We start from the raw sequence: 55,507 nt of genomic DNA, 5'->3' as shown, positions 1-55,507 counted from the left end.
CTCGGATCAGCCGAACGAATCAGTACCGCTCGCTACCTTTGCCGCACTGTGGAAACGAAGCGGTAACTGGGGCATTGTCCTTCTCCCTCCGGGAGAGCTTCCTGCTTCGGTTTCATCCAAAACATTTCTGCGTGCCGCGTATGACTTTGAGAAAACAGGGGAGAGTGAAGGCGCTGTAAGTGCCTATAAAAGTGCATTGATACGCTGGCCTGAGGATACGGATATTCTTTTTGCCCTGGCAAATGCTTACGTTAATATCTCGAATCTGTCTGAAGCCGAAGTGACATACCGCAAACTCTTAGCCCTTAAGCCGTCGCATGCCCTTGCACTGAACAATCTGGCGCTGCTTTTGTGCCGTACCGGAAGAGGTGATGAAGCAGTAAAACTGCTGGCCAAAGCGATAAGCGATGACACGAAAATACGGGCTATCCTCAAATCGACGCAGGATGAAATCAATACAGGATGTATTCAAACCTCTAAATAAAAAAAGCAATATTCAGGATATTGATGACAATACGTTGTATTCAACTCGGTTACGCCCATTTTTCTTTGCTTTATAGAGGGCGTCGTCTACACGTGAAAAAGCGCTGTCCGAATTGTTGTCATTGCACGATAACGAAGTCAGACCGATACTCACCGTAAAATGGATCTGTTTCCAATCGGCAGTTATCGTATGTGCAGCGACATCTTCTCTTATTCTGTCGGCTAAAATAACGGCACTTTCCAAATCGGTGTCGGGTAGAATCATAGCAAACTCTTCTCCTCCGATTCTACCGATAATATCCGACTTGCGCAGATTGTTTTTTAAAATATTGGCGAACTCTCTTAAAACGGTGTCGCCTGTTAAATGCCCGAACGTGTCATTGATGAGTTTGAATTTATCCAAATCGAACATCAATAAAGAACTGACGGTTTTTTGACTGCGCTTGATTCTGGATAATTCTTCTTCTAAGCGGTTGGTAAAGTAGCGTCTGTTGTAGAGGCCTGTCAAATAGTCCGTTATCGCTTGTTTTTCAAGCTCATGCTGTAGCTCTTTTTGCGCAGTGATATCGATGATGCTCCAGACGACCCCAAAGCTGTTTTTGGATAGTTCTATCGGAGAACCGAAAAATTCACATAAAATATTCTTGGAATTTTTTGGTTTTAATTCATACTCCAACTTGCGAATGGAACCTTTTTGCGCATCGATAAAATGGTGCTGAAAGATTTCAGAAGATTTTTTACTCGTATGAAAAATAGTGACATCTCCCTCTAAAAGCTCATTTTTGCTATAGCCTATCATTTCGCAAAAGCGCTTATTCGCCATGATAATCGAGCGATTCTCATCGACGACTAATATTCCGGATGCATTGTTTTCAAAAATAAGTTCAAACCGTTTTTTGGTCAATGAGAGCTCATCGAGCGCGAACTGTCTTTCCAAAAATGCTCCGGCCCAACGTGCCAGCAGGCGCATAAATTCAATATCGATGTCATCATATTCCAAATGGCGCGCCGTAGGCGAAGAAAAATTGATCGTGCCGTATACGATACCGTTCACCCGAACCGGAGCGCCGATATAGGAGACAAGCTCAAACTCTTTATGGCATGGATGGCCGACATATTTTGATTTGGTGACATCGGTAATCGCCAAAACATCATCGATTTCGAGTGTCGTTTTGCAATACGTAGAACCGAGGGCAAACAGTTGTCCGTCATACAGTGTTTCGGTAGGGGAGGATTGTACTTCGATCGTATAGTCTTCTCCTACGATATGACTTACGATGGCAAATTCCAAACCGTAATATTCTTTGCCGACAATTAGAGCTTGCCGCAGCGTCTCTTTGGGATTGATATTCGATATTGAGGCGATTTCATTCAGTTTCTGGAGTGCATTGTTCTGTCGTTCAACGATTTCTAACTTATCTAACAAATCCAGCCCCTTTTTCTCATATTAGAGATATTGTTCATTCTTCATTGTAAAACGAACAACCTGAATTTAGTGAATGATTTTTTAAAGCTTGTCTTTGTCGATAGAAATATTACTGATTTCCAATGCATATAACAGCATGGAGATATCGATCTTGTCAAAGTTATTGAACATCAGGTGTTTTAAATATTCACGTTCAGTGCATTCGGCTTTTCTGAAACTGGTGATGAATTTCCCCCGTTTATCGATGATAAGGTCTGTGATGTCTTGGTGAATATTGATATCTTTGACAACGTCTTTGATATCGGATTCAAAAAGAGCTCCGAGCATAGAGAACATACCCGAAAGGTAGGCTTTGTCTTTTTCACTCTGCGGAGCATCCTCTTCCATCCTTTCAGCTCTTTTCATGGCGATGTTCATGATACTCTCCGAAATAGGGTTTTCAGAGACTTCGGCATAGAGGTATAAAAGGAGCCAGCGTAAAAGTTTGTCTCTTCCAAGCAGGGTAATAACCTGGGTAATGGATTCGATTTTATTATCAAATTTCCACTGATTATTGATGAATTTCACCAATTTGTAAGACAAATCCGCCCGTTGCTTGATATATGACTCTATTTGGGCTATTTCCGAGTCATCTTTGATCAATTTGATCAAGCTTAAAATAATGATTTGCGTTGCATCTTTATAGCGGTCCATCTCTACGATTTCAGGTTTGTGCAGGTAATATCCCTGAAACAGGTCAAACCCCATATCCCGGTACATTTTATATTCTTCTTCCGTTTCAACTTTTTCAGCCAGCACTTTGATACCCAGCTGTTTGATTTTGCTCATGACATTTTTTAGATTCTGTTTTTCCGCGACCTGTACATCCATTTTGATGATATGGATATATTTTAGTATCGGGGTGAATTTTTTAATCATCTCTGCACTGCAATCAAAATCATCAATCGCTATTTTAAATCCTCTTTTGTGGTACTGCTGGATACGGGAAAGAACTTTCTCATTCAGATCCGTCGTTTCTAAAATCTCTAAAACAAATCTTTCCTTATCCAGCATATCGACAATTCCGGACGTCAAGACATGCTCATCCAGATTGATGAAAGCGATTCCTTTATTACCTAATAATGCATTGATATTGATGTTGGTCAGGGTATTTAACAGAACCTGGGAAGTGGCGCGTATATTCGTGGGAAATAGCTTGATTCCATGGGCATGGTCTCTAAAAAGAAGTTCGTATGCGAAAAGTTTGCCGTTCACATTGAAAATTTTTTGTTTTGCTAAATAAACTTTGTTCAATTGTATCCCATCTTCTTTATTCTTTGATAGTGTAATTATAACTGTATTTATTAATAAAATTTATCTTGAAAATGTATTTTTTATTCCTTAATGTTTTTTTTATTGTTGAATAACGTTATCAGATTTTTATTCATATCAATATATAATATGGACTATATAAAAAATGAGGTTTTATTGATTAAGCTTGTACTGTTTTTATTTCTTTTCTTCACAAATTTTCTGAGTGCGGACAATTCAGTATTTGTCGTTCATTCCTACCATGAAAACTATCCATGGACAAAAAATGAAGATAACGGTTTCAGAGAAGTATTAAATAGTGCGGAAAACCTTTATCCGCTTTATTCTGCAGAATATCTCGATACAAAACGCCGTCATTTTGATAAAGATTATGAAGAGTCTTTTATCCATTATTTTAGCCATAAATATCAGGGGTACCAACCGAAACTCATCTATGTAACGGATGACAGTGCGCTCTCTTTTATGATACGTAACAAAGAGAAGCTTTTTTCCTCAACTCCTGTCGTTTTTTCAGGCATCAATGATCTCTCCAAAAAAGAAATACTGGAAACCGCCCAGTATACCGGTGTCTTTGAAAAAAAAGAGATCCTTCCTAATCTAGATCTAATAACGAAAGTATTTCCCGATCAGAAAGAAGTATTGGTTATCGGTGACGGGTCTAGAACGGCCAAAGCAACCCAAAGAGAGATTGAAAACGACACACTGCATTATGAGAAGATAAAAATACAATTTGCAAACACTCAAAATTTTGAGAGTGTTTTAAATAGACTTAAGTCCTATAAAGGCAAAGCAGTCATCTTGGCATCTGTGGGCGGTTTTCGTTCACCTGAGGGCGAGTTGATCAATCTTAATCATATATTGAAGCAGATCAAAGATGCGGGCAGCTATACCGTTTTTACGCTTGAGGATACTTATATCCAACAGGGAGTAGTTGGAGGATATATTGTCGATGGTAACGCACAGGGAATCGAAGCCGGAAAATTGGCATTGGAAATATTGTCCCATCCTGAATCGCCCCTTCCAAAGGCTCGTCAAGGCAGTAACCGATGGGTTTTTGATGTGTTAGCACTCAAACAGCATGCGATTACCTTACCGCCGGAGATTGCATCCCAAAGTACCTTTATCAATCTCCCTCAAACATTTTTCCAAAAAAATCAGGAACTGCTGATCAATCTTTTATACGGATTAAGCATTACAACGGTTTTGGGAGGCTTTTGGTTCGCTATGTATATGCATCGGAGCCAAAAGATTCTCCTGGAGCGTAAAAAAAGCCTTTTAAAATTAACGGAAAGTTTAAATCAGGCACAAAAGATTGCTCACCTCGGGAACTGGGAATGGGACATCCATTCAAACATTTTATGGTGGTCAGACGAAATTTACCGTATTTTCGGACTGGATCCGCAACAATTTACAGCGACGTATGAATCATTTATGGAAAAAGTCCATCCGGATGATCAAGAAAAAGTCCAAGAAGCTGTCGCTAAAAGTCTTCGGAGTAACATAAATTACTGTGTCGAGCATCGGATAATCAAGTCAGACGGATCGATACGATATGTCCTGGAAGAGGGAAATACCGAGTGGGATGAGCTTGGCAACCCTCTCAAAATGAGAGGGATCGTTCAAGACATCACCGAAGAAAAAAGTGCTCAACTATTAATAGAAAAATCGGAAAAAAAATATAGAAACCTCGTCGAAAATGCAATGATCGGCATATACAGCGCCGATTTATCCGGAAAGATCATCTATGTCAATCAGGCTTTGTGTGAGATGCTCGGTTATGAATCGTCTAAAGATTTAATTGGTCAGGACAGTGGTATCCGATATTCCAAACCTGAACAGCGTAAAAAATTTATCCAGATTTTGCGTAAAACGGGGTATGTTACCAATATGGAAATAGAGCTGCTCGATCGGAATTCACTCAGCGTACCGGCTATGATCAGCGCCACGGTCGAGGGAGACGTGTTCTCGGGAATTTTAATGGACATGCGTGAGCTTAAGCAATCACGTTTGGAAATCGAAAAGCTTTCAAAGGTCGTTGAACAAATCGATGATGCCGTTGCGATCACCGATAAATACGGAAAAATAACCTATGTCAATCAAGCCTTTTTACACCAGACAGGGTATGAAAAAGATGAAGTTCTTGCTAAAACGCTCACGTTGCTGAAGTCCGGAAAACATAGCAAGGAATTTTATCAGGAACTTTGGAGAACCATTTTGAAAGGGAATGTATTCCGAGGAACGATTATCAATAAAAAGAAAAACGGTGATCTGTATTATGAGAACAAAACCATTACTCCGATGAAAGATGATCAAAATAATATTATCAGTTATGTATCCAGCGGAAAAGATGTCACCCAAGAAAATCTCTTAAATCAGGAAATAAAACGGATCGCCAGCATCGACAATCTGACCGGCATTTACAATCGGCATAAATTTGAAGCACTGTTTGATCTTGAAGCAGAGCGTGCAAAAAGATATTCGCTTCCTCTTTCCATGATCATGATCGACATAGACCATTTCAAATCCATAAACGATTCCTATGGACATGATATTGGTGATGAAATTCTTCAACATCTCGTCAAAACCATAGAGTCAAATATACGGAAGATCGATATATTTGCACGTTGGGGCGGTGAAGAATTCTTGATTTTATGCCCGGGGATTGATTTGAATAATGTCCACGCACTGGCAGAAAAACTGCGCATAGCTGTTGAAAAAGATCGCTTTCCGCTCATAGAAACAGTGACAATCAGTCTTGGAATCTCTACGTTTAAAGAAAACGACACCATCTCTTCACTCTTTAAGCGTGCTGACCAGGGGCTGTATCATGCAAAAGGATCCGGCCGAAATCGGGTAGGGGACGCTGCAGTCTAATCGTTTAGCTGGACTCTTGCAGATCTTTATAACTGTTAATATCGGTATTTTCAGTATGTAAGTGTCTATGTCCACAATACAAATGGTATTTTTTGAGCAAAGGGGTATTATTGATTTGTACTACATCTATTTCTCGGTGTGCTTTGCTCAGCAAAACAAAATCATCGCCGAAAATTCTGAAAATTTGGTAGTCTGAAAATTCAGACCGAAGATAATCGCTGAATTGTTTTAAAAAAATATCTCCTTCGCTCCATCCGTACTCGCGATTATAGGATGTGAAATTACGGATATAGAGTATATTTAAACATAAATTTTTTTCTTCATCCTTATTCTTCTGCAGCAAAGCATCGAAATAATCATGGTTATACAGATGTGTCAGAGGATCTTTATAAAAATAGGCAAAGCGTTCATCGTCTATATGCGAATCAGGCTCCTGAGCCCCATACGAAGTGACATCTGCCGATTCCAAAATAGTTACTGCGTTCTCAACAACGCTTGGATCATACCAAATACCGCTTAATTTCTTCAGCTCATCGATCGCTTCGGAAACACTCTTTTTCTTTTTGTATATTCGGCTGGTCGTCATTGCGTCAAATGCATCGGCAACAGCCATAATACGTGCCGGAAGCGGAATTTCATCTCCTTTTAAAAAACGGGGATAACCGCTCCCGTCATAATGTTCATGATGCGCATATACAATATCCGAAAGTTTATGGTACATCGGGACTTCTGAGAGGATTTCATACCCTGCCGTTGCATGATTTTTGATAAGAGCATATTCTTGTTCGCTCAATTTTCCCGGTTTGAGCAATATAGCATCCGGGGTAACAATTTTTCCGATATCATGCAATATTCCGGCTTGATAGATCAGATCACACTCCTCATTGACACATCCCATCGTTTTGGCGATATCCCTCGAATACGATGCAACATGCTCACTGTGACCGCCGGTATAGGTGTCCCGTGCCTCAATCATCTTCACGAGAGAATGTATCGCATGATCATAGTTTGACAGACGCTCTTCCTGTAGCTGAGTAACTTCCGCGGTCCTTTTTTCGACCATCGTTTCAAGTTTGGTTTTATACATTTCATTTTCCCGAAATGCACTCAGCTTCTCGACTGAACTCTCCAGCACGGTCAAAACGAGGTTGAAATCGAGCGGTTTGATGATATAACCGGTTACATCCAACTGAATACACTGTGTCAAATACTCTGAGTCGGTATAAGCCGAAATAACGATAATTTCCTGTTTCGTATTAATTTTACGGATATTATCGATCAATTCCAGACCATTGGCTTTTGGCATCAAAATATCGGTGATGACGATGTCGTAAGGTTTTAGCAGGTATTTCTCAAACCCTTCAACTCCATCGGGAGCTGTTTCGACATGATTAAAAATTTTGGAGAGAAATAGAGCCATTTTTTCACGCAGATCCTCTTCATCTTCAACATAAAGTATTGAAAAGGATTCCGCTTTTAATTTGAGTGATTCTACTTTATTTTTAAGCTGATCTTTCATTCCGAATTTTCCTGATAACTGTTGTATATTATTGTTAGTTTATAATACTGCTTAATAAATAAGGAAATAATAATAAAAAAATAAGATAAATTATTTTAATTTTACGATGATGTTTTTTTCAACAATCTGACCCTGAAACATGCTCCATAAACACTGTTTGAGGCTTCAATGACTCCGTGTAAATGATCTTCAATAATCATTTTACTCATATAGAGTCCCAGTCCTGTTCCTGTTTTTTCATCTTTGGTCGTGAAATACGGATCAAACAGTTTTGAAAAAATAGCCGGATCGATACCTCCGCCGTTATCACATATGACGGTATTGACATACAAATCATCCTCATAGACTTTTATGGAGATCCAGGGTTCTTTCACTTTCGAAGAGATCAAGGCATCTTTTGCATTGTTGATAATGTTAACAAAAACTTGCATCAATTCTCGAGAATAAGCATCGATTTTTGTTTCAGAATGATAGACGGTCTTGATTTCTATCTTATGATTGATAAGGCTCTCTTTGACAATGGTAAAAGTCTCTTCGATAACTTCCTGAATATTCACGCGGGAAACGGCCTTATCCGATTTGAAAAAATTTCTAAAATCATCAATGGTTTTGGAAAGGTGTTTGGTCTGATCCAATATGTCCTGCGCATACCCTTCAGCTGCGTCGTTATCAAATGTTTCCAGTGCAATGTCCAATAGCATATTGTTGGCATCCATAGCGATGCCGGCGATAGGCTGACGCCATTGATGGGCAATCATTCCGATCATCTCTCCCATAGCCGCGTGGCGGGACTGCGCCATCATCAGATCATCTTTTTTCTTTAATTCAGTAATGTCCATTGCCGATGTTACAACCGTCCGTTTTCCGTCTATAATCCCTAACGGTGCGGAACTGAACTGCCAAATGATGGTGTTGCCGTCTTTGGTTTTAATCGATGATTCACCCATATCTGTTTTCTCTTCGATAGAATACAGATTAGCCAGATTATCAATCATCGGCGAATTATGTTTATCGCATGCTTTTTCAATCCATTTATCGATGGTGTCAATCTCTTCATACGTGTATCCGCTCAGTATTTGCCACACATGATTGATCATCAAAACTTGGCCATCTTCGTTATGCAGCATAATGGGATTCGGCGCCTCTTGCAATATCGTTTCCAACTCTTTTTTCTTTTGGACCAATTGCTGGAAATTATCTACTTTATCGGTAATGTCTTCGTGGGTAATAACGATATTTTTGATATTGCCGGAGTTGTCTTTGAGCGGGTAAATACGGGTATTCAACCACCGTTTTCTCCCCATTCCACGCCCTTCTGTCAGGCCTGAAGAATCATATTCATAAGAAGGGACCGACACTGACTCTCCTGCATAGGCTCGCCGTACATAGTCAATCAGACCGGTTTTGACTAACTCATCGCTTTGAAATAGATTGAATGTTCGGAGTGTACGTTCGGCCGGGAATCCCCAGAGTTCTTCATACGCACGGTTGACGTCAATCTGCAAGCCATTTAAATCATACAGTTCTATAACTGATGGTGATTGCTGCATGAGTGCTTTGAACCGTTCTTCGCTTTCATAGAGAGCATCCTGGGCTTTTTTTTGTTCCGTCAGATCGGCAGAGTTGCCGATCAATCCCAGAAAATTTCCTGCCGAATCCATCAGCGGAGATTTTACGGTAAAAAGATAGACTTTTCTCCCGTCCGGATAGGTCACCCATTCAAAATTCGATTTGCCTTTTTTCTCTGCAAACATCACCTGATCATGTTCTCTAAAGAAATCTGCGACCTCTTTCGAAAAAATATCATAATCGCTTTTTCCGATGATTTCTTGATTCGATTTTCCCACAAATTTTTCAAATGCCTGATTACAGACGATATAGGTGAAATCAATTCCTTTAACGAAAATCATATTCTCGACACTGTCTATCATATTTTCATAGAGATCTTTATAATACCGGAGTGTACGCTCTTGGTCTTGCAGGTTTTTTTCGGTCTCAAAATTAAAAAGGGCATACGCAATATCGCCGGCAACTTCATGCAAGAGTGCAATTTCTTCAGGATCATAAATATAAGTTTCATTGACAGAGAGTGTCAAGTTGCCATATGTTTTTCCATTGTATTCGAGTTGAATACTAAAGGCTCCTTTGCTCGTGTATCGATCTGTCAAAGGGCATTCCAAACAACTCATTTTTGTATTTTCAATCAATACATGATCACTCTTTTTCTCGGCTGTTTTTTCGATGCAGTAGGGTACCCAGCCCGATTTAACTTTATTTTTGAATGCTTCGAACGTTTCCGAGTTATCTGAACCGGCGATATGCTCACAGCATTTTGAATCATCATACAGGAGGATCCATGCATTTCCGTACGCTTGATTGGAAACCAAAATATTACAGCTCTCCTGAATCAATACTTGGCGGTCTTTCTCACGTAAAATGAGCTTATTGACATCTCTGATGACAGAAAGGACATGGCTTAGATGCTGATTCCGGGCAACATAGAGCGAAATTCGTCGAACGGTATAATACGCCACGATAAGAAATAGAATCAACAACATTATTCCGACTGCAGCAAGTATGATTTTCATTTGCCGATATCTGGAATCGGAGTGATTTTTAAACTCAATGGCCCTCATATGGGCATAATCATTGAGTTTTGAACTCGAGACTTCCAGTTTTAACACATGCTCGGCACCCTTGCCCTGAGTGATCGCTATCGCTTTAGTTCTTTCATGGTTTTTGATCGCTTGAATCACTTCATCCCGTATCGGTTTCCAATCCTGAAAGAGCTTTTTTGTCTGCTCTTCTAGCTTTAAGCCTTCATCGTCCAGCTTATTTTGTCGAATAAGATTGAGATAAATATAGACATGTTTTTCATGCGCATTGACTTCCTTAATCCCTTTTTCCAACTGCTCTTTCGATTCGGACAAAGCAATGTCTTTCATATCACGATGTATTTTATACACTTCAGCTTTGATTGCCAGTGCCGCATTGGACACTTTTAAAGGGTGTTCATATAGATCATCCGTGATCGTGTTCATCACCGATAGCTCATATAAATCTAATATTTTTGATCCTGCCGCCAATACAATTAAAAGCAAAAAACTAAAAAGTATAAAACGGATCTCTTTTTGAGGCTGAAAATTACCTATCATTAGGTGTCCTGTCGTTGAACTTTAATTATTTATGAGAAAATATTCATATCAGTATAGCAGGGGTTGCAAAAAATATTTTCCAATCACTGTTTTTAAGCTATAGTTATAGGAGATCATTATTTCTAGAGGAGGTTTTCCCATGGATACCGTTACCCTGACCGATAACCGCACCGGGCAAAGCTATGTATTTTCGATTCTGCATCCCAGTATAGGTCCGAATGTGATCGATGTACGCAATCTTTATAAAGAGACAGGGATGTTTACCTATGATCCGGGATTTACCTCTACTGCAAGCTGTACCTCTTCCATTACTTACATAGACGGTGAAAAAGGGGAATTGCTCTATCGGGGCTATGATATCAGCGATTTGGCAACCAAAAAGAGCTATTTGGATGTGGCTTATCTGCTCCTAACCGGAAAACTTCCGAATGAAAAAGAGCGTGCGGAATTCGATATCGAGCTTCGAAAACGTTCCTTTGTGCATGAAGGTCTCAAGAGGCTTTTTGATGCATTTCCGGACAAAGCCCATCCTATGGCAATGATGGCTTCGGCAGTTTCGGCACTTTCAACCTTCTATTTTGAACATCTTAATGTCACCTCGGATGAAGAAGCCCAAATAATGGCACGGCGTATTATTGCTAAAATCCCGACGCTGGCCGCTTTTACCCACCGGCGGATGTTTGGAATACCTTATATCTATCCCGATATCGAACGCCCTTTTACGGAAAATTTTCTCTATATGATGCGTGCCTATCCGGGGGAGAATCTTGAGATTCGTGATGTCGAGGTCAAAGCGCTGGATACGATTTTTACCCTTCATGCCGACCATGAGCAAAATGCCTCTACTTCAACGGTACGCGCGGTAGCTTCTACAGGAGCGCATCCGTATGCCGCCCTCTCTGCCGGGATTAATGCACTCTGGGGCAGGGCCCACGGCGGAGCTAATGAATCCGTGATCGGCCAGCTCGAATACATCGGAGATGTTGCAAATGTGGATGCGTTTATCGCCCGTGCGAAAGATCCGAATGATGAGTTTAAATTGATGGGATTCGGGCACCGCGTTTATAAAAACTTCGATCCCCGTGCAAAAATTCTTAAAAATCTTCTCGATCAGCTCAAAGATGAATTGGGTGTCAATAACGATCTCTTGAAAATTGCCGAAAAAATTGAGCAAATCGCCTTGAATGACGACTATTTCATCCAGCGCAAACTGTATCCCAATATCGATTTTTATTCGGGATTAATCCTTACGGCGCTCAAAATTCCAAAACCGATGTTTACGATCATTTTTGTCATCGGCCGTTCTGTCGGGTGGATTACCCAATGGATAGAGCTGAGAAATGACCCGGAAATGAAAATCTTTCGTCCAAGACAGCGCTACGTCGGTGAGCAAAAAAAGCGGTTGTAACGGATTTTGGTATAATAAGAAATATTTACCGTATTTAGGAGCTTTTATGGAGTGCGAATTCCCTACTGTCAATGCCAATAATGAAGAGATTAAAACAATTTTAGCAGAAGTCAAAACCATAGCTGTTTTGGGACTTTCGCCTGATTCGACAAAAGACAGCTACCGTGTAGCCGAATATCTTCAAAGTGCCGGATATACGATTATCCCTGTTTATCCAAAAGAAGAGATGATCTTGGGTGCGAAAGTGTATCGATCTCTCCAAGAAATCCCTTTTCCGGTCGATATGGTCAATATCTTCCGAAAAGCTGATGCACTGGATGCCATTGTGGATGCATGTATGGATCGTGGAGACATTAAAGTTTTTTGGGCGCAAAAAGGGATTGTCAACAATACCGCCGCAGAACGTGCTCGAAATGCTGGTATGCGTGTCGTACAAAATCACTGTTCAATGGTTGAACATCGAAATATTAGTGCCTAAAGGGAATCCTTGGTTGATTTAAAAACAATATATCAAGCACACGAACGTATCAAAGGTGTCGTTGTTGAAACGCCCTTTGCCTTCGCTCCAAGATTAAGCGAAGAGACCGGAGCTGAAATTTACCTCAAAAAAGAGAACCTTCAAGTGACCGGTGCCTTTAAAATCCGTGGTGCCTACAATAAAATTGCTTCCCTGAATGCCCAGGAACGAGCCCTTGGCGTTATTGCGGCAAGCGCGGGAAACCATGCTCAGGGTGTGGCAATGGCGGCTCAAATGTTCAATACCAAAGCATTGATCGTTATGCCTGATTCTACTCCGTTGACCAAGATCAACGGAGTCCGCTATTATGGGGCAGAGGTTATTTTGGCCGGAAGCAATTATGACGAAGCGTATGCTTACGCATCGACGTACGGGGCTGAACACGGGATGGTTTTTGTCCATCCGTTTACCGATGAAGCGGTCATGGCGGGGCAGGGGACAATTGCGATTGAAATGCTCGATCAGATCCATGATCTCGATGCTATCGTCATCCCTGTCGGCGGCGGAGGACTTATATCGGGAATGGCATCTGCGATTAAAGCACTTGCCCCGAACATCCGTGTGATCGGTGTAAGTGCCGTAGGCGCTCCGGCGATGCGTGAATCGTTTGATGCAAAAAAAGCGATCGACAGCACCGCGGTGCGTACCATTGCAGACGGTATCGCTGTCCGAGACACCTCTGAAATAACACTGAACCATATTCTAGAGACAGTGGATCAGATCGTCAGCGTGGATGACGAAGAGATCGCAAATGCGATTTTATTTTTGCTGGAACGCCAAAAACTGGTTGTTGAAGGAGCCGGTGCCGTCGGCGTAGCCGCCATGCTGCACAACAAACTGAGTGATCTCAAAGGAAAAAAAGTCGGGATTGTCCTCAGCGGCGGAAATATGGATGTTACCCTTCTCTCCATCATCATTGAAAAAGGGCTTATCAAATCGGGACGTAAGATGAAACTTACCGTGACCCTGATCGATAAACCCGGCGCATTGATGCAGTTGACGGAAATGCTCCAGGGGCTGAATGCCAATATCGTTCATATCGCTTATGACCGTACCTCCACGACATTGGCGTACGGCGATGCCAACGTCATGATTCATCTGGAAACCAAAGGGGAAGAGCACCAGTCTCAAATCCGTGCTTTACTCAAAGAACATCGCTATTTAAGCAGCGAAGAGCATTAAGGATTATTTCACGTATGGACATTTTAAAATTATTTAATATTAAATCACCCATACTGATGCTCAAAGCTCTTGATAACGGCCGGCTCGGCATTATTGACGCTCAAAATACCTTGCGTATTATTGATTTGGCGTCGTATGGTGTTGTCGGCGGTTTTAAAAGCAATATTACACACCAATATTTTGTCGGATCACATGTTGACATGACACCGGATGGCGAGTACTCGATTTCGTTGATACCGGGATCCAATAAGGCAGCCTTGTTCAGTGTTGCGAAAAAAGAGATGCTTTATAAAGTAGGCCGACATCAGGGAGAACTTGAAAGTGTCGGGCTAGATCCTAACGGCCGCTATTGTGTTACCTGCGGACAAGACGGAAAAGCATTCGCCTGGGTACTCAAAACCGCTAGGTTGGCATTTTCGATGCCCTCGCATACGGATTTTATCTCTACCGTAGCTTTTAACGATAACGGTCAGTGGATTGCCACGGGAAGCTATGATCGCACCATAAACCTGCTCAATATGGCAACCATGAAACATCCGACACGCTTGTACGGTCATACGAGCGCCGTTATTAAAATTCTTTTTTTACCGGAGGCAAAACTTCTTTCGGTGGATAAAGAGGGGTCGTTGATCGTATGGGATATGCGAAACGGCAAAGTTATCAAACGTTTAACAAAAATGAGTGATGATGTTACTACGATGACGGTGAGTTATGACAAACGATTCGCTTTTGTCGGAACCAAGCTCGGATATGTCGGACTTTACGATCTTGAGACATTAGAGCAAGTCAAACAGCGCTATATCAAAGAGAGCGAGTCGATAACATCGCTCGCTTTTCTCCAAGATCCCTTTCGGTTAGCGATCGGAACGGCTGAAGGAAATGTCCGTATCTATTCCCTTTTCGGGGATGAAGAGAAATACATGAGCATGCTGCGCGAACGCAACTACAAAGCATTTTATAATGCATTGGAAGAAAACCCTATGCTCCTTTATTCGAAACCTTATAATGTGGCCGAGCGCATATGGTCGGATATCCTTGAAAAAGCGCGTGTCCATCTTGAAAAAAATGAACGGAGCAACGCCAAAGAGCTTTTGGATATGTTTTCCGGAGTTCCTAAAAAGAATACGCTGATTACCCATCTGCTGAGCGATTATGAAAAATATACACAGTTTCAAAGCTATGTCAAAGAGGAACGTTTTCCTCTGGCATATTCATTAGCCAAAAAATTTCCGGCATTTCAAGATTCGGATCCCTACCGTAAGATGGAAGCACGATGGAAAAAACTCTTTTTTAAAGCGCAGGAACTCATTTTAACCCAAAACGGTGACGATCAGGCACGGGAACTTTTAGCTCCCTATCGGGGTATTTCGGATAAAACGATTTTGATCCAGCAGCTTTTTGAGCAGCGTCGAATGTATGAATATATGAAAAAGATCATTTCGCATAATGATTTTGCCAAATTTTTTGATCTTATTAAACTGCATCCGTTTCTCAAAGAGTTCTCTGAGTACAACGCCATTATGGAGTACGCCGATAAACTCTATATACAGGCACAAAAAGCTTATATGGAGAGGGATTATTCGACAGCGCGAAAATCATGTGAAATTCTGATGGCATTTCCTGATTATGTCGCGGAAGCACAAGAAATGTCCGATACGATTCGGGTCAAACATCTCTTCTATGATGCGATTGCTTCCAATAATCTTTCCAACGCTTTCTCTTATCTAAGCTCTTATCCGCTGCTTTATGAGACACCGGAAGCCCAGGTCTTGGAGCGTCAATGGAATCTTCTGGTCGATCAGGCTCAGCGATTTGCGGCGAAAGGGCTTGCCAATGAAACATTGGCTGTATTTGAGCCCTATTTCGGCATTATCGATAAATATAGGGCAATGGGCGGGGTGATGACGCAAGCATATTGTGTTCAGCTTGAGCAAAAACTCCGGACCAAAGCACCCCAAGAGGTGATCGAGCGAGGTATTCAACAATATGTTACCTTGTTCGGGATTGATGAGGGAGTGAGTACTGTATTTGATTATTTTAAAGAGCATTATCCGACAAAACTGGATATCAAACTGCTCAAACAAGGCTCTGTTGAATCGTGGACACCTGCCATTCGTATTGAGGACATAACGGCATAATGATCGCAATAGATTTAGGTTCCAATACAATCCGCTTTATTGAATATGACGGAGTCCATTGGGGCAAGAGTTTTGAAAAAATTGTCAAAACGGCCGAATCGCTCAATGTGACCAATCAAATTGGCCCCCATGCGCTCAAACGTATCATCGATGCGATCCGTGAAGCGAAAAGCAAGCTTGAATTTTCAGGACAGGATACTGTCGGATATACGACTGCGGCTATGCGATTAGCCTCGAATTCCAAAGAAGTTCTTGAAACGATCGCAACTGAAACCGGAATCCATTTCACCATTATTGACGGAGAAAAAGAGGCTTCTCTTACCCTGCGTGCCGTGCAGGAGCGCCTCATGGATCTTGGAATCAGCCCGGAATCGTTTCTTCTGGCGGATATTGGCGGAGGTTCGACCGAATTGATTCGCTATGCAAAGGGCACGGTTCACTCGGTGAGCTTGAATACGGGTATTGTCACCCTCTCTGAAAGTGCCGATTCCTCTTCCGGGTTAAAAGAAAAAATCGAACTCTTTGCAGAAAAGGTTCGAGAGATATTGAACGGATCTACATCATTGCAATTAGTCCTGACAGCGGGGACGCCCACGACGATTGCCGCTTATCTGCTGGGGATGGATTATGAGAGCTACGATCCTGAAAAAATCAACGGTTACAGACTGCTTTTAGAGGAATGCACCCGTGTTTACGACGAACTTTTGACAATGGATGAAGCTTCACGTGCGCGCTATGTCGGAGTAGGGCGGGAAAATCTCATTATTGCGGGGATTTTGATGGTCACTGCGATTTACACCGCATTGGATGCCAAAGAAGCGATTATCATCGATGATGGTTTGCGTGAAGGAATCGCACTGGAATATTTCGATACAAAATGCCCACAAATTTGACCGCTTTTTTATTTTAGCTATAATAGAGTCAAAAAAAGAGGGGGAATATTTTGAAATTAACAACTATGAAACGTGTCGGAATGATCCTTCGCCCCTCAACTCCCGAACTCAAAGAGATGTTTTTCGAAGCCAAACGGATTTTTGAAGCACGCAACATCGAAGTCATCATCGATAATATCAGCGGCGGAATGATTGATGTGATGGGCCAGCCTTTTGAGATGATGTGTCAAAATTGCGACTTTCTGGTCACAATCGGCGGAGATGGGACACTTATCTCTGCGGTACGGCGCTCATATCGCTTTCAGCTTCCGGTTTTGGGTATTCATGCAGGAAAATTGGGGTTTTTGGCGGATCTTGATTTTTCCGAACTCGAATCGTTTGTTGACAAGATGCTCCAAGGCGAATACCGAATCGACCAGCGTGCCATCTTGCAAGCCACCATTGTAACACCCGTCGGAGAGAGTGAAATTTACGCATTTAACGATATTGTCCTCACACGTCCCTCTATTGCAAAAATGATCCATCTGGAAACGTTCGTTGACGGGAGAAGCTTTAATACCTATTACGGCGATGGAGTCGTCGTCTCCACACCAACGGGTTCCACCGCATATAATCTTTCTGCCGGGGGGCCGGTCTTGTTTCCTCTGACGCAGGTCTTTGCACTGACTCCGATATGCCCGCACTCTCTGACGCAACGCCCGGTAGTCTTTCCCGGACATTTTGAGATCGAAATGAAAACACCGGACGCGAGTGCTTTGGTCATTATTGACGGCCAGGATTTGGTTGAGATCAGCGACAGCGATACGGTTCACATCAAGCTGGCAAGCGGATCGGCACATCTGATTCATCGAAAAGAATTTAATTATTTCGAAGTGCTCAAAGAAAAATTGGGTTGGGGGAATTAATCGGTGATAGAACGATTTTATCTTAAAGAATTTTTGACGTTTAAAGAAGCCGATCTAGAGTTTCATCCCGGATTGGTTGTCTTTACAGGTCCCAGCGGAAGCGGTAAATCAATCTTAATGCGGTCTATTTTAGCCTCGGTAGGCTTGGATAGTGTCGAAGCACAGATTTGTGAATCAAGCGTCACATGGATGATTGACGAGGAGCGCTACGGTCTTCAAAACGAATCTCTTAATACATTTCGTCATGTCAAAAAAGAGAAAACACGTTATTTTATTAATAATCAAAGCACCTCGAAATCATCCATGGAATCAATCAGTTCGACGTATTTGCGGCATTTAAGTCTCAAAGACTACAGTGATTTTGACCCTTCGGCTATTTTAAAAATCATTGATGAGCGTATCAGTGCCCGATCACCTCAATATGCTGGTATTTTAGAGAATCACCGTGTAAAGTTTGCAGAATTTAAAATACTTTCAGATCAACTTCGAAGCATTGAAGAAAAAGAGAAACATCTTTCTGAACTCAAAGAGTTCGCTCTTTATGAAATCGGTAAAATCGATGCGATCAAACCTACTGTCGGTGAAGATGAAGAGTTGAACCTTATCAAAAAGCAGCTCTCAAAAAAAGAGAAGATAGAAACCGTTATCGCCCAGGCACAGGGGATCTTTTCATTTGAATCGCATGTCAGTTCCGCATTAGGGATGCTTGAAGTGGACAGCGCCTTTTTTGATGATGCCATGAATGAACTCCACAGCATTATCGAGAGTTCATTGGAACGTATGGAAGAACTCGAAGAGGTATCGGTTGAATCGGTTCTGGATAGAATCGAACAGATATCAGAACTCAAACGGCGCTATGGAAGTGTCGAAGAAGCTCTGGAATATCGTAAACAAAAAGCTTTGGAACTGGAATCCTACGAGACGATGGAACATTCCAAAAGTGATTTGATAAAACAAATTTCTGCCATAAAAGCGATATTGGAAACGAGTGCAAAAGAGCTTTCCCTTAAACGTCATGCCATTCTTGGCGAAACATTGGAAAAACTCAATGGCTATTTGGGAATGCTTTACCTTCGCGAAGCAACATTGAACCTGGAGCCATGCGAGCTGAATGCTTCGGGAGAGGATAAAGCGGTATTGGGATTAGCGGGGACAAAGCTCGATAAACTCAGTTCCGGAGAGTTTAACCGTCTTAGACTTGCTCTTTTAGCGTTGGGGGTAGAGAGCATGAACGGCGGAGGCGGAGTCTTGATGCTCGATGAGATTGATGCGAATCTGAGCGGAGAAGAGTCGATGAGCGTTGCCAAGGTACTTCGCCACCTCTCATCGCGCTATCAAATTTTTGTAATCTCTCATCAGCCGCAGCTTACTTCAATGGGGCAGCAGCATTTTTTAATCTACAAAGATGACGAGAGTCGCGTCCGTGAATTGGACGACGCCGAGCGGATAGATGAAATCGCACGTATCATCAGCGGTGACAGCGTCAGCGAAGAAGCCAGGGGATTTGCCCGGGACTTATTTGAACGGGCAAGGGGATTGTGATGATTGTTGATACTCATGTCCATTTAGATGATGAACGCTACCGCGATGATTTTGACGAAATGATGAAACGGGCAGAGGAAGCAGGGGTTACTGCATTTGTGATCCCGGGAGCCCATCCTTCTACCCTAGAACGTGCGGTCGAGTTATCCGAAGGGCATGATTCTATCTATTTCGCCGTTGGTGTTCACCCCTATGACATGGAAATGATAGATACCGTCGATTTTGCCCGCTATGCAGAACATCCAAAATGTGTGGCAATCGGAGAGTGCGGGCTGGACTATTTTCGTCTTGAGGGAAGTGATGAAGAAAAACATCATGAAAAGAAACGTCAGGATGAAGTATTCCGCCGCCAAATACGGCTTGCAAAACAGTTTAAAAAACCGCTTATCGTCCATATCCGGGATGCCAGCCATGATGCTAAAATGATATTGATCGAAGAGGGCGCCGGTGAAGTCGGAGGAGTGCTGCACTGCTACAATGCCGATGATGAGCTATTGTCTCTTGCCAACGAAGGTTTTTATTTCGGTATCGGCGGAGTCTTGACATTTCAAAATGCCAAAAAACTGGTCAATATCCTCCCGAAAATACCGCTTGATAAACTCGTCATTGAAACAGATGGCCCATACCTTACGCCTCATCCTCATCGCGGATCCCGCAATGAAAGTGCGTATACCCGTTATGTTGCGGATAAAATGGGAGAACTGTTAGAGAAAAGCAGTGAAGAAATTGAATCTCTGACAACGACTAATGCAAAAAATCTATTTGGTTTAGGTTAGAAAATCATGGAGGTGAAATGAAATATTTATTAACATTGCTATTGCTCATTCCCATAGGATTGACCGGGACTGGATTTGATCCCCATGATCAAAAAAAAATCGATGTCCTAACGCATTTTGATATCCCCGCCTCCTTCTTGAATGATCCTTATCTGCATGATATTTATGACCAAAAAAAGCGAGAATGCAGGTTGGAAGGGTTTGCTGATTCAACTGAAAATGCAGATATGTTTATCCCCATCCTCTCCTCTTTAATCGCCCAATCCGATTTGCCGAGCGAATTCTTATTTGTTGCAATGGTCGAGTCACAGTTACAGGTAAAAGCAACTTCTTCTCACGGAGCAGCAGGATTGTGGCAGTTTATGGAACGTACCGGAAAACTTCATGGACTGCATGTCGATCAATTTGTGGATGAGAGGCGTGACCATATTAAATCGACTCGTGCCGCGATTGCGTATCTGAGTACCTTGAAAAAAGAGTTCGGAAAATGGTATTTGGCTCTTATCGCCTACAATTGCGGCGACGGAAGGCTGAAACGTGCGATACGGAAAGCGGGGACAACGGATATCCGTGTCCTTACAGACCCTAAACGCGCTTATATCCCTTTTGAGAGTCGAAACTATATCCGAAAAGTCATATCCTTGGCATTGCTGGCAACCGATGAAGTCTTTTTATCCCAGATACAGTATGACACCTTGCTGAACACTAGTTATGAAAATCCTATCGCCACGGTGTATCTTCCCGAAGGTGAAGATATTGACCGCATAGCAGCTGTTCTGGAAATGCCGAAGAATAAACTTCTGAAACTCAATACCCATCTCAAAAAAGGGGTGACTCCGCCGAATGAACAAGCCTACCCGGTATATATCCCGCAGGCAAAACTGGACGATTTTCGTCAAAAATACCGGACGAAAGAGTTAAAAGGGTACTTGTTGATGCACCGGGTAAAATCAGGTGAAACACTCGAACAAATATCCAAACGTTACAATGTCTCAAAAAGTTCTATCATGGCTGAGAATTTGATCACTGACGATAATGACAAAAATCTTAGCCGACGGGTCAGAATCCCTATCAATAAGCCTTTTTTGAAAAATCCGCGTCTGCAACATACCCAGACTGGAGAAGCCATCACTTCAGTCACCTCATTGTATAATATGACTCTTGAACAGGTTAAATCAAAAAATCCATTCGTTTCGAATGCACTTAACGAAAGCGAGGTAGTAAAAATTGGTAATTAAAACCCTTCTGGCTTTTTTAGTGATTTTAATCAGCGGATGTACCACAAAAAACGGTTCGTATTCCTATCAACCCAAACCTTCTCAAAAATACCCTTCACAACAGTTGGCAATGAGTTCTTCTAATGTGTATAAAAGCAACGGGGAACTTCATGCAACAATGCGCCCTTACACTGTATTTGGAAAAGAGTACTGTCCGACCGTAGTCAGAGTAGGAGATACACTCAGCGGAAGAGCAAGTTGGTATGGCAACGATTTTCATGGAAAATCGACCTCCAACGGCGAGGCATATGATATGTATGCCATGACCGCGGCACACAAGACCCTGCCTATGAATACGGTTGTACGGGTAACCAATAGTGATAATAATGCCCAAACAATTGTCCGGATCAATGATCGCGGACCATTTGTAGAGACTCGGATTATTGATCTTTCTTATGCGGCTGCAAACCAAATCGGCATGACAAAAAACGGTACTGCGAACGTTACGTTAGAAGTACTGGGTTTTGAGCCATCAACGTCCCGAAGTATTAATTTACAAACAATTGCAAAAGGGCCAAAAGAAAGTGTCATGAACAATTTTTATGTTCAAATCGGGTCATTCGAACGGTTTGCAGGGGCATCTTCTACGAAACAAAAATATTCAAATTTTCAGGGCTATTCTGCAATCATTAAAGATACAGAGTATAATAACAAACGTTTATTTCGCGTGTGGCTCAGCGGATTCAAATGTGAAGCCGAGGCACGCGATTTCATTTCAAAGGGCTATTTTAAAGGCTCATTTATCATAGGGGAATAGGATGATCCATAAAAAACGTCAGACCAAAGAGACCGATATCGACTTGTCTCTCACTATCGGAGGAGAAGGTAAAAGTACGATTTCGACCAAAGTGGGTTTCTTGGATCATATGCTGGAGAGCTTTGCCAAACATGCGCAGATGGATTTGACTATTCAGTGCGACGGAGATGTTCATATCGATGATCATCACAGTGTTGAGGACATCGGCATCGTTCTTGGACAAGCATTGCGTGAAGCAATCTATCCCATTGAAAAGGTCGAGCGGTTCGGCAGTGCCGTGATTGTGATGGACGAAGCCGCAGTAAGCTGTGACTTGGATTTGAGTAATCGGCCGTTTTTGGTTTACGATGTCCCCGTATCCGGTAAAATCGGTGCTTTTGATACCGAACTTGCCGAAGAATTTTTTCGGGCTGTCGTCTTTAATGCAGGAATCACCGCCCATATTATTATGTTACGCGGTAAAAACAAACATCATATCATTGAAGCGGCATTTAAATCGCTCGCAGTTGCCCTTCGACGGGCATTGGCACAAAATGAGCGTGCCGGAGTCCCCAGTACTAAAGGGGTACTGTGATCCGTTTAGTAATTTTGGATGTTGACGGCTGTATGACGGATGGCAAGATTATTTATACTGCGGATGGGTTGGAGTTGAAAAATTTCAATGTCAAAGACGGATTTATTATCAAAGCCTGGATAAAAATGGGGCATCATGCCGCAATCATTACGGGACGTGATTCGACTATCGTCATGAACCGTGCACGTGAACTGGATATTCCTTATGTACATCAAGGGGTCAAAGACAAACGGGCTGTTGCGATTCAAATGTGTGATGAACTGGGAATACAACCGTATGAAGTTGCAGTTATCGGAGATGATTTAAACGATTACAATCTCCTTCAATGGGCAGGACAAGCCTATACACCGCGAGACGGTTCCGAATATCTTAAAACTTTTGCAGAAGTTTTGGACCGAAGCGGCGGTGATGCATGCGTACGTGAAATGATCGAAAAAGTAATCCGTCGCAACGGAGAAGAAGAAAAATTTTTAGCGCTCTGGATATAAATGTCGATTAACATCTTTTTTGTTTTAATACTGGGGTTATTGTTGGGGATGTATGGGTATTTTGCCCCAAATTATGTTCCGCAGCAGGAAAAACGTGAAATTCCTAAAATTCAACTCATGGATTTTACTCTGTATGAAATTTCCAACAAAGGGATTGATCATATCTTAGAAGGAAAAGAGGGAAAAAAATTTGATGAACGTTATACGGTAACGTCAGGGAAATTTAGCGATAATACGAAATCTTTATTCCAATCGATACGATCCGATAATGTTGTGTACCAGTATGATATTCTCAATCTCACCGGAAATGTTTATTACAGCCGGGCAGATGGATTGGAATTTCACTCGGATGAAGGGACATATGATACCAATAACTCTGTTATCCAAACACAAGGGTCATTTGTCATTACCCAGAACGCTAATCGCATCGATGGAGAGAAATTGAATTACCATACCGGACAAAAAACGGTAACCGCAAATCAAGTGCGCGGCAGCTACCAATTAAAATAGGAAAAATAATAATGATGATACGGATACTGATACTATTGCTCCCATTTTTCTTTATGCTTTCTTCAGCGGAAGAGCTAAAAGTAATCTCGGACACCTTTAAAGGGGATCAACAAAAGGGGATTTCAATCTTCACCGGCCATGTAAAAGTGACCAAAGGCTCTGATGAGCTTAATGCCTCCAAAGTCACTATATACACGGACAAAGATAACAAACCTGTCAAATATTTTGCCGAAGGGGATGTATCTTTTTATATTTTGACGGAGAAACAAGAAAAATACAAAGGGAAATCCCAAACGGCCATTTACCTTCCGGAAGAGGGCGAATACCAATTTTTTACGAAAGTGGATCTACTCCGTTTAGATGATTTTCGCCGTGTCAAAGGGGATAAAGTTATTGTCAACACCGTCAAAGGCAGTGCATCGGCTGAAAGTGCGAACAACGAACCTGTCGTGATGACCTTTACTCTGGAAGATAAAAAATCAAAACCGAAAAGCGCCGCAAAATGATAGAAATCATTGATTCTTTATTTGTCACCTCGGCTCCCAATATCCGATTGACACCGGAAAATGACTACCAAAACGAAGTAGCGTTTATGGCTCGATCCAATACCGGCAAAAGTTCACTTCTTAACACCTTGACGAAACGAAAGTCGTTGGCGAAAGTTTCCGCAACACCGGGAAAAACACGTTTGATCAATTATTTCGACGTGATATTTTTAGATCGTGAAACCAATGAGCGGCTCCATGCAAAATTTGTCGATTTGCCGGGATTCGGATATGCTAAAGTCGCCAAATCGTTAAAAACGGATTGGGAAAGCAACCTGACCAATTTTATTTCCGAACGAAAGCAAATCCGTATTTACGTTCACCTTATAGACTGTCGTCATCCTGATTTGGATATCGATCGCTCCGTCAATGAATATTTGAACGAAATCTGTACGCCGGATCAGTTTATCGTTACGATTTTTACGAAAATCGATAAACTCAACCAAAAAGAGCTCAATGAACTCAAAAAGCGCTTTCCGGATGCCATTATGGTCTCTAACTCAAAACGCAAAGGGGTAGATGCGATCGTTGAACATTTATACCGTTTGCTGAAAAGTAACGACGAATGAGTATTACCTATAAGAAACCTACATTGCTGGATATCCCTGCGATGCAGCGCCTTGTAGCCCCTGAAATTGAAACGGGTGTTATCTTACCGCGAAGCAATGATGAGATTGCAACCAATATCCGTTCGTATTTTTTGGCATTAGATGGCGAAAAACTGGTCGGTTTTGTAGCGCTTCATATTCATTCCCCCGTATTGGCCGAGCTTCGCTCCATGATTATTGATACTGAGTACCGCGGGCGTAATATCGGTACTGCTTTAGTTGAGAATGCCTGCGAAGAAGGACGCCGATTAGGATTAAAAGAAGTTTTGGCTCTGACCTATCAACAGCGCTTTTTTGAGCGATTGGGATTTGTAGAGATCCCTAAAGAATCGATTCCTGAACATAAAATTTGGGCTGATTGTATTAAATGTAAACACTTTCCGATATGCAACGAAGTTTCCCTTATCAAAACGTTATAAGCCGACTTTTTCTAGTCGCCTTATTCATTATCTATATCAGCTTAAGCAGCCTTTATCTTTTGCTGCCTCCGTTGTTGGCTATTCTCTTTTATGCCTATTATGACGCGTTGACGAAACATGACCTTTTCGGATTGCTCATTGTTGTCATTATGCTGTTGGTTTTCGAAGCGGAAAAAGGATTTTGGTTTGGAAGTACAATTCTTTTTTTTACGGTACTTTCTTATTATCTGATCCCAAAATTTGAACAGCTTATTCAATGCCGTATCTGCATGGGAGCAATCTTTGTCGCCTTGGCGTATCCAGGATATTGGCTCTTTGTCTGGATTGCTAACGGTGTTTTATTGCTGCCTTCTCCTGCGGTTGATTGGCATATCGGTTTGTATATGATCATAGAATTTTTAATTATTGCGGCGCTTGTATGAAAATAAAACTATTATTATCGATTTTTATTGTTATATGGATCGGATTGCTGGTACGTGTATTTCATCTTTCCGTTCAGTCCAATGACTACTATGAGAATCTCTCTGAAAACAACAGTATCAAAACGGAGTTTTCGGCACCGGTACGGGGTGAAATCCTTGACAGGTCATTGGAACCGATAGCCATCAATGAATTGGGATTTAAGATTGCTTTGGCCCCCCATTTGACCAAAGGAAAAGATATCAGCCGTTTGGATGGTGAGATCGCTTATTTGACATCCATGATACCGACCCTGGATGGTGATAAAATACGTAAAGTCTATAAAATGCAGGACTCTTATTATAATCATGCGTTTATCGATGTCGTTGATTTTATCCCCCATGAAACGATCATCCCTCTGTATTCGCTTATGAATTTACGCGAAACGATAAAAATATCCCCATCACCAAAGCGGTTATACCCCTATGGGGCAATAGCCTCTCATCTTATCGGGTACGTCTCCAAGGCCAATCAAAAAGAGATTGATGAAGATCCTTCCCTGCAGCTTTTAGGCAGTGTCGGTAAAAATGGAATCGAGAAATATTATAATAACTATTTACAAGGGGTCGCAGGCGAACGCCGTATCAAGGTCAATGCCCACAATATCGAAATTGAAGAGATCGGGAGAAGTGCCACACAAGAAAATCATAATCTGGTACTCAATATTGATATGAAACTTCAAAATTTCATTACGCAGGCTTTTGAAAAGCGCTCCGGGGCCATTATCGTTATGGACATTCACGGTGCTATTTATGCAGCAGGAAGTTATCCGGAATATGATCTCAATACCTTCGTCTCTGGGATAAGTTCTACTGAGTGGAACCGATTAATGAGCAGTGTCGATGCCCCTTTTACGAATAAAATCATTAACGGACTCTATCCTCCGGGGTCAACCATTAAAACGGGTATGGGGCTTATTTATGTCACTTCCGATATTTTAAACGAATACAATACCATTCAGTGCAGCGGGAGTATGAAGCTGGGAAATCGATCGTTTCGCTGTTGGAAAAGTACAGGACATGGAACGGTAAATCTTTCAACAGCGGTTGTCCATAGTTGTGATGATTATTTTTACAAAGGGTCGCTTCAAGTCGGCATAGATCGAATGAGTGCGGGTATGATGCGAATGGGACTGGGTAAAAAAACCGGCGTTGATTTACCGAATGAGTTTATCGGTACCGTCCCCAGCCGTACATGGAAACGGGAAAAATACAATAAACCTTGGTATCAGGGAGAAACTCTCAATACCGCAATCGGACAAGGAAATTTTCTTGTAACCCCTTTGCAGATGGCTGAGTTTACAGGTTTGATGGCGACGGGATTACTGCCTGTACCGCATGTAGCCAAGACTATCGGCAACAATCCCTATACGCCGGTACCGCTGGATGTGCTGACTAAGGCTGAAAAGGAAAAACTCCCGATTATTCAACGAGCGATGCGCGGAGTATGTAATGACGCAGGAGGAACGGCAAAAGGCTTTGTGTCTACCCGGTTTCCGATTGCCGGAAAAACCGGAACAGCACAGACAACCGGGATTGCACAAGGGAATCAACAGCGTCAAAGCGAACATTCCATGGATTATTTGAAACGTTCACATGCATGGTTTACAACCTACGGCCCTGCCGATAATCCTCAATTTATCGTAACGGTCATGGTTGAGCACGGAGGACACGGAGGGGAAGCCACGGGAGGGATTGTTTCATCCATTTACAATAAGCTTGATGATTTGGGGTATATCAAAAAATAGTCATTCTTCCAATGTTCGGACGATAAGACTTTTTGGAAGATTAAACTGTGCTACCAGTTCGGCTTCACGCTGCCGCATTTCACCCGAATCTGTTTCATGGTCCAATCCGAGAAGATGAAGCATCCCATGGATAAAGAGTAGGGCGATCTCATCATTCGGTGTATGGCCCATCTCCTGTGCGACGCTCTCAACTTTATCGACACTGATCACGATACTGCCCAACGGTGCTCCTGGAAACGGATCACTCGGGAAGCTCAGAACATCTGTCGGTTTGTCAATGGAACGAAATTCACGATTGATTTGAGCGATTTCATCGTTGTCGGTCAGGATAAGTTCAATTTCCTGTTGACACAATGCGTCGGCTATTTTCTCTAATCGTGCAAAATCATATTTTCGATCGGTTCGGTTATCAAGTTCTATCATGATGACATTGTAGCATAAGGCTCACCTTGGTACAATCACACGAAAGGGTAACACTATGAAAAAAGCACTTTGTATTATGAGCGGCGGGATGGATTCGACGTTGGTTGCATACATAATGCGCTCACGCGGATATGAGATCACGGCTCTTCATTTCAACTACGGACAGCGAACCGCAGAAAAAGAACTTTCGGCCTTTCGTGCGATATGCGATGAGCTCGGTGTCATAAGCAAATATGAAATCGATTTGGATTTTTTTAAAACCATCGGTGCTTCTGCACTGACGGATCACAGTATTGAGGTTCCTACCGGCGGGATAGAAGCGGGAGTTCCCATAACGTACGTACCGTTTCGCAACGGGATATTTTTGAGTATCGCGACCGCTATTGCGGAAAAAGAGGGGTGTGAAGCCATTGCTATCGGTGTCGTCGAAGAAGACAGCAGCGGCTATCCCGATTGTCGTGAATCATTTATCGATGCTTTTACCAAAGCGGCTAATCTGGGGACGAAAGAGACTACGAATTTAACGATCGAAATGCCGCTGGTCCGTCTTAAAAAATCCCAGATCGTCCAAAAAGCATTAGAACTGAATGCCCCTTTGCATTTGACATGGAGCTGCTATCAAAGTGAAGAGGAAGCATGCGGCATATGCGATAGCTGTCGCCTCCGGTTACGAGGATTTGAACTCGCTCAGACGAAGGACCCGATTCGCTATCGCCATGTTTAATTCAGAACACTCTTCCATCATTATCGAACATCGGCCAAATAACCGCAATACGTATATTCATATTACCCATAAGGGTGAAGTAAAAGTCCGGACTCCTCTCAAAAATGAATCTTCTATACGACGGATCCTAAAACTGCGAGAAAGATGGATCAAAGCGAAACTGGCTTTAATGCAAGAAGGGGATATTGATAAACCCGTACTCGGTGAACATATCCGTTTTCGCGGGGAGAACCATCCGGTCCATCAATTGCCTTCATTGCAAAAAAAGATCGAAAAAGGGAAAAATAGTATTAATATTGAAAAATATTACCATCAATTTTACAAAGAAGAAGCAATTTTGACGATTCCTTCGCGTGTAGCATTTTATGCACGCAAAATGGATTTGCATCCGAAAGAGATCCGGTTTAAACGGCTACGAAGCCGATGGGGAAGCTGTGACAGTCACGGAATAGTGACCTTTAATACGATGATGATGCAACTCACATATGAGCAAATTGATTATATTATCGTTCATGAGCTGGCTCATTTGCGCCATATGAACCATTCGAAGATATTCCATGAATTGGTAAGAACCTATCTGCCCGAAGAGAAGCGGCTGCGATCCACGCTGAGAGGGATCAGGCCTCTCGGGCATTAAGATACGCCCCTAATCCGATATTGCTCCACGCACGTGATTTCCGGAGATAGACGTCCATATTTGAATAAACACGTTTAAAGTCAGGATTTTTTTCACTTTCTGATTGGAGATATTCAGCCAGTGCTTTTTTCGCCGCCTTGTTGACATCATCCGGAAATGATCCGATCGTAATTCCAAGTTTTTTAATCTCTTCAAGCGCATTAAGATTCTTGGCATGAAACTCTAAAGACATGCGTGAATTCATCTCTTCCGATGCAATTTCAAGAATTGCCTTATGCGTAGGGCTCAGATCGTCCCATACCTGTTTATTGAATGTTAATTCTAACACCGAGCCCGGCTCATGCCAGCCTGAGTAATAGTATTTGGCAACTTTATAAAATCCCATCTGCAGGTCTAAAGCCGGTCCAACCCATTCGGTCGCATCGATCATCCCTCTCTCTAAAGCAGGATAGATCTCTCCTGCAGCCAAAAGAACCGGACTGACGCCCAGTCGTGAAAAAACTTCCCCTCCGATGCCGGGAATACGCATTTTCAACCCTTGAAGGTCTGAAAGACTTTTGATCGGTTTACGAAACCAACCGCCCATTTGAACGTTGGTATTCCCACCGAGAAGCGGATGAAGATTATGTTTGGCATACATCTCGCGCCACAGTTCCATCCCGCCGCCAAAAAGCATCCATGAATTGATTTCTTCGGATGTTAGCCCGAACGGTGTCCCGCTGAAGAGGGCAAAAGCACTGTTTTTCCCTTTCCAGTAATAAGGGCCGGAGTGAAATGCGTCGATTTCACCGGTGCTTGCCGCATCAAAAACCGCCAATGCGGGGACAAGTGTCTCTTTCGGATAAATTTTGATAATAAGCGTTCCGCCGCTGGCGGCTTTCACCCGCTCGGCAAAATGTTCCACTCCCGTCCCCATGATCGGAAATCCTGCAGGCCAGCTGGTTGCTAAACGGAGTGTCACCTTTTTTTGTTTTTCGCCGGAAGACTCACCGGAAGCCTGTGCAATTTGAGAGGGGTGTTTGGAATAATCGATGGCTTGTCGATTGTTTTCATTACAGCCGTTAAGTAATAAGGCCGCTGAAGCAGATGCGCTTCCTGTTATAAAAGTACGTCTATCCATTGTTATCTCCTAAAAATCGAGTTCAAGCTGCTTCATGGAAGATCGAGAAGGGTTTAAAATCCCTTTGTCCACTCCGGCAACAAGGGCAAAATGAAAACTCTTGGATTGTAATATACTCAATACCTCTTCACTGTAGCGGTAAAAAAAGATATTTTCAATACCGATAGTGAGAGATGAACGCATTGATTCAGGAAGGAGATAAATGATCTTAGCCCAGGATGCCTGTGAATCCAAAAAATCAATCTGTTCATCGATCAGTTCGAGCAGAGGTTCGAAAATAACAACGCGATCGCTGCTGCCGAACTCCTTGCTCTCAAGCCGCGAATTGGTAAATACCGGAATAAAGTGGCCCATTTTACTAAATCCGCGGATTTGAAACGGTATCCGTAAAAAAGTGTAAAAGAAAAGAATATGTTCAAGATACGGGATAAAAAACGGGGAGAGCATTTGGCGTTCATAAAAGGTATCGTTGTGGATGAACGAGGTTTCAAATAAAGTCTGCTCGATAATCGTAATCGTTTTTTCCTGAGCACGTATCAGCTGTGAGAATTCGATAAAAAGATCCTGATCGGTTAGGGCAGGGGAAAAAAGGACGATCGATTTTTTTTCAAGAGGCCATAGCTTTTCCCATATTTCTCGCATCGATCCTTCGATGTTGCAAAACGTCGGAGGGGTAGAGATCATAGAGGAGAGCCGCAGAGAGATCGGATCACAGGCATAGACTTGAAGTTCTTTTTCCAAGAGATAAAAACGGAGAAGTTTTTTGAGAGCATTATCGAGGTTGTCGACTTTAATCCATGCGATTTCACTGTCAGTGATTTGGGTCGGCTTGTCGAACATCACGCCATAGGCACCGTTTTGCAGTGCTTCTGGGATATCTTCGGCAGAATTGGCAATAAACAAAGATCCGCGCTTAACTTTGGAAGGCTCAAACACGACACTTTCAAAGAGACTGACGGAAGGATCCCCTAAAAGCGAACCTTTCGTCAGTGCGAGGATATTTTCAAGTCTCATCCAACCGAACTTCCGCTTTGGCGTGGTTTTTCAGGGCGAACCAAACAAAGACCGTCTGCATCTTTAGCGGCTAGAATCATCCCCTCTGAGAGCATACCCATCAGTTTTGCAGGCTTTAGATTAGCGACGACACAAACCTGTGTTCCGACTAAGGATTCAGCACTGTAATACTCACGGATTCCGGCAATAATTTGGCGTGGAGCCTCTTCTCCCAGATCAACTTGGAGCTTGAGAAGTTTCGAGCTTTTCGGAACTTCCTCCGCTTCGAGAACAGTACCTATCTTAATCGATGTCTGGAAAAACTGATCGATTGTGATAAGTCCTTCCATTGATACCGTACTCTCTTTTTTATCTTCAATTTTTTTCGGTTCCGGTTTAGCAGTCTCTTCAATCATCGCTTTTGGAGCTTCCGCCATTAACGGTTCCTCTACACGCGGGAAAAGAGGCGGGATTTTTTTGATCGTAAAGGTTTTGAGTAAACCTTTTTGGATAATCAGGTCGGTATAGCTTGCCGTCGTAATCTCAAATCCGAGTGCATCGGCGATTGTTGCCGTCGTACTTGGCATGATTGAGTGAAGCATCACAGAAGCTTTTGCCAAAAGATTGGCAACCAAAGCAACCGTAGCAAGAGCTTCATCGGTACGGCCCTCTTTGATTTTGACCCATGGAGCATGTTCTTCGATCGCTTTGTTTCCGATCGAGAACACTTTCCACAACTCTTCAAGATAACGGTGAAGCTGCAGATCCTTCAAATAGATTTCAAGTGAATCCAATACAGCATGCGCATCGCTCAGCTCTTTCGTGTGATATTTCTCGACATTAACGCTATCGATCACGAAATCGGAATATTTTTCGGACATCCCAATGATACGGTTCAGGAGGTTGCCCAAGTCATTGCTGAGATCAGAATTCATCCGATCGATCAGAGCGCGCTGTGAGAAATCGCCATCTTGACCGAACGGCACTTCACGCATCATAAAATAGCGGAGATTTTCAGCACCGTAGTGCTGGGCAACCTCGCGAGGGTCAACAACATTCCCCTTGGATTTTGACATCTTTTCACCATCGCGTGTCCACCATCCGTGCGCACCGATGTGTTTTGGAAGCGGTAATCCGAGACTCATTAAAAATGCAGGCCAATAGATCGCATGGAAACGGAGGATGTCTTTTCCGACAAGCTGAACTTGGGCAGGCCAAAAGTCCATTTTAGACTCATCTGCACCATAACCGAGCGCAGTTACATAGTTCATCAATGCATCCAGCCACACGTACATAACGTGTTTCGGATCATTTAGGTTTTCTGGAATATGGATACCCCAATTAAAACTGGTACGGGTAACGGAGAGGTCATTTAATCCACCCCGGACAAAACTCATAACCTCATTGCGTCGTGATTTCGGAAGGATAAAGTCACTGTGTGCTTCATAATATTCCATCAACGGCTTTTCATATTTGGAAAGACGGAAAAAATAGCTCTCTTCTTTAACGATCGTCGTTGCTCTTCCGCAATCAGGACAGCATCCTCCATCCATCAATTGCGATTCCGGAAAGAAGGTTTCACAGCTTACGCAATAGTTTCCCTCATAAAAATCTTTATAGATGTCTCCGTTTTCGAACATTTTGGCAAAAGCGACCTGAACCCCTTTTTTATGGTCTTCATCCGTCGTCCGAATAAATTGATCGTAACTAATATCAAACTCATCCCAAAGGTTTCTGAAGGATGCACTGATCTCATCAGCAAACTGCTGTGTCGGTTTTTCCAGTTTTTTTGCCGCTTCTTCAATCTTCTGACCGTGTTCATCTGTTCCGGTGAGGAAGTAGGTTTCATTTCCGAGCAGGCGAGAGTGGCGCGCTAAGGTGTCCGCGATAAAAGTGGTATAGGCATGACCGATATGGGCTTCACCGTTGACATAATAGATGGGGGTTGTAATATAGTTTTTCATAATAGTTTTTATTCTCCTTTTATTCTGTAGGGACAAAGTTGTTTGGCGTTCATATTAAAAATCGAACCCGCCGGTTTCACCCTTGGACATGCTCTCATAGACACTGCGAATGTATTTAGTGCGGATTTCGCACCCGATACATTGTTCACACACATAGCAACTCTCGACTTCATGCTCTTTTTGACACGCTTGAAGCTTTTCTTTTGCATCATCAAGCTGAGCTTCATATTCGTTATTGTTGTCCGGCATAGACACTTATAACCTCATCGATTTCATCTTTTGAACCAAAAAAACACGGACTGGTATCATGAATATGACGCGGTTCATTTTCCATGACACGCTTGGTTCCGTCAACCGCTTTTCCTCCGGCTTTTTCAAATATAAACGCAAACGGGAAAACTTCGAAAAGCATTCGCAATTTTCCCTCCGGCTTATCGCTGGCTCCCGGGTAGCTAAACAGTCCACCCCCTTTTAGGAGGATTTGATGCAAGTCAGGAACCATTCCGCCCGAATAGCGCAGACGGTATCCGCGGGCAAAAAATGAATCGATCATCGCTTTATGGTACGGTGCCCAAAACTGTTGTGTTCCGCCGGGAGCGTTGATCTTCCCTTTTTCGTTCAAACGGATCTCTTTGACATATTCAAACTCCCCTGCTTGAAGAAGATAGAGGGAGACTTTCTCTTCATCAGCAAAAACCAATTCAACACGCGGTCCGTAGACCACATAACACGAGGCAATCATTTTCTCCGGTGAAAAGACTCCGTCATATATTCCGAAAATCGAGCCGACACTGAGGTTGACATCGACGAGTGATGATCCGTCCAAAGGATCAAAGGCGATGAAATAGCGTCCGTTCTCGTTGAGCATCATCGGATGTTCTTTCTCTTCGCTCGCGATAGTGTGGACACTTGGAATACGGCTTAATTCCTCTTCGATAATCAAATCGCTCTGAATGTCAAGCTGAAGCTGGGTTTCGCCTGAACTGTTCTGCTCTTGCGAATAGCCGATATCTTTTACATCAATCGCATTCTTTATCCGAATCGCACTTTTCTGGATCGCTTCTAAAATCACATTCATTTCATAACCTTTGCGTGAGCTAAAATCCAATCAATCACTTGATCGGCGTCATTAAGATCGAGTAAGTCAATTCCCTCAGGAATCGAATAGTGCTCTGTATCAATACTTTCATCAATTGCCAATGCATTCATATAGGGAAAATAATCGGTATCGATAGATCCTCGAAAAATGCTTATACGCGGAAGCGGAAGATTTTTTAATCCCTCTACCAAAAGTACGTCAAACTCGCCAAAAAGAGATACAAGCTCATCCAGTTCTTTGTGACGTTGTGAAAAATAGGTGGTACGGGTAGGGGAGGTAACAATAACCTCGGCACCGGTATCACTGAATTTATAACTATCTTTTCCGGGCACGTCAAACTGTGCTTTATCTTTCGGGTCATTTTTGATGATGGCAACTTCTAAATGGTGCTCATGAATCAATTTTCGCGCTACTTTAAGAATCAGTGTTGTTTTACCGCTGTTGGAGGGACCGGTGAACGCAACTGCTAAACGTTTTTTCAAAAATCCACCTCTTGTAAATTAGGGGTATTATAGTCAAGGTTCATTTTAATCTTACTAAAGAGGTTCAATAATTCATCCGATTAGTGCAAAATAATGGCTGCAGCCTCAAGATTTCAGGTTCTTTCACCCGGTTAGTCAATACATGATTTGAACTTGCTAAATAATTCTAAGGCGAGTTGACGTATAATGATGTTTATTCGACGATTAAAGGATTAGGATGCGATTTTCTTGGATAGCTTTATCAGCTTTATTGGCGTTCAGCGGATGTTCACAAAAAGGGGCATTTGATCTTTTTAAAATGGATGAAGCGCATGAGCGTTCTGTTGAGCAGCTTCGAAGCGGGGCCATTCTTCTCTCATTGGAGACAAAAGCGATTTTCTCAACATTGTATCTTAATAAGGTTGACCCAATTAAATACAGCGAAGGTGAGAATTTTATCGCTTCCGTCTATTTTGAAAAAGATGATACTACTAAAAAACGGGATTTGGAGTCAAACGGCTATACGCTGAGACTGAACGGAAAAGAAGCGGCATTGATTGAGCAACTCGAGGAGAAAGACCCACGACGTGCACTCATGCCGATCCAGAACAACTGGAATCGATATTATTATGTCAAATTTAATTCAGAGCAAAATTCTTCTTTAGTGCTTCGGCTCGAAAATAATCAGACTGGCTCGGTTGTATTAAATTATCAAAAATAGCTTTGATCGACACTTCTTCACCTAAAATCTTTTTGTACATAACATAGTTGGCAAGAACTTTCTTGCCATACTCTCTATTCTCATCATTTCCGATCAATTCCATACTTAGAAACGGTTCATATTCTCCCGGCAAAAATCGTCCGCCGTCTGTCAACAGGCGCTTAGTCGATCCGAGTCCGCCATTGTATCCATAGGCGATTAATACGGGATTGTAAAGGTTATTGAACAAATGCTGCAAATGGGCGATGGAATAGGCAATACTGTATTCAGGCTTCAGCATATCAAAATAGTTTGTCGGTTTTAACGGATTGACTTTACTGATCGAATCCACATTAAACGGCATGATCTGCATCAGTCCAAGCGCAAAAGAACGGGAAATAAGTCCCGGAATAAATTGTGTTTCCTGACGCATAAGGGCATACATGATGGCTTTATGATCATTGCTCAAGGTTGTCATATGCTGATCATAGGGCATGGTGAAATTATGGACATACGGTCCATACGTCCGCTCCAGTATATATCCCTGTATACCGACAGAATCTTCGCCGTCAGTACGATCAATCAGGTTGACAACCGTTTCAGGGGTCGAGGCTTTGATTTCTTCAGCGAAAAGACGCCATTTAAACGGATCAACACCGTTTTCACTGTCTGTTCGCTGTGTTGTCGGCAATGTCGTAAAATAGTTCTCCGTCGGCAGCTGCATCAGTTCTCTGGCATACAGTACATACATATTGATATCGAGGCTTTTCGAAAGCTCATCAAGATAGTTTTGATCTTTGGTAATCTGATAGAGCCAAAAAAGTGTTTTATCTCTATCGATCAGCCTGCCAAAACGCTCTTTGGCTGCTTTCAGGTGTTCCAGAGCGACCTCAGGTTTTTTATGTTTGATAGCATTCATCGCAAGGAAAAAATGGGTTTGAGGATCGAAATGGCCAAATAATATACTCAGTAATGATTGTTGAAGCTGATCCATAGACGGATCGGTAACCGTAAGAAAGACAATTTGACCAAAGCTTTTACTTTGTGCCAGGGCTTGGATGACATCCAAGGAGAGCGTGTGGTTGAAATGCTCATGCCGATACGTAGCGCCGGCCAGACGGAAAAGTATCGTTTCATTCTCTAAATTATAGGTGGAGGTATACAAACTCTCCTGATTCATCGCTCTCAGCCATTCGGTATTTCCAAAACGGTTATTAAGACGTGTTGCGATAGTCTCCCTTTCTTCAGGAGTTAGTGCCGTAGCCTTAGCCGGGGTGAGGGCGAGCATCAAACAATCGTCTTGCACAATCATCGGAAGATTACACGCTTGCTGCTGCAGGCACGATGCCGTATATTTGATCTCGCTTTCGTCCGTTTTAGCCGCATAGTCAAATAAAAAACGCTCATTCACGTTATCGACTTGATAAAAAGCTTCTGATGCCTGAGTGGCATTGATATCCTGATGCAAATACTCCCATATCAAAAAGTTCTTTTGCCGTGAAGAGGGTTTGTCATTGATATCCTCAATGCTTAACCCCCAAACGTTGGTTAGAAGAAAAACCGAAAGGACGAGCGAATATTTCACGACATAACCACAGCATTGATAATATTGACTAAAAGAACATCAGCTACTTGAAGCAATATGATCAAAATAAGAGGTGCGAGATCAAGACCGTTAAAAACCGTCGGCATCATACGGCGTACCAGCCGATAAGCCGGTTCCGTAAGCCGATTAATGACCTGCACGATAGGATTATACGGATCAGGCCGAACCCATGAGAGGAGGGCACCGATGATCACTACCCATATATAGACACTGATAAGCGAATGGACGATTCCACCGAGTCCTGCGAAAATACTGCCCATCATTTGGCCACCTCTTTAAGATAATTTTTCAGATAGCAATACAGATCGCTAAGCTCAGGACCGTGTTCGGCACCGCTGAGGAGAATACGCAGCGGTTTAAAGAAATTCTTCCCTTTCAGTCCGCTGTGCTCCATCAGATACCCTTTATAGGCATCATAGTCATCGAAATGGGGTGCTTTCAGGGTCAAATCACGCAAGATGGCATACCCTTCTTTAAATTCTTCAGGAACCTCTTTCGGACCAAAAACTGTCGCAATTTTAGATCGAAGTTCTTTAAGCGTACCGGCTTCATCCAGATATACTTTGGCAAGCTGTCCGATCTCTTCATCGGCAAAACCGACATAACGGGAAAGCTCTTTCGGATCGAGGCCTTTGAGATGCTCACGATTGATAAATTTCAGTTTATCGATATCAAAATGGGCAGGTGCTTTAGAAATGGTTTTCAAATCGAACCATTTGATCGCCTCTTTGACACTGAAAATCTCATTCGGGGTTTTATTTCCCATCAGGAGAAGATAATTGCTGATCGCTTCGGGCAGGTATCCCTCTTCAAGAAGCCATTTGACGCTTGAAGCATCATCGCGTTTGGACATCTTTTTACCCTCAGCATTTAGAATGATCGGAAGGTGAGCATATTCCACTTTTTTCGTATATCCCAGTGCTTCATGAATGGCAATCTGCTTGGGTGTATTGCTGAGATGGTCTTCACCCCGAATGATGAGAGAAATATCAGCGAGCATATCATCGACGGCACATGCAAAATTGTACGTCGGGAATTTATCGGCCCGCATTAAAATAAAACTGTCGATATCATCAGGAGCAAAGGTTGATTCCCCTTTGATCAAATCGGTCACGGTTATCGGATGAGTCGGTTTTTTAAGACGAATCGTAAATGGATTCATATTGTCAATGACGGCGTCAGCACTTAAATTTTCACAAGCACCGTCATAACGATACGCTATCTTGGCCTCTTTGGAAGCATCCCGTTTAGCATCCAGAGTTTCCGGCGTACAAAAACAGTTGAACGCCTTTTTGTCTTGTAGGAGCTGAACCGCCATAGCACGGTGAAAGCGGAGGTTGTTGCTCTGAAGCTGTTCCTCTTGATGTTGAATACCAAAAAGTGCCAAAATTTCAAAAATCTCTTTCTCTTTGCCTGGGATATTGCGCTCTTTGTCGGTATCTTCGATACGGATCAAAAGCGGTTCATCACGTTGGACGGCTGATATATAATTAAATAAAGCGACGCGAAGGTTGCCGATGTGCATGTCACCGGTCGGACTTGGGGCAAAACGAAGCATAAATATTTCCTAAAACTTTTTTGCGATTTTAGCAGAAGCTGGGTTTAACCGAGCTTTGAGATTTTTTAAGGTGAGAACAGTTTAGCATGCGATACAATTTAACCCATTTAATAACTGTAGGTATGAATTGTCTATTCAAAAATTTGCTAAATTCGCCAAGCATTTAGATCTTGTAATTATCTATGATGAAAATCTCTCTCTACAGTTTATCGAAACAGCAAAGTCGATCTTCCGTAACGTAAGTGTACGCAATCTGGCTGAGCCTAGCGGTGGTGTATCCCATTCGCATCTTCTTCTTCTTTGTATCACGGCGCAATCACTTAAATCCCCTTTGCTCAAACCTGCTGCCACATCGGTTCAGCGTCTTATGAGCGTTATATTGACACCGGATCATACGGATATCACTATCTTCAAAGCCGCGTTATCCCTTCAAGCGTTGTATGTCGGGTCTTTGCCGCAGACAGAAGAAACGTATGTTCAGGAGATGGTCAAAATTCTTCCCAGTTTGATTAAAAAGCACAATGAATCCATCAGTGACGGTCATCATCGCAGCATTGCCGAATATTCCCAACATATGTTTACCATTATCAAAAGCGGGAAAGCAATCTATGCCAATGAATCCACTAAAAAACATTTTGGTATTCAACAACTCAGTGAATTTGAAGAATACCTGCATAACGGAGAGATCTGTGAGATACTCAAAAAAACGGGATCGCAACAATATACTTCCCGTAATTTGATCAATTCAGTCAATGATTCCTCCGAATATTTCATTACCACGTATCCGCTCAGGGAGAATCAAACGCTTCTGGGAATCGTTCCGTTGAAGCTTCCTTTGCAAAGCTGTGAAAAAAAACTTTTAAATCGAATCAATTTTATTGAAATCCTTAAAGATGCTTTTTTGATTCACAGCAGTGAAGACGAATCCATTCCTGTCGTCATGATACATATTGAAAACAGTCAAAAAATTATTGATAGCAGCGGTGAAAATATTTACAATGACATTTGTAAAGAGCTCTTACATCTTGTAAAAAACTATTTTAGCCGTGAAAGCGAAATCGCACAGTGGCATAGAGATGTCTATACGGTTATGTCACCCGGAGCGAATATCGAAGACCTCAAAGATGTACTCGAACAATTTCATAAGGATATAACCACCCGTATATTTGAAGGAACGGCACTGGTTCTTGACTCATTCGTCATTGATATGCACGGCGTCGATTTAAATAAAGCAATAGGAATAATTGATCATATTCATCAAAAACAGCTGTTGGCAAATGATATTTCCAATCTCTTGCATCATGAAGTTTCAGGGAAACGTCATGACATGAATGAGAAAGAACAGGTGCTTTATTATCTTGAAAAATTGATGCTTGATAAATCACCGATAAAACTAATGAATTTTTACAAAGGGATTCGGATCAGCACGCCCGCGCGTTTGGTCAAACTCTCCGACGGACTGCTTTACGTTGCTATCGAAAAAATACAGGGATATGCGATGAAGCTTGAAAATATGACCGTGATTCAGGCCAGCGGCATTCCTTTTGACTTGCAGGCAAATATCAGGATCGTCGACATAGGGAAAAAAATCGCGGTGCTGAATACCTTTCAGCCGCTGAAAGCATCTGCAAACAGCCGTCAGCATATCCGTATCCAGAGCGATCACCGTATGCATGTCACCTTGACATCCTTTAAAAGTGTCATGTCCGGCACTATAATGGATATTTCGATTAAATCCATTGCCTGCAAAATCAGCGGTTCTAAGATTGTCCCGAGTATTGACAGTTCAATAATGCTCCAATTTCAACTGCCCAATGAAAATATGGACGGAGGAATGGTCAATATGGCGGTCGAAGGGAAAATACAATATGTGCAAAACAGTGATGATTTTACAAAAGTCGTTGTTATATTGGACCTGCAAGAACCCTATGAAAGTTATTTGATCGAATATATTTATAAACGACAGCAATCTCTTATCAACGAGCTCAAAAAGATCGCCAACAAACTCTGATCACGAGACTATACTCTTTTGCTCAATGCTTCAATATGGGCGCTGTTGCCCAATACGACGAGAATATCCCCGGATTCAAGAATGTCATTGTTTTCAAATGAGGTATACCAAATCCCCTGATGCTTATAGGCGATCGGTTTGACCTCAAACTCTGCTTCAAAAATCGGGGAAAGAATAGAAAGACCGATCCAAAATGAGGGGACGGTAAGTTTGGCGATTTTCATTGTAATAGAAAGATCGATCGTTTCATAATGCATATTCGCGACCATTTTTTTAACGATTTTTTTAGCCGATTCCATTTCCGGATAAATAACTTTTGCCGCACCGAGCTTCGATAAAATTTGGCCGTGTACGGTGGTAATTGCTTTGGCGACAACCGTCTCCACCCCCAACTCTTTGAGAGCCATGACCGTAAGGATACTCGCCTCAATATTTTCTCCGATACTGACCACTGCAACATCGACTTGCCCGACGCCGGCTTCGCGTAAAGCTCTGATATCGGTTGAGTCTAAAGTGATAGCGTCTTGAACATATTCGTTAATTTCCCGTATCTGCTCTTCGTCCTGATCCACGGCTATAACACTCAGCCCTTGCTGCGCCAAACCTTTTGCGACATGAAATCCAAACTTTCCTAATCCGATAACCGCAAAATTTTTCATAATACAATTTTTCCTTCTGCATATTTAATACGGCTTTGAACCGCTTTTCCGACAATAACGATCGTAAAGGCAAAAACACCGATACGACCCATAAACATAAGAATAATGATGTTGATTTTACCCCAGTCACCAAAAAGTGCACTGTAGCTGAGGACGCCTCCGTTTCCGGTAGAGACTCCCACCGTAGCAAAGGCAGAACAGGTCTCAAATAAAATCCGTAAAAAAGGGAGCCTTTCGATTTCACTCAGGATGATGGTTGAAACAACAACATAGATGGATGCGATAAAGATAATCGCATAGGCTTTATTGATCTGATAGGTAGATATGGATCTACGAAAAACATGGGCATGTGTATCGCCCCGTATGGTATACCATACCCCGATAAGGGCCAACGCAACAGCCGTAATTTTAATACCGCCGGCTGTCCCTCCCGGTCCGCCTCCGGTCATCATAAAAAAGGTAGCAAAAAAGAGATTCGCATCACTCAATGTAGAAATATCGATAGTATTGAATCCGGCCGTGCGATAGTTCACCGATGCGAACCATGCCGCCATGATTTTATCATGCCATGGCATATTCAAAAAAGCTCTGTCCCATTCCAGCGACAGCAGTAATACCATCCCCATAATAATTAATAAGACGGACATTATCAGTACGATTTTGGTATGTGTCGAGAGTCTCAAAATCTCTTTTTTCTGATAGTGATACAGTTCGGTTAAAACCAGGTACCCTAATCCCCCGAGAATGATCAATGCGGGGATCGTAAAATTGATAATAAAATCGCCCCGATAGCGCATCATATTATCGCTGAAAAGTGAAAAACCGGCATTATTAAACGCAGAGACTGCATGAAATATCCCAAACCAGGCTGCTTTGGCCAAAGGCATATCTACCCAGAATCGCAGTGTTAAAATAACCATTCCGATAAATTCAATAATAAATATTGAGGCAAATACAATTTTTAAAAATCGAACTAACCCGTTCATCCCCGGATAATTAAGGGACTCTTGTAAAATCAAACGGTCTCTGTGACCGATTTTACGATGTCTCATGACAGCTAAAAAGGTCGCGGCTGTCATATACCCCAATCCGCCGATTTGAATTAAAAGCATAATAATCACTTGCCCTATAGGGGTAAAATCAACGGGGGTGTCTTTAACGATCAGTCCGGTAACACATACAGCCGACGTGGAGGTAAAAAGAGCATCAATCAAATCAATTTCACCGTTATGGGACATTGGCAGGGCTAGAAGCAACGTTCCCAAAAGAATCAAACCGATAAAACTATACAGAATGATCTTGATTTCGTGAGTATGAATGGTAATCCTTTAGTGACAAATAGAGAGTGCATTATAAAATCAATATCATATCAAATACTTGGATATTTCACATAAATTTATGATTAATTTTAATTAATTGAATATATTTTATTAAGTTTTTTACATAAGAATAGAATTGAATAAGATACAATTCTATATAGAAAAGGAATTAAAATGATTATCAAAAATTATAAATCACAATTCTTGGGCTATTTTATTATCTTTGGGATACTTATTACCATATTAAGCTCTTTGATCAGTTATAAAATTCATATGCTGGACATCGAAGGCTCTGTCAATAAAAGTGCTCAAGAAGTTTCATTCAGCAGAAAAAATTATATACTTAAGCCACATGTCGAACGGATGGACGATATCGTAACGGCTATCGCCAATAATCAAACATTGAAAGAATTTATAGAATTAGGTGATATTGGAAAAAAACATGAACTACAGAAGCTGTTTTTAACCGTAACTGATACCGATAAATCGATTATGCAAACAAGACTTATCGATGCTCATGGAAAGGAAGTTATTCGGATCAACCGAGACAATGCACAAAGTCTGCCCTATATCGTCAAAGACTCAATGCTTCAAGACAAAAGTCTTCGTGATTATTTTCAAATCGTCAGCAAAATGACGACATCAACAATATGGCACTCACGTCTGGATCTTAACATTGAGAATGGAAAAATCGAAATACCTTTTAGGCCGACCATAAGAATTGCGGTGCCGCTTTATCAAGAACACAAGTTTGCGGGAATGATCATTTGTAATATGCTTTCTCAAGAGCTGTATGAGTCTGTAGAAAATTCTCCGCTATTTGATATCTTTATTATTGATAGTGAAGGGCACTATATTCTCCACCCGGACAGCCGCTATTCATGGAATAAATATACCGGTATAAAAAGAGATCTTTATGAAGACTTTCCGGATGCTGCTGCAGCTATTCTTGCGGGTAATGTCAATAGCGCAAAGGTTTTCGCCTACCCATTGGATTCTATACTCAAAAATGACGACCATGCAATTTTCCTGCTCAAACCGAAAGAAAACATGATACATTCGTTAAAGTCCAGCAACAGAACGGCAACACTTATTGTGGCATTTTTAAGTCTCTTGTTGAGTATTCCTTTAGCCATGTATGCTTCACGTGAACCTGCAAAACTTCAGCACGCATTATATAACTCCAATGCGGAGCTAAAACGTTTTGCCTCTATCATTGATCGTTATGTCATCACGGTAACGACCAAAACAAATGGACTTATTACCTCTATCAGTACTGCATTTGCTAATGTCAGCGGTTATGCAAAAGAAGAACTCATCGGAAAGACAATGAATATTGTGCGTCATCCGGAGACAACAAATGAGACTTTTGAGAATTTATGGAAAACGATTTCATTAGGGGAACGCTGGGAAGGTGAAATAAAAAACAAATCAAAAGAAGGTCAACCTTATTGGCTAAAACAAACGATTGTCCCCATTAAAGATGAAAATGACACGATCCTCTCTTATATGGCTGTAGGTATTGATATCACTGCGAAAAAAGAACTCGAGACATTGGCCCTGATTGATAAACTTACCCATCTCTTTAATCGACGAAAAATAGATGAGTGTCTTTATCTGGAAGTTGAAAAATCAAAACGATTCAATACTCCTTTATCAATTATAATGATCGATATTGACTATTTTAAAAAAATAAATGATACCTATGGTCATCAAACAGGAGATACCGTTCTTCAAAAAATGGCCGAAATTATAAAGGTCAATACACGAAATATTGATTGCTGTGGGAGATATGGCGGTGAAGAATTTATGATTGTATGTCCGGGTACGCCAAGAGAGGGAGCGATGACGCTTGCCGAGGAGATAAGAAAAGCAGTTGATGAGTACACCTTTGAAACAGTGAACCATCTCACCGTCAGTTTAGGCGTTGCCTCTTATACCGAATGCGACAACATGATGACCTTCATCAAAAGAAGTGATGAAGCTTTGTATATGGCAAAGCATGAGGGTAGAAACCGATCAGTCTATTTGTAATAGGGAAGTCGCGTAATCGTTAAAATTCAAAGACATCAATATAAACATGCAGTTTATGTTCTTTGAGCATGGTTTGAATTTTATTCTTCAATTCTTTGATATCCTGCTCGATTTCATAACCTAATTTATCATCTTTGATATTCATTGAGATAATTAATAAGACTTCTTCCGAACCGATAAACATACTTCGTACCGAGTTGATGTGCACCAGTACGGTTGACTCTTCTTTAATTAAGTTTTTGATTCTTTTAATTGTATCTCTGTCCAAACTTTCACCAATGATCAGTTTTTTGAGTTCAATGAATAAAATTGTTGAGAGAGAAAGAAGCAAAATCCCTATTATGAATGCAGCAATACCGTCAAAAATAGGATCGACAAACACCGAGAGAATCAACCCTATTGATAAAATAAAAAGCCCTAAAAGAGCACCTGCATCTTCGATAAGAACCACTAAAATATGAGATGATGAACTTTTTTCAATCGTTTTAAAGATGTCTTTGAGTTTTGTACCGCTCTCTTGCAATGCAACTTTCAATGCACCGCCCTCAAGAACTACCGCAAGAAGAATGATCCCTACAATCAGCAGGGGATTTTTGATCTCTTCAGGATGCATGATTTTATGAATACCTTCATAAATTGAAAACAATCCGCCGAGAGAAAAAAGTACCACGGCAACCACAAAAGACCAAAAAAAGTTTGCCTTTCCTTGACCAAAGGAGTGCGCTTCCGATTTGCCGCGTGCCGCTTGCTTTTGCCCGACCAAGACCAAAACTTGATTTCCGCAGTCCGCAGAACTGTGTATGGCTTCTGCCATCATCGATGCAGAACCTGTAAAAAATGCTGCCAGACCTTTAGCCCCGGCAATAATGGCATTTGCGAGTAAAGCAGTTTTAACGCTTTTAGACATTGAATAAGAACCTTTTAGTATAAATTATGAATAGGTGTAATAATGAAAAGAATTTTTCTTTTTTATTGCATGGGGAATAATAGCTAAAAAAGATCAAATCAAAGAGTGGTCACCTAAATGGGTATCTGATAAAAGTAAAGTTGATTGATATAATGCAGAATAGGGGGTTTAAATGGTGACTCCAAGGGGATTTGAACCCCTATGACCAGAATGAAAATCTGAAATCCTAACCATTAGATGATGGAGCCACTTTTAAAAAAAAAACATACAGGTAAACCTGAGCCGAAATTATATGACTTAGTTGCTGAAAAAAAGCTAAATCTTGATATTTTTCCCGCAAAAGCGGGAAGAGGGGAGTTTAGTCGTTATAGAATGAACGAAGAGCACGGATAATGACAGCATTTTTAGAGATACTCTCCGCTTTTGCATTGTCGTCAACCAATTCATAAACATCCAACGGTAATGAAATTGAGAATGTTTTGGTTTCAATTTTTTTGCGGCGTGAAACAAGACTGGTAATGTTTTGAAGCATTTCAAGAATCTTTTTCGTATCGATCGGTTTCTGGATAAAGCTGTTGACACCCACTTCAATTGACTCAGAAATTTTTTGGATATCGTTACTAGCAGAGATAACGATAATGATTTGTGATGGATTAATGGAACGGATACGGCGCGCTAGCTCGATACCATCGATCTCCGGCATGATAATGTCAACAAAAACGATGTCCGGATTGACTTTCTCATACATACGCAAAGCTTCAGCGCCGTTATATGCCGAAGTAACGTCAGCAAAAAAGTTTTTGAACGTTGAACTTAAAAGGTCATTGGCGACAACTTCGTCTTCTACAACCATAGCTGTAAGTTTTTTGGTTTGTTCAGTAAGTTGAATCAAATCTACATTAGATGACACGGGAACTCCTTTAAATTTTAGTGCAGGTGTTAAAAAATATCACTGTGGATAATTGTTGTTATTATAGATAATATTTTTTAGCATTACCTTAAAAAAACAATTTTAATTGATTATTTGGCAATAACGGTTTTTGTGACAATAATGTGACTGTTATAATTTTTTAAATTGCTCAAGCCACTCAATATTAGATTCATTGGTCTTTTCTTGTTGACGTAGAATCGAATCGATGATACTCAGGAGTGTCTGTCTGTCAAGAAACTGCAAAAGTGCAGGATCAATGTGCGTTGGCTTTAGTCCTTCATAGCGGTTCAGAAGATTTTCGATATCAGTAATGAGTTGTTCTTTTGTTGATTCCATTGCGACAGTTTATACAAAAATTGCTGAATTACAAAAAAACACTATATACGGGAAAGCGTATACGTCTACGAACAGATTTAAATGAAGGTGTAGTTAAAAAAGATATTATTGATTAACATAATATATATTATATTGAAAATATTCTTTTAGGAAAAGAGCCCTGCGGTATCAATCTGATAGAAATCTTCCAATTCATGATAGAGTTCCGGAAAATGCAATTTTAATGAGACTGGAGTTTCAAAGAACCGTTCTGTGGCAACGGCAAAGAACTCTGCTTCGTTCGTTGCAGCGTAGGCACCTAAGAGTTTGTATTTTCCCCAATCACGGTTTTTGAGAACAATGGTATTGAGTATCTTAAACTCTTTAAAAAGAATATTCACCCATCCATCATATTTTGACTGCTCAATCGGCGGCACCCCGTCAATCTCTCCATCCATAAAATCAATCTCATGCGCAAACTCGTGAATGATGACATTATTATGTCTCATATGATAGGACTCTTTTTTCGCTTCATGCCATGTAAGCACTACGGTATCGTTAGATGACTGCCCTTCTATCATAAACTGCTCTTTGGCATAAATTCCTCCGTAGGATTGAACCTGTTTGATCATTACAGAATGAGGATAAATGATGATCGTTTTGAGGTTTTCATAACAATTATCGCAGTTCTTGCGGATCAATAGCAAACAGGCGTAGAAAGCAATAAGAACTTTCATCTCGTCGTCCACATCCAATCCTACGCCGATAAATTCTTTAGTATGAATAAAATACATGATGGTGTGTTGAAGTTTTGTCTGATCGGCTGCATTAAGTCTATTATAATGAGGTGTTTTGTCGATGATCATTTGATACCGCTCTGGAAACGGCAATTTCTTTAGCTTCGACAAAAATATAGTATGTCGATAGTCTTTAAGAAATAATAGAATAAAAAAAATTGTTCCTAATACAGCAAAAATAAGAAGAAGTGCAAAATGGTAGTCCATCAATATGTAGCGATGAGAAGAAAAGATGAAGTGCGCATAACTATCCTTTGAAATCAGTGAGATTCTACCATATAGCCGATTATGTTTCGATAGGCCCCTGCTCTGTATTTAATCGAAGTTTATTCATACGTTCAATCAGCTTGGACAAGGTTTCATTATTTTTCATCCCTATCCCGGCGTCCCGGTATTTTTCTTCCATACTAATGACATTGGCCAATTCAGATAAAATTTTCAATAAATTTTCATTGGCTTCTTCTATTTCCGATAAATCTTGATCTTCCTTCTTCTCAGTAGCCATATTATTCTCTGCTTTAGATAATTAGTTTTATGTATTATAAACGTATAAAGGCTTAATTAAATTAAAAATAATATTTTTTAGTTATTTTGTTAGAAATAGACTGATCATTAACATTTCTAAAGACGATACGTCTTCCATCATACACCGCTATTATCAAACCAAAAGTTTCTACCCGCTATAATTGCGAAAAATATTATCTAAGGACTTTGCATTGAGAAGTCATTTTTGTACCGATTTAAGTGAATCAAACGTAGGCGACAGTGTCGTTTTGTGCGGATGGGCGAACAGCTACCGTGACCATGGCGGAATCGTATTTATCGATTTACGCGACAAAAGCGGTTTGATTCAACTCGTTTGTGACCCTGCTGATAATGCCCATGCTCATAAACTTGCGAGTGAAGTGCGTGACGAATTCGTCCTTATAGCCCATGGACGTGTTCGTAACCGTGGTGAAGGTCTGGTCAATCCGCGCCTCAAAACCGGTGCTATCGAAGTAGTTGTCGAAGAACTGATCATCGAAAACCGCTCTGAGCCGGTCCCATTCGGTATCGGTGATAACAATGTCGGTGAAGAGATCCGTCTCAAATACCGTTACCTCGATTTGCGTAACCCATCGATGTACAATACATTTATGCTCCGTTCAAAAGCGGCAATCGCGGCACGTAACGTCCTTGACCGTCTCGGATTTTTGGAAGTAGAAACCCCGATCTTGACCAAATCAACTCCTGAGGGTGCGCGTGACTATCTCGTACCGAGCCGCGTACACGAGGGCGAGTTCTATGCCCTCCCCCAATCTCCTCAACTCTTTAAACAACTTTTGATGGTAGGCGGATTTGACCGCTATTTCCAAATTGCCAAATGTTTCCGTGATGAAGATTTGCGTGCCGACCGTCAGCCCGAATTTACCCAAATCGATGTCGAGATGAGCTTTTGTAACCAAGAAGACGTTATCCGTGTCGCCGAAGAGCTGATTACGGGTATGTTCGCCGCTGCAGGCCACGAAGTTCACACACCGTTTAACCGTATCAAATACTCCGATGCGATGGAATGGTACGGATCAGATAAACCGGATCTTAGATATGACCTTAAAATGGTCGATGTAATCGACATCTTTGCACGCTGCGATAATGAGATTTTTACCGCTATCGCGGCCAACCCGAAAATGAACCGTATCAAAGCGCTTCGTGTTCCGGGCGCCGATTTGGCTTTCTCCAAGCGTGAGATGAAAAGTTTTGAAGATTATGTTCGCAAATTTGGTGCAAAAGGTCTGGGTTATTTCCAGATGAAAGAAGACGGTCTCAAAGGTCCGTTGGAAAAATTCTTTGCACCTGAAGACTTACAGCTTCTCATCGATCGTACCGGTATGGAAGTGGGAGACGTTGTCTTCTTCGGTGCGGGTGACAAGAAAACCGTTTGGGATTATATGGGACGTTTCCGTATCTTTATCGCCGAGCATGAGAAGATGAACCTGATTGACAAAGATCGCTTCGAATTTGTCTGGGTTGTCGATTTCCCGATGTTCGAAATCGAAGAGGGACGGGTCAAAGCCCTTCACCACCCGTTCACCATGCCGCGTGATTTAAACCACGAACACCTTGAAGATATCGAATCAATCGCATACGATATCGTACTCAACGGTACGGAACTCGGCGGCGGGTCGATTCGTATCCATAAACAGGCATTGCAAGAACAAATCTTTACCCTGTTGGGTATCGGAGAAGAAGAGGCACAAGAGAAATTCGGATTCTTACTCGATGCTCTTAAATTCGGTGCGCCACCGCATGGTGGCTTTGCGATCGGATTTGACCGTTTCATGATGCTGCTTTCGAAAAAAGACAGTATTCGTGACGTAATCGCGTTCCCTAAAACTCAAAAAGCATCGTGTATCATGACGCAAGCCCCAAGCCCGGTAGAACTGACTCAGCTTCGTGAGCTTCATATCCGTTTACGTGAAAATAACAAAGCGGCACAATGAAAAAACTGTTTTTGATCATCGGTGCACCGGGCTCAGGTAAAACGACCGATGCAGAGATTATTGCAAAACGTAACGAAGAGACAATCGTCCACTACTCGACAGGGGATCTGCTCCGTGCAGAAGTTGCCAGCGGATCGGAACGCGGTCAGTTGATCGACAGTTTTATCAGCAAAGGGCTTATCGTTCCGATTGAAATAGCAATCGATACGATTACCAGTGCAATCAAATCAGCCCCCTCCGATATCATATTATTCGACGGTTATCCCCGATCATTCGAACAAATGAATGAACTCGATCAATTCCTCTCAAACGATACTGAGATTGAACTCGTAAGTGTTATCGAAGTCGTAGTAAGCGAAGAGGTTGCGCGTGAGCGTGTCCTCGGCCGTTCTCGCGGCAGTGATGACAAGGTAGAAGTTTTTAACAACCGCATGAAAGTGTATACTGATCCTTTAATGATCATTCAAGCTTTTTATGAGGAAAAGAATCTCCTCCACAAAATCAACGGAGAACGTTCTATTGAAGCCATAGTGGATGAAATGGAACTCTTTATTGAATCAAAAATCTAATTGATAGGAAATATAAATATGAAAATTATTCTTTTAGGTGCACCAGGTGCAGGAAAAGGGACACAGGCTCAATTTTTGACCAAAACATTCGATATCCCGCAAATCTCTACCGGAGATATGCTCCGTGCTGCGATTAAAGCGGGAACAGAGCTTGGTACATTGGCAAAATCGTTTATGGACTCCGGCAAACTCGTTACGGATGAAATCATTATCGGATTAGTCAAAGAGCGTATCTTGCAAGATGACTGTAAAAACGGTTTTTTACTTGACGGTTTCCCACGTACTGTTCCTCAAGCGGATGCACTTAAAGAAGCGGGTGTAGCTATCGATGCGGTAATCGAGATCGATGTTGCTGACAGTGTTATCGTAGAACGTATGTCAGGGCGCCGTGCACACCTTGCATCGGGCCGTACGTATCATGTCGTTTTCAATCCGCCGAAAGTGGACGGAAAAGATGATGAGACCGGTGAAGATTTGGTTCAACGGGATGATGATAAGGCCGAAGTGGTTCTGGATCGCCTCCGTGTGTATCATGAACAAACTGCGCCGCTTGTCAACTACTACAAAGGGGTTGCTGCTTCAGATACATCCGTTAAATATATTACGATCGACGGAACCCAAAAAATCGACATCGTCGAAAAAGAAATTCTTTCCAATCTCCAATAATCTTTTAGGGAATTTATTCCCTATCTTTAGAATCTACCATTCCCCATGCTATAATCTTGTATGAAAACACCACATTTTTATGCTGTAATTATCGGTTCTGAAATTCTCAATGCACGCCGTGATGATAAACATTTCCTTTTTGTAAGGGATGCACTTCGCCGACGAAGCCATACTTTGTTTGCCTCTTTTATCATTAAAGATGATACGTCCTTAATCCATAATACGTTTAAGATGATCAAAAATGACCCGGATGCCGTCATGTTCAGTTTTGGCGGAATCGGCTCAACACCCGATGATCTTACCCGGCAGATTGCGGCTGATATTTTTAGGGATGGGGAGTTGATACCTCATGAAAAGTTTTCCGGCGATATCATTGAACGCTTTGCTGATGCGGCATATCCTCATCGTATCCATATGGCCGAACTGCCTAAAAATGCAGAATTACTGCACAACAGTATTAATAATATGTCAGGTTTTTATCTTGATGATCGCTACTTTTTTATGCCGGGATTTCCGGAAATGTCGCATCCTATGGTCGAAGAAGCGCTGGAGCGTTTTTATCCTAATGCTCCAGAACTCCACCGGCAAACCCTGATTGCACAAACCAGTGAGAATACTCTTATCGATGTGATGGTCAAACTCGATAAAGATGTTGATTTTTCATCTCTGCCGATGATCAATAACGGAAATCCGCTTGTCGAAATTTCGGTTGCGTCCCTTGATGAAGAATTATGCAGCAGCAGTTTTCAGCTTTTTATTAATGCTTTGGAAGAAAAATCAATCAATTATCAAATCACAGCAAACAATAAAAAATAAAGTTTTATTATAATATGCCGATCTACTTTTATCACAAAAGAAGGGGTATAGATGAATGCAATGAATTATTTACTGATAGGGTTAGGCATAAGCCTTGGTTTGTATGTTGTGTATCGTTATGCTTTTTTTAAAAATCCGAAAAACCATACTCCGCGAAAGCCTCATTTTACCTTCAAAATAGAGTCTGAATAAACTTAAACATAATGTCGGTCATAGAGTTTATTTTGCTCTGCAGGTGCCGCGAATTCCCTTTTTAATGCTTCCAATCGCTCTAGTCTCTGCTGCGTTGTCGGATGTGTCCGAAAAAGATTGCCAAACGAAATATTTTTTCCCTCAAACGGACTGATGATAAACATATGGGCATTTTCCGGCGTTGCCCCCTGCACTTCCCCTCTCCCATTGTAATTGGATAATTTTATCAGTGCATTTTGAAGCCATTCGGGATGGCCGGTTAAACGTGCAGCCCCTTCATCCGCCATAAATTCACGTGAACGGCTGATCGTCATTTGAATAATACTGGCAGCGATAGGGAGCAGTATAGCCATAGCAATCATCATGATGGGATTGCCATTTCGGTTATTACGGCCAAACATTGCACCAAATTGCATCATATTGGCGATAAACGCAACTGCGCCGGCGATGGTTGCGGCAACGGTCGCGATAAGGATATCACGGTGTCCGACATGGGAGAGCTCATGCGCCATCACCCCCTCTATCTCATCTTCACTCAGTAATTCGAGCAAACCGGTAGTGATCGCAACGGCAGCATGCTCAGGATTGCGCCCCGTTGCAAAAGCATTGGGAATATGGTCATGAATGATATAGACTTTAGGCATCGGCAAATTGCCGCGTTCTACCAAACGTTCAACAACGCGGTAAAGCATAGGGGCTTCTCTCGGGTCAACTTCCTGGGCGTTGTAGTGTTTGAGTATCATCGTATCAGAAAAATAATAGGCATAGAAATTCATCCCGCCTGCCATCAGCAGCGCAATCAGCATCCCGCCGCTTCCCCCAAAGTATCCGCCAATTAAAACAAGCAAGACACTCAAAGAGCCTAATAGTAAAAAAGTTTTAATCTGCTCCATCTTGGTCCCTTTCTAAAAGAGCTAAAATTGATTTTTTGTGCATTTTACGGGCAAAATCCATCGCATTTAAACCGTAAGCATCCCGTACTTCTATATCGACACCCATCTCTAAAAGTTTTTCGATGACTTCGACACGTCCGTAACAGACCGCTGCCATTAGCGGGGTAAAGCCGCTCTTGCGCGTAGGATTATTGACATCAAAACCGTCTTGGATCAGTCGTTCGATCAACGCAAGATTGTTATACGTGACGGCAACGTCAAATACGCTGACTCCGGCATCATCCACTTGATGAATGTTCGCCCCATTCTCGATCAGTAAATCGATCACTTCCGAATCACAATGATATCTCATTGCAAAACAAATAACCGATTCCCCATTTTCCTCCGTCTCGTTCGGGTTACCGCCGTTCTTGAGAAATTTTTTGATTCCGAGATAGTCATTTGCTTTTAATAAAGTAATCCACTGTTCCATAATTGTTCCAATAATAATAATATAGCGGTAGTATAACACGCAACATTCAACCCATCCATAGGCTCTTATGGTAAAATTACCTATTAATTTTATAACAAGTGAGCAAATATGGAAATTTTAGAGACCGAAACGGCCTTCAAAGCATGTGTAGAAGAAATCCAGAAGAGTGAAGGATATAAAAATCCGTTAGCTTTCGGTATATGCCGTATCGATTTTGGCCAGCTTAACAGTGATAAGATCCTTCAGGCGACTTATCCGCACATTAACTGGAATGAAAATTTCGGCAGTGCCGCTATCTTTATTAAAAGTGCTCAAGAACAAGGTTTTAATGTTGATTTTTCGGCAGATGAAGTCATCATACCGGTAACGCTGAAATTTTTGGAAGGGTGTTTGAACGCATTTACACCCTACTCTGAAGAAGCATTCGGTGACGCACACAAGAATATTCAGGTCATCTCCGCCCTGTATAACCAAATCAAAGAGCGCGGAATGCGAGACGGGGAATTTCGTCTGGTTCTTTTATTTAACGATGTCGCATGTGTCAGCGTGGAAGGGACGTATCTTAAACTCTATGCCCTCTCTACATCTAAGGCGCCGCTTCGTTCACTTAATCTAAACGGGGCTTTCGGAGCTTTGCATAATGTTGCTTGGTCAGACGGTCAGCCGATTGAGCTGGAATGGCTGCGTGAGAACGAGATCGAGCTTAAATTTGCAAACGAATATCCTAAAATTGATTTCGTCGATAAATTCCCTCGCTATCTCCAACACATCATTCCTGCCAACAATACACGCGTGTTGGATGATTCAAAAGTTCGTTTTGGAGCTCAGCTTCATGCAGGAACAACCATTATGCCGGGTGCAAGCTATGTCAACTTTAATGCCGGAACAACGGGTGTGAGTATGGTTGAAGGACGTATTTCAAGCTCTGCAGTTGTCGGTGACGGCTCTGACGTAGGCGGAGGGGCTTCAATCCTCGGAGTTTTGAGCGGTACTGACGGAATTCCTGTCACTATCGGGAAAAATACCCTTTTGGGTGCTAATTCCGTTACCGGGATTGCTTTGGGCGACGGATGTATCGTTGATGCAGGAATTGCAGTATTAGCCGGAACCAAATTCGCAGTTAATCCGCAAGAGCTTGCTAAAATAAAAGAAGCAAATCCTAACGCTACCCTCAGCGGAGAGAGTTTTAAAGGTAAAGATTTGGTAGGATTGAACGGTATCCACTATCGTCAAGACTCTACAACAGGACAATTGCTCATTCGCCGCTCAACCCGCGAAGTCAAGCTGAACGCCGATTTACATTAATATCTCTTCTCTATCACCATTTAAGGTGATAGAATTTATACTTACAGTATTTAAACAAAGGAGCTTTCAATGATAAGCTCGAATATATCTTCTCTTCAGTCCAATCAAGTTTTCATGAACAACAGTGCTAATAACGTTGCTAATGTCAATACGGATCGGTTTGTACCTAAAGAGACGACCATCAGTGAAACCCAAAACGGCGCAACCAAAGCAAATAGCAGCATGGCGGATTCCAACGGAAGCGAAAAGTCGCAAACGGATCTATCCAAAGAGATAACGGATCAAGTTTCCATTGAAAAAATCGCCCAATCCAATATTAAAGCGATCCGAACGCAAGATGAGA

General features: G+C 41.9%; 54 protein-coding genes and 1 tRNA gene. 31 read left to right on the top strand and 24 right to left on the bottom strand.

Annotated elements, in window-relative coordinates; translation table 11 throughout:
* On the top strand, positions 1–484 hold a 484-nt coding region (locus WAO38_RS00685; RefSeq protein WP_422233358.1), incomplete at its 5' end, for a tetratricopeptide repeat protein.
* Between the two features lie 12 nt (positions 485–496).
* Here WAO38_RS00685 and WAO38_RS00680 read toward each other — a convergent pair.
* Both WAO38_RS00680 and WAO38_RS00675 read right to left on the bottom strand, forming a co-directional pair.
* Complete coding sequence (locus tag WAO38_RS00680) at positions 497–1,909, bottom strand: diguanylate cyclase (RefSeq protein ID WP_422233356.1); 1,413 nt, start codon at positions 1,907–1,909, stop codon at positions 497–499.
* An 81-nt stretch (positions 1,910–1,990) separates the two neighbouring features.
* The gene (locus WAO38_RS00675) at positions 1,991–3,163 is read right to left on the bottom strand and encodes an EAL and HDOD domain-containing protein (RefSeq protein WP_422233354.1); all 1,173 of its coding nucleotides are present in this window, start codon (positions 3,161–3,163) and stop codon (positions 1,991–1,993) included.
* Between the two features lie 213 nt (positions 3,164–3,376).
* Between WAO38_RS00675 and WAO38_RS00670 the strand changes: the two genes are divergently transcribed.
* Positions 3,377–6,094 carry an ABC transporter substrate binding protein gene (locus WAO38_RS00670; RefSeq protein WP_422233352.1) on the top strand — a complete coding sequence of 906 codons (2,718 nt, stop codon included), beginning with the start codon at positions 3,377–3,379 and terminating at the stop codon, positions 6,092–6,094.
* A gap of 4 nt (positions 6,095–6,098) precedes the next feature.
* Here the strand turns inward: WAO38_RS00670 and WAO38_RS00665 are convergent, their stop codons facing one another.
* Positions 6,099–7,613: an HD domain-containing phosphohydrolase gene (locus tag WAO38_RS00665; protein WP_422233350.1), complete on the bottom strand. Its 1,515-nt coding sequence runs from the start codon at positions 7,611–7,613 to the stop codon at positions 6,099–6,101.
* Between the two features lie 101 nt (positions 7,614–7,714).
* Positions 7,715–10,768 carry a PAS domain S-box protein gene (locus tag WAO38_RS00660; protein WP_422233348.1) on the bottom strand — a complete coding sequence of 1,018 codons (3,054 nt, stop codon included), beginning with the start codon at positions 10,766–10,768 and terminating at the stop codon, positions 7,715–7,717.
* Positions 10,769–10,907: 139 nt separating this feature from the next.
* Between WAO38_RS00660 and WAO38_RS00655 the strand changes: the two genes are divergently transcribed.
* Genes WAO38_RS00655 through mrdA form a run of 18 tightly spaced genes read left to right on the top strand, consistent with a single transcriptional unit; the run spans position 10,908 to position 27,513 of the window.
* Positions 10,908–12,176: a citrate synthase gene (locus tag WAO38_RS00655; protein WP_422233346.1), complete on the top strand. Its 1,269-nt coding sequence runs from the start codon at positions 10,908–10,910 to the stop codon at positions 12,174–12,176.
* A 46-nt stretch (positions 12,177–12,222) separates the two neighbouring features.
* The gene (locus WAO38_RS00650) at positions 12,223–12,654 is read left to right on the top strand and encodes a CoA-binding protein (RefSeq protein WP_422233344.1); all 432 of its coding nucleotides are present in this window, start codon (positions 12,223–12,225) and stop codon (positions 12,652–12,654) included.
* 9 nt (positions 12,655–12,663) lie between these two features.
* Positions 12,664–13,875 (top strand): threonine ammonia-lyase, encoded by a 1,212-nt coding sequence (ilvA, locus tag WAO38_RS00645; RefSeq protein ID WP_422233343.1) that lies wholly within the window; start codon positions 12,664–12,666, stop codon positions 13,873–13,875.
* A gap of 14 nt (positions 13,876–13,889) precedes the next feature.
* Positions 13,890–16,013 (top strand): WD40 repeat domain-containing protein, encoded by a 2,124-nt coding sequence (locus WAO38_RS00640; RefSeq protein WP_422233341.1) that lies wholly within the window; start codon positions 13,890–13,892, stop codon positions 16,011–16,013.
* A complete protein-coding gene (locus WAO38_RS00635) occupies positions 16,013–16,906 on the top strand; it encodes a phosphatase (RefSeq protein WP_422233339.1) in 894 nt (297 codons plus the stop codon). The genes WAO38_RS00640 and WAO38_RS00635 overlap by 1 nt, the downstream gene beginning before the upstream one ends.
* A 50-nt stretch (positions 16,907–16,956) precedes the next feature.
* A complete protein-coding gene (locus WAO38_RS00630; protein WP_422233337.1) occupies positions 16,957–17,811 on the top strand; it encodes an NAD(+)/NADH kinase in 855 nt (284 codons plus the stop codon).
* Between the two features lie 3 nt (positions 17,812–17,814).
* Complete coding sequence (locus tag WAO38_RS00625) at positions 17,815–19,353, top strand: AAA family ATPase (protein WP_422233335.1); 1,539 nt, start codon at positions 17,815–17,817, stop codon at positions 19,351–19,353.
* The gene (locus tag WAO38_RS00620) at positions 19,353–20,129 is read left to right on the top strand and encodes a TatD family hydrolase (protein ID WP_422233333.1); all 777 of its coding nucleotides are present in this window, start codon (positions 19,353–19,355) and stop codon (positions 20,127–20,129) included. The genes WAO38_RS00625 and WAO38_RS00620 overlap by 1 nt, the downstream gene beginning before the upstream one ends.
* A gap of 17 nt (positions 20,130–20,146) precedes the next feature.
* Entirely contained in the window at positions 20,147–21,367 is a 1,221-nt protein-coding gene (locus WAO38_RS00615; protein ID WP_422233331.1) for a transglycosylase SLT domain-containing protein, read from the top strand.
* On the top strand, positions 21,363–22,163 hold the full coding sequence (locus WAO38_RS00610) for a septal ring lytic transglycosylase RlpA family protein (RefSeq protein ID WP_422233362.1): 801 nt from the start codon (positions 21,363–21,365) through the stop codon (positions 22,161–22,163). The genes WAO38_RS00615 and WAO38_RS00610 overlap by 5 nt, the downstream gene beginning before the upstream one ends.
* 1 nt (position 22,164) lies before the next feature.
* A complete protein-coding gene (gene hisB, locus WAO38_RS00605; protein ID WP_422233329.1) occupies positions 22,165–22,737 on the top strand; it encodes an imidazoleglycerol-phosphate dehydratase HisB in 573 nt (190 codons plus the stop codon).
* The gene (locus WAO38_RS00600) at positions 22,734–23,225 is read left to right on the top strand and encodes a KdsC family phosphatase (RefSeq protein ID WP_422233327.1); all 492 of its coding nucleotides are present in this window, start codon (positions 22,734–22,736) and stop codon (positions 23,223–23,225) included. The genes hisB and WAO38_RS00600 overlap by 4 nt, the downstream gene beginning before the upstream one ends.
* Entirely contained in the window at positions 23,226–23,735 is a 510-nt protein-coding gene (gene lptC / locus WAO38_RS00595) for an LPS export ABC transporter periplasmic protein LptC (RefSeq protein ID WP_422233325.1), read from the top strand.
* A gap of 11 nt (positions 23,736–23,746) precedes the next feature.
* Positions 23,747–24,241: a lipopolysaccharide transport periplasmic protein LptA gene (gene lptA / locus WAO38_RS00590; RefSeq protein WP_422233323.1), complete on the top strand. Its 495-nt coding sequence runs from the start codon at positions 23,747–23,749 to the stop codon at positions 24,239–24,241.
* Positions 24,238–24,849, top strand: a complete 612-nt coding sequence (gene yihA, locus WAO38_RS00585) for a ribosome biogenesis GTP-binding protein YihA/YsxC (RefSeq protein ID WP_422233321.1) — start codon at positions 24,238–24,240, stop codon at positions 24,847–24,849. Before lptA ends, yihA begins: the two co-directional genes overlap by 4 nt.
* On the top strand, positions 24,846–25,307 hold the full coding sequence (locus tag WAO38_RS00580) for an N-acetyltransferase (protein ID WP_422233319.1): 462 nt from the start codon (positions 24,846–24,848) through the stop codon (positions 25,305–25,307). Before yihA ends, WAO38_RS00580 begins: the two co-directional genes overlap by 4 nt.
* On the top strand, positions 25,274–25,729 hold the full coding sequence (locus WAO38_RS00575) for a hypothetical protein (RefSeq protein WP_422233317.1): 456 nt from the start codon (positions 25,274–25,276) through the stop codon (positions 25,727–25,729). Before WAO38_RS00580 ends, WAO38_RS00575 begins: the two co-directional genes overlap by 34 nt.
* Positions 25,726–27,513, top strand: a complete 1,788-nt coding sequence (gene mrdA, locus WAO38_RS00570; protein WP_422233315.1) for a penicillin-binding protein 2 — start codon at positions 25,726–25,728, stop codon at positions 27,511–27,513. Before WAO38_RS00575 ends, mrdA begins: the two co-directional genes overlap by 4 nt.
* Here the strand turns inward: mrdA and ybeY are convergent, their stop codons facing one another.
* Entirely contained in the window at positions 27,514–27,936 is a 423-nt protein-coding gene (gene ybeY / locus WAO38_RS00565) for an rRNA maturation RNase YbeY (protein WP_422233313.1), read from the bottom strand.
* A 55-nt stretch (positions 27,937–27,991) separates the two neighbouring features.
* Here ybeY and queC point away from each other — a divergent pair, with 55 nt between their 5' ends.
* Both queC and WAO38_RS00555 read left to right on the top strand, forming a co-directional pair.
* On the top strand, positions 27,992–28,660 hold the full coding sequence (gene queC, locus WAO38_RS00560; RefSeq protein ID WP_422233311.1) for a 7-cyano-7-deazaguanine synthase QueC: 669 nt from the start codon (positions 27,992–27,994) through the stop codon (positions 28,658–28,660).
* The gene (locus WAO38_RS00555) at positions 28,653–29,297 is read left to right on the top strand and encodes a M48 family metallopeptidase (protein WP_422233309.1); all 645 of its coding nucleotides are present in this window, start codon (positions 28,653–28,655) and stop codon (positions 29,295–29,297) included. Before queC ends, WAO38_RS00555 begins: the two co-directional genes overlap by 8 nt.
* Here the strand turns inward: WAO38_RS00555 and WAO38_RS00550 are convergent.
* Genes WAO38_RS00550 through mobB form a run of 6 tightly spaced genes read right to left on the bottom strand, consistent with a single transcriptional unit; the run spans position 29,278 to position 34,955 of the window.
* Positions 29,278–30,417, bottom strand: a complete 1,140-nt coding sequence (locus WAO38_RS00550) for a TRAP transporter substrate-binding protein (protein WP_422233307.1) — start codon at positions 30,415–30,417, stop codon at positions 29,278–29,280. The genes WAO38_RS00555 and WAO38_RS00550 overlap by 20 nt on opposite strands.
* 9 nt (positions 30,418–30,426) lie before the next feature.
* A complete protein-coding gene (locus WAO38_RS00545; RefSeq protein WP_422233305.1) occupies positions 30,427–31,431 on the bottom strand; it encodes a hypothetical protein in 1,005 nt (334 codons plus the stop codon).
* Positions 31,428–33,374 carry a methionine--tRNA ligase gene (gene metG / locus WAO38_RS00540; protein WP_422233303.1) on the bottom strand — a complete coding sequence of 649 codons (1,947 nt, stop codon included), beginning with the start codon at positions 33,372–33,374 and terminating at the stop codon, positions 31,428–31,430. The genes WAO38_RS00545 and metG overlap by 4 nt, the downstream gene beginning before the upstream one ends.
* A 54-nt stretch (positions 33,375–33,428) precedes the next feature.
* Positions 33,429–33,623 (bottom strand): hypothetical protein, encoded by a 195-nt coding sequence (locus WAO38_RS00535; protein WP_422233301.1) that lies wholly within the window; start codon positions 33,621–33,623, stop codon positions 33,429–33,431.
* On the bottom strand, positions 33,607–34,452 hold the full coding sequence (locus tag WAO38_RS00530) for a class 1 fructose-bisphosphatase (RefSeq protein WP_422233299.1): 846 nt from the start codon (positions 34,450–34,452) through the stop codon (positions 33,607–33,609). Before WAO38_RS00530 ends, WAO38_RS00535 begins: the two co-directional genes overlap by 17 nt.
* Complete coding sequence (mobB, locus tag WAO38_RS00525; RefSeq protein ID WP_422233297.1) at positions 34,449–34,955, bottom strand: molybdopterin-guanine dinucleotide biosynthesis protein B; 507 nt, start codon at positions 34,953–34,955, stop codon at positions 34,449–34,451. Before mobB ends, WAO38_RS00530 begins: the two co-directional genes overlap by 4 nt.
* Positions 34,956–35,172: 217 nt before the next feature.
* On the opposite strand from mobB, the gene WAO38_RS00520 reads away from it, so the two are divergent.
* Positions 35,173–35,655 (top strand): hypothetical protein, encoded by a 483-nt coding sequence (locus WAO38_RS00520; RefSeq protein ID WP_422233295.1) that lies wholly within the window; start codon positions 35,173–35,175, stop codon positions 35,653–35,655.
* Here the strand turns inward: WAO38_RS00520 and WAO38_RS00515 are convergent.
* From WAO38_RS00515 to gltX, 3 genes are read right to left on the bottom strand one after another with little or no spacing between them, the layout of a single operon-like run.
* The gene (locus WAO38_RS00515) at positions 35,573–37,219 is read right to left on the bottom strand and encodes a transglycosylase SLT domain-containing protein (RefSeq protein WP_422233293.1); all 1,647 of its coding nucleotides are present in this window, start codon (positions 37,217–37,219) and stop codon (positions 35,573–35,575) included. The genes WAO38_RS00520 and WAO38_RS00515 overlap by 83 nt on opposite strands.
* Complete coding sequence (locus tag WAO38_RS00510; protein ID WP_422233291.1) at positions 37,216–37,503, bottom strand: YggT family protein; 288 nt, start codon at positions 37,501–37,503, stop codon at positions 37,216–37,218. The genes WAO38_RS00515 and WAO38_RS00510 overlap by 4 nt, the downstream gene beginning before the upstream one ends.
* Positions 37,500–38,798: a glutamate--tRNA ligase gene (gene gltX / locus WAO38_RS00505; protein ID WP_422233289.1), complete on the bottom strand. Its 1,299-nt coding sequence runs from the start codon at positions 38,796–38,798 to the stop codon at positions 37,500–37,502. The genes WAO38_RS00510 and gltX overlap by 4 nt, the downstream gene beginning before the upstream one ends.
* Before the next feature lie 127 nt (positions 38,799–38,925).
* Between gltX and WAO38_RS00500 the strand changes: the two genes are divergently transcribed.
* Positions 38,926–40,809 carry a diguanylate cyclase domain-containing protein gene (locus WAO38_RS00500; protein WP_422233287.1) on the top strand — a complete coding sequence of 628 codons (1,884 nt, stop codon included), beginning with the start codon at positions 38,926–38,928 and terminating at the stop codon, positions 40,807–40,809.
* 8 nt (positions 40,810–40,817) lie between these two features.
* Here the strand turns inward: WAO38_RS00500 and WAO38_RS00495 are convergent, their stop codons facing one another.
* Positions 40,818–41,468 carry a potassium channel family protein gene (locus tag WAO38_RS00495; protein WP_422233285.1) on the bottom strand — a complete coding sequence of 217 codons (651 nt, stop codon included), beginning with the start codon at positions 41,466–41,468 and terminating at the stop codon, positions 40,818–40,820.
* Complete coding sequence (locus WAO38_RS00490) at positions 41,465–42,760, bottom strand: TrkH family potassium uptake protein (protein WP_422233360.1); 1,296 nt, start codon at positions 42,758–42,760, stop codon at positions 41,465–41,467. Before WAO38_RS00490 ends, WAO38_RS00495 begins: the two co-directional genes overlap by 4 nt.
* A 201-nt stretch (positions 42,761–42,961) precedes the next feature.
* On the opposite strand from WAO38_RS00490, the gene WAO38_RS00485 reads away from it, so the two are divergent.
* Entirely contained in the window at positions 42,962–44,821 is a 1,860-nt protein-coding gene (locus WAO38_RS00485) for a sensor domain-containing diguanylate cyclase (protein ID WP_422233283.1), read from the top strand.
* 19 nt (positions 44,822–44,840) lie between these two features.
* Here the strand turns inward: WAO38_RS00485 and WAO38_RS00480 are convergent, their stop codons facing one another.
* The 6 genes from WAO38_RS00480 to WAO38_RS00455 all read right to left on the bottom strand — a co-directional run bounded on the left by WAO38_RS00480 (position 44,841) and on the right by WAO38_RS00455 (position 48,276).
* Positions 44,841–45,728: a cation diffusion facilitator family transporter gene (locus WAO38_RS00480; protein WP_422233281.1), complete on the bottom strand. Its 888-nt coding sequence runs from the start codon at positions 45,726–45,728 to the stop codon at positions 44,841–44,843.
* Between the two features lie 173 nt (positions 45,729–45,901).
* Positions 45,902–45,976: transfer RNA gene (locus WAO38_RS00475), tRNA-Glu, on the bottom strand.
* A gap of 110 nt (positions 45,977–46,086) precedes the next feature.
* Positions 46,087–46,638, bottom strand: coding sequence for a response regulator (locus WAO38_RS00470; RefSeq protein ID WP_422233280.1), 552 nt, complete (start codon positions 46,636–46,638; stop codon positions 46,087–46,089).
* A 150-nt stretch (positions 46,639–46,788) separates the two neighbouring features.
* On the bottom strand, positions 46,789–46,995 hold the full coding sequence (locus WAO38_RS00465; protein WP_422233278.1) for a hypothetical protein: 207 nt from the start codon (positions 46,993–46,995) through the stop codon (positions 46,789–46,791).
* Positions 46,996–47,141: 146 nt separating this feature from the next.
* Positions 47,142–47,882 carry a zinc-dependent peptidase gene (locus tag WAO38_RS00460; protein ID WP_422233276.1) on the bottom strand — a complete coding sequence of 247 codons (741 nt, stop codon included), beginning with the start codon at positions 47,880–47,882 and terminating at the stop codon, positions 47,142–47,144.
* 175 nt (positions 47,883–48,057) lie between these two features.
* Positions 48,058–48,276, bottom strand: a complete 219-nt coding sequence (locus WAO38_RS00455; protein ID WP_422233274.1) for a hypothetical protein — start codon at positions 48,274–48,276, stop codon at positions 48,058–48,060.
* 211 nt (positions 48,277–48,487) lie between these two features.
* Between WAO38_RS00455 and aspS the strand changes: the two genes are divergently transcribed.
* From aspS to WAO38_RS00435, 4 genes are read left to right on the top strand one after another with little or no spacing between them, the layout of a single operon-like run.
* Positions 48,488–50,251, top strand: coding sequence for an aspartate--tRNA ligase (gene aspS / locus WAO38_RS00450; RefSeq protein ID WP_422233272.1), 1,764 nt, complete (start codon positions 48,488–48,490; stop codon positions 50,249–50,251).
* On the top strand, positions 50,248–50,820 hold the full coding sequence (locus WAO38_RS00445) for an adenylate kinase (protein WP_422233270.1): 573 nt from the start codon (positions 50,248–50,250) through the stop codon (positions 50,818–50,820). Before aspS ends, WAO38_RS00445 begins: the two co-directional genes overlap by 4 nt.
* An 18-nt stretch (positions 50,821–50,838) precedes the next feature.
* The gene (adk, locus tag WAO38_RS00440; protein ID WP_422233268.1) at positions 50,839–51,486 is read left to right on the top strand and encodes an adenylate kinase; all 648 of its coding nucleotides are present in this window, start codon (positions 50,839–50,841) and stop codon (positions 51,484–51,486) included.
* 60 nt (positions 51,487–51,546) lie between these two features.
* Positions 51,547–52,302, top strand: coding sequence for a competence/damage-inducible protein A (locus tag WAO38_RS00435; RefSeq protein ID WP_422233267.1), 756 nt, complete (start codon positions 51,547–51,549; stop codon positions 52,300–52,302).
* 194 nt (positions 52,303–52,496) lie between these two features.
* Here WAO38_RS00435 and htpX read toward each other — a convergent pair whose 3' ends face one another.
* Complete coding sequence (gene htpX, locus WAO38_RS00430; RefSeq protein WP_422233265.1) at positions 52,497–53,387, bottom strand: zinc metalloprotease HtpX; 891 nt, start codon at positions 53,385–53,387, stop codon at positions 52,497–52,499.
* Entirely contained in the window at positions 53,374–53,859 is a 486-nt protein-coding gene (locus tag WAO38_RS00425) for an ankyrin repeat domain-containing protein (protein WP_422233263.1), read from the bottom strand. Before WAO38_RS00425 ends, htpX begins: the two co-directional genes overlap by 14 nt.
* Before the next feature lie 108 nt (positions 53,860–53,967).
* Here WAO38_RS00425 and WAO38_RS00420 point away from each other — a divergent pair, with 108 nt between their 5' ends.
* Together WAO38_RS00420 and WAO38_RS00415 are read left to right on the top strand one after the other, a co-directional pair.
* Positions 53,968–55,164 carry a tetrahydrodipicolinate N-succinyltransferase N-terminal domain-containing protein gene (locus tag WAO38_RS00420; protein ID WP_422233261.1) on the top strand — a complete coding sequence of 399 codons (1,197 nt, stop codon included), beginning with the start codon at positions 53,968–53,970 and terminating at the stop codon, positions 55,162–55,164.
* 69 nt (positions 55,165–55,233) lie between these two features.
* Positions 55,234–55,507: hypothetical protein (locus WAO38_RS00415; protein WP_422233259.1), on the top strand; the 274-nt coding region annotated here is incomplete at its 3' end.

It is taken from the genome of Sulfuricurvum sp. (genome assembly GCF_049277495.1).
Lineage (GTDB): Bacteria > Campylobacterota > Campylobacteria > Campylobacterales > Sulfurimonadaceae > Sulfuricurvum.
Note: the sequence above shows the minus strand (reverse complement) of the source record. Positions and strands in the feature narration are given on the sequence as shown.

What these genes read in the sequence shown, in the direction of transcription:
- WAO38_RS00530 (WP_422233299.1), bottom strand. Translation starts at nt 34,452, where the DNA reads ATGAATGTGATTTTAGAAGCGATCCAGAAAAGTGCGATTCGGATAAAG.
- WAO38_RS00615 (WP_422233331.1), top strand. Translation starts at nt 20,147, where the DNA reads ATGAAATATTTATTAACATTGCTATTGCTCATTCCCATAGGATTGACC.
- adk (WP_422233268.1), top strand. Translation starts at nt 50,839, where the DNA reads ATGAAAATTATTCTTTTAGGTGCACCAGGTGCAGGAAAAGGGACACAG.
- hisB (WP_422233329.1), top strand. Translation starts at nt 22,165, where the DNA reads ATGATCCATAAAAAACGTCAGACCAAAGAGACCGATATCGACTTGTCT.
- WAO38_RS00485 (WP_422233283.1), top strand. Translation starts at nt 42,962, where the DNA reads ATGATTATCAAAAATTATAAATCACAATTCTTGGGCTATTTTATTATC.
- WAO38_RS00455 (WP_422233274.1), bottom strand. Translation starts at nt 48,276, where the DNA reads ATGGCTACTGAGAAGAAGGAAGATCAAGATTTATCGGAAATAGAAGAA.
- WAO38_RS00545 (WP_422233305.1), bottom strand. Translation starts at nt 31,431, where the DNA reads ATGAGACTTGAAAATATCCTCGCACTGACGAAAGGTTCGCTTTTAGGG.
- WAO38_RS00660 (WP_422233348.1), bottom strand. Translation starts at nt 10,768, where the DNA reads ATGATAGGTAATTTTCAGCCTCAAAAAGAGATCCGTTTTATACTTTTT.
- WAO38_RS00445 (WP_422233270.1), top strand. Translation starts at nt 50,248, where the DNA reads ATGAAAAAACTGTTTTTGATCATCGGTGCACCGGGCTCAGGTAAAACG.
- WAO38_RS00495 (WP_422233285.1), bottom strand. Translation starts at nt 41,468, where the DNA reads ATGAAAAATTTTGCGGTTATCGGATTAGGAAAGTTTGGATTTCATGTC.
- mrdA (WP_422233315.1), top strand. Translation starts at nt 25,726, where the DNA reads ATGAAAATAAAACTATTATTATCGATTTTTATTGTTATATGGATCGGA.
- queC (WP_422233311.1), top strand. Translation starts at nt 27,992, where the DNA reads ATGAAAAAAGCACTTTGTATTATGAGCGGCGGGATGGATTCGACGTTG.
- WAO38_RS00465 (WP_422233278.1), bottom strand. Translation starts at nt 46,995, where the DNA reads ATGGAATCAACAAAAGAACAACTCATTACTGATATCGAAAATCTTCTG.
- lptA (WP_422233323.1), top strand. Translation starts at nt 23,747, where the DNA reads ATGATGATACGGATACTGATACTATTGCTCCCATTTTTCTTTATGCTT.
- WAO38_RS00420 (WP_422233261.1), top strand. Translation starts at nt 53,968, where the DNA reads ATGGAAATTTTAGAGACCGAAACGGCCTTCAAAGCATGTGTAGAAGAA.
- yihA (WP_422233321.1), top strand. Translation starts at nt 24,238, where the DNA reads ATGATAGAAATCATTGATTCTTTATTTGTCACCTCGGCTCCCAATATC.
- WAO38_RS00510 (WP_422233291.1), bottom strand. Translation starts at nt 37,503, where the DNA reads ATGATGGGCAGTATTTTCGCAGGACTCGGTGGAATCGTCCATTCGCTT.
- ybeY (WP_422233313.1), bottom strand. Translation starts at nt 27,936, where the DNA reads ATGATAGAACTTGATAACCGAACCGATCGAAAATATGATTTTGCACGA.
- WAO38_RS00635 (WP_422233339.1), top strand. Translation starts at nt 16,013, where the DNA reads ATGATCGCAATAGATTTAGGTTCCAATACAATCCGCTTTATTGAATAT.
- metG (WP_422233303.1), bottom strand. Translation starts at nt 33,374, where the DNA reads ATGAAAAACTATATTACAACCCCCATCTATTATGTCAACGGTGAAGCC.
- WAO38_RS00535 (WP_422233301.1), bottom strand. Translation starts at nt 33,623, where the DNA reads ATGCCGGACAACAATAACGAATATGAAGCTCAGCTTGATGATGCAAAA.
- htpX (WP_422233265.1), bottom strand. Translation starts at nt 53,387, where the DNA reads ATGGAGCAGATTAAAACTTTTTTACTATTAGGCTCTTTGAGTGTCTTG.
- WAO38_RS00580 (WP_422233319.1), top strand. Translation starts at nt 24,846, where the DNA reads ATGAGTATTACCTATAAGAAACCTACATTGCTGGATATCCCTGCGATG.
- lptC (WP_422233325.1), top strand. Translation starts at nt 23,226, where the DNA reads ATGTCGATTAACATCTTTTTTGTTTTAATACTGGGGTTATTGTTGGGG.
- WAO38_RS00550 (WP_422233307.1), bottom strand. Translation starts at nt 30,417, where the DNA reads ATGGATAGACGTACTTTTATAACAGGAAGCGCATCTGCTTCAGCGGCC.
- WAO38_RS00480 (WP_422233281.1), bottom strand. Translation starts at nt 45,728, where the DNA reads ATGTCTAAAAGCGTTAAAACTGCTTTACTCGCAAATGCCATTATTGCC.
- WAO38_RS00650 (WP_422233344.1), top strand. Translation starts at nt 12,223, where the DNA reads ATGGAGTGCGAATTCCCTACTGTCAATGCCAATAATGAAGAGATTAAA.
- gltX (WP_422233289.1), bottom strand. Translation starts at nt 38,798, where the DNA reads ATGCTTCGTTTTGCCCCAAGTCCGACCGGTGACATGCACATCGGCAAC.
- WAO38_RS00655 (WP_422233346.1), top strand. Translation starts at nt 10,908, where the DNA reads ATGGATACCGTTACCCTGACCGATAACCGCACCGGGCAAAGCTATGTA.
- WAO38_RS00575 (WP_422233317.1), top strand. Translation starts at nt 25,274, where the DNA reads ATGCAACGAAGTTTCCCTTATCAAAACGTTATAAGCCGACTTTTTCTA.
- WAO38_RS00425 (WP_422233263.1), bottom strand. Translation starts at nt 53,859, where the DNA reads ATGGAACAGTGGATTACTTTATTAAAAGCAAATGACTATCTCGGAATC.
- WAO38_RS00435 (WP_422233267.1), top strand. Translation starts at nt 51,547, where the DNA reads ATGAAAACACCACATTTTTATGCTGTAATTATCGGTTCTGAAATTCTC.
- WAO38_RS00665 (WP_422233350.1), bottom strand. Translation starts at nt 7,613, where the DNA reads ATGAAAGATCAGCTTAAAAATAAAGTAGAATCACTCAAATTAAAAGCG.
- WAO38_RS00520 (WP_422233295.1), top strand. Translation starts at nt 35,173, where the DNA reads ATGCGATTTTCTTGGATAGCTTTATCAGCTTTATTGGCGTTCAGCGGA.
- WAO38_RS00640 (WP_422233341.1), top strand. Translation starts at nt 13,890, where the DNA reads ATGGACATTTTAAAATTATTTAATATTAAATCACCCATACTGATGCTC.
- WAO38_RS00555 (WP_422233309.1), top strand. Translation starts at nt 28,653, where the DNA reads ATGTTTAATTCAGAACACTCTTCCATCATTATCGAACATCGGCCAAAT.
- WAO38_RS00620 (WP_422233333.1), top strand. Translation starts at nt 19,353, where the DNA reads ATGATTGTTGATACTCATGTCCATTTAGATGATGAACGCTACCGCGAT.